This is a genomic window from Paenibacillus sp. alder61 (assembly GCF_020179875.1).
GTDB lineage: Bacteria > Bacillota > Bacilli > Paenibacillales > Paenibacillaceae > Fontibacillus > Fontibacillus faecis.
The window spans coordinates 1-57,671 of record NZ_JAIUDG010000012.1 but is presented as its reverse complement, the minus strand read 5'-3'; the positions used below and the strand labels follow the sequence as shown (position 1 = coordinate 57,671).

Below are 57,671 nucleotides of genomic sequence, written 5' to 3'. Positions count from 1 at the left end.
CGGTAAAGAGATTAATGAGGTGGGAGTATGGAGCCGAAACAATGGTATTTAGAATATAAGATACATAATAACCGCCCTGGGCTGCTCGGGGATATCGCCTCCATGCTGGGGATGCTGGAGGTTAATATTTTGACCATCAACGGAGTTGAGGGAGAGACCCGCGGCCTTCTTCTGGAGAGCGATGACGATGCCAAGATCGCTTTGATCGACCAGATGCTGCGCAAAGCGGACAGCATTACGGTAACCGCCCTGCGGAGCCCGCGCCTCGTCGACCTATTGGCGGTCCGTCACGGCCGGTATATCGTCAGGGACTCCGATGATCATAAAACGTTCCGTTTTACAAGGGATGAGCTTGGGTTGCTTGTCGATTTTTTGGGTGAATTATTTAAGAGGGAAGGACATCAGGTTATCGGCCTTCGCGGCATGCCGCGAGTCGGCAAAACGGAATCCATTATCGCCGGAAGCGTCTGCGCGATGAAGCGATGGACCTTCGTATCTTCGACCCTGCTGCGACAAACCGTGCGGAGCCAGCTTTCCGAGGAGGAAATGAATCCGCACAACGTATTTATTATCGATGGTATTATCAGCACGCTGCGTTCGAACGAAAAGCATTATCAGCTTCTCCAGGAATTGATGGGAAGCCCTTCTACGATCGTGATCGAACACCCCGACGTGTTCGTGAAAGAAACGGAATACAGTTATGACGATTTTGACATAATTATTGAATTACGTAACAATCCTGACGAGCAAATCGTTTATGATACGTTTACTACAATTTATTCCGACGATCTATAAGCGGCCTCAAGGCCGTTCAATATAGTTATATTACATGTACTACTTACAGGAGGTGATGGTTGTGTCGGATTTGGGCCAGCAATTAAAGGAAGCCCGCCTAGCCAGAGGTTTGTCTCTGGACGACGTTCAGGAAATGACTAAAATTCGCAAAAGGTACTTGGAAGCCATCGAATCGGGGGATTACAAGGTGCTTCCGGGGAGTTTTTATGTTCGCGCATTTATCAAAACCTATGCCGAAACGGTCGGGGTCGACGCGGATGAACTGCTGACGGAACACAAGCAGCAGGTGCCGGACGTAGATCCGGAACCGACGATGGAACCGGTGCTGCAGAAGCGGAGAAGCTCCCGGGTCGCGGAGCGCAATTCCAAGTGGTTGTCGACGACATTAATGTGGTCGTTCGCCGTACTGATCCTGGTCGTTATTTACATGTATTTTGCCGTGTGGGGTAAAAACACCGACCAAGCGAAAGGGGATCAGCCGGATCCGACTCCCGTAACCGATGTTCGCCAGGAGGGAAGTACGAATAACGCCGGAAAAGCGGCTGGCCAGAACGGAACGGACGGCACGGCCGCCGGTGACAATCCCGGGGGAACCGCCACGCCGCCGAATGCCGGCAGCGACGGCGTGAACACGGACGGCGGCACGAATGCAGGCAATGAAGGTACCGGAACGGGCGGGGAGACCGGCCAGCAGGGCGTGGTGGTTACACCTGACGGAAAGGAAGGGAGCACGACCAAATTTTTGGTTCAGGCTTCGGGAAGCGAGCCGGTAAAGGTGGTTATTACGGCGTCTGGAAAGAGCTGGGTTGAAGTCCGCAAGGGGGATCGCCGCGGGGAAAAGCTGTACTATGAAAATACGTCCGAGGGCGATGTTCTGACGTATGATCTCGGTCCGGAGGGCCTCTATGTTAAGTCGGGCGCGTCCTCGAACACGGTCATTACGGTGGGCGGTCAGGTCGTGACGGACGGGAAATCCACCACCAAGATTCAGCTTAATCTCGGGACTGCCGACTCGGGCTCGACGAGCGGGGATCAAGGCACCGCGGGAAACGGAGAGGCCGACGGCGCCGGCGATCAAGGCGGGGAAGGTTAGCACAGCGAAGAAACCTTAGAAATAACCTTAGGGGCGTCTCTGCCGAAAACGGCATGGGCGCCTCTTCTTTTTTCAACCGGGAAGCGACTCGACTTTGGGAAAAAGTTTACATATAATTAAGAAATATAAGATGATGGGAAAGGATTGTGGATTATGGCTTCCGAAAGCTCATTCGATATTGTTTCCAAGATGGACATGCAGGAATTAACGAACGCGATTGACCAGACGGAACGGGAAATCGCCAACCGGTTCGATTTTAAGGGGACCAAGAGCGAATTGAAAGTCGAAAAGGACGTATTGGTGATTGTCTCGGACGACGAGTATAAGCTGGGTGCGCTCATTGACATTTTGCAATCGAAAATGATCAAGCGCGGTCTGCCGATCAAAAACCTGGATTACGGAAAAGTGGAGCCCGCTTCCTTGGGAACCGTGCGTCAACGGATTAATTTGAAACAGGGGATCGATCAGGAGAACGCCAAGAAGATCAACGTGCTGATTCGCGATTCGAAGCTTAAAGTCAAAAGCCAGATTCAAGGCGATCAAATCCGGGTGACCGGGAAGAGCCGGGATGATCTGCAGCAAATTATCCAACTGCTCAAGAAAGCCGATCTGACCGTCGATCTGCAGTTTACTAATTTTAAATAGCTGCGCTCAAAGTCTCTCGCCGCAACCTCCGGGTGCAGCGCGGGACTTTTTCATCATTTTGACAGGGCTAATGCTTAAATATTATACTTAATTAGGTTTTAATCAACGGAAATTAACGGCAGTATGGCGCTATAGCAATGGGGGATCGAACTCATGACGGAAAAAGTGAAAATCGTTACACTGGGCTGTGAGAAGAATCTCGTTGACTCGGAGATCATGTCGGGGTTGATCGATGCGCGGGGATATCGTTTGGTGGAACAGCCGGAGGACGCCACGGTGATCATCGTCAATACCTGCGGTTTTATCGATGCCGCCAAAGAAGAATCCGTGAATACGATTCTGGACCTTGCGGAATTAAAGGAGACGGCGAAGCTGAAAGCGCTGATCGTATCCGGCTGTCTGACACAGCGTTACAAGCAGGCGTTGATGGAGGAAATGCCGGAAATCGACGGGATCGTCGGAACGGGAGATTTTTATAATATCAATCAAATCGTGGACGAAGCTCTGAAAGGAAAAAAGCCGATTCAAGTCGGAAATCCTGTGTTTAATTATGAGGAGAGCTTGCCGCGGAAGCTGTCCACGGCACGGCATACGACCTATGTCAAAATAGCCGAGGGTTGCGATAACAACTGCACGTTTTGCAGCATACCCATGATGCGCGGGAAATTCCGCAGCCGGTCCATGGAATCGATATTGGCCGAAGTGCAGCAACTCGCCGAGCAGGGCGTGAAGGAAGTCAGCCTGATTGCCCAGGATTCCACCAATTACGGAACGGATCTTTACGGGGAATACAAATTGGCGGAGTTGATGAACCGGGTGAGTGAAGTGCCGGGAATCGAGTGGGTTCGGTTGCATTATGCTTATCCCGGTTTTTTTACGGACGAGCTGATCGAGACGATCGCCTCCAATCCGAAAATTTGCAAGTATGTGGATATGCCGCTGCAGCATAGTGAAGATACCGTATTGAAGCGGATGCGCCGGCCAGGCCGGAATCGCGATATCCGGGAGTTGATCGCCAAAATCAGAGACAGAATTCCGGGGGTATCGCTTCGTACTTCTCTGATTGTCGGATTCCCCGGGGAGACCGAAGAGGAGTTCGATGCCTTGTGCGATTTCGTCCGCGAGATTAAATTTGACAGATTGGGCGTATTTACATACTCCAAGGAGGAGGACACTCCCGCTTCGCGTTTGCCGGGCCAGATTGACGAGGAAGTCAAAGAATGGCGGGCCAATACGCTGATGGAAATTCAACGCGAGGTCGCGAACGAAAACAGCGGAAAATACGTCGGCAAGGTTCTCGATGTGTTGGTGGAACGTTATGACGGACGTAGCGACGTCTTTGTGGGACGCTCCCAATACGACGCTCCGGAAATCGACGGGGAGGTCTACGTAACCAATTATTCCTCCGGTATCGGGGAAATCACCAAAGTGCGCATTACGCACGCTTATGAATATGATCTGTCAGGGGAGGCTGTCTCGTGAATCTGCCGAATCGGATTACACTGGCCCGGATTTTTATGATCCCGCTGATGCTGTTGTTTTTGCTTCTCGATGTTGAGTGGTTGGCTTATGAGCTAAAGATCGGGTCTTTCTCGCTTCCGCTGAATCAACTGATCGGGGCGATTCTGTTCATCGTGGCCGCCAGCACCGACGGCATCGACGGGTATATCGCCCGCAAACACAACTTAGTGACGAATCTGGGGAAGCTGCTGGATCCGCTGGCGGACAAACTGCTCGTTGCGGCCGTGCTCATCTCTCTGGTGGCGATGGGCAAGTGCGACGCCTGGATTGCCGTGGTCATCATCAGCCGGGAGTTTGCGGTGACGGGCCTTCGCGAGGTTGCGCTGCTTGAAGGTTCGGTAATCGCCGCCAGCAATTGGGGAAAAGCGAAGACGATTACGCAAATCGTCGCCATTTCGGCGCTGTTGCTGAACAATTTTCCCTTCGAATGGATTCATTTCCCGTTTGACGAGGTCGCCATCTGGCTCGCGGCGCTCATTACGATTTACTCGGGTATCGATTATTTTGTGAAGAACAAAAATGTGCTCAATTTTTCCAAGATGTAAACGGACAGCTACCCTCCCGAAGGAGATATGACGAATGAAAGCAGAAATCATCGCAGTCGGGACCGAGCTCCTGCTCGGTCAAATCGTAAATACGAACGCGCAGTATTTGTCCCGGGAGTTGGCCGCTCTCGGGATAGACGTATATTATCAGACCGTGGTCGGCGATAATTTGAACCGGCTTTCCCAAGCGATCCGTACCGCGCTGGAACGGGCGGACCTGCTGATTTTAACCGGCGGGCTCGGCCCGACCCAGGACGACCTGACGAAGGATGCGGTCGCCGCGGTATTGGGCAGATCGCTGCATATCGACCGGATGGCGATGGACCATGTGGACCGGTTTTTTGAGGGACGGGGCATCCCGATGACGGAGAACAACCGGCGTCAGGCGCTTGTCGTCGACGGGGGAACACCGCTGCCGAACGAAACGGGCCTTGCCGTCGGCAATGCCATCGCGCATGAAGGGAAGTTCTACATTTTGCTGCCGGGGCCTCCGTCGGAGCTGAAGCCGATGTTCGAACGGCAGGCCAAGCCATGGCTGCTGCAGCATGTGCTGACGCAGGAGGAGCCGCTGTATTCCAAAATGCTGAAGTTCGCCGGGATTGGAGAATCCGGGCTTGAGACCAGGCTGATGGATTTGGTGGAGAATCAAACGGACCCAACGCTCGCTCCTTATGCCAAGGAGAGCGAAGTGACGGTGCGCATCTCCACCAAAGCGCGCACGGAGAGCGAGGCCATGGCGAAGCTGGATAAGCTCGAAGCTGAGATTGCCGCGCGCCTGCCCGACCACCTCTATGCGAATGAAGATGTACCGATCGAAAAAACCATCGTGGATATGATGACCGAAATGGGATTGACGGTAAGCGCGGCCGAGAGCTGCACGGGCGGGCTGCTGATGCAGTCCATCACCAGTATCCCGGGCAGCGCCACGGTATTTCTCGGCGGCATCGTCTGCTATTCCAATGCGATGAAGGAGAAGCTGCTGAACGTTCCGCACGACCTGCTTGAGGGCGAGAACGCTCCCGGCGCCGTCAGCGCGGAAACCGCCCAGGTGCTGGCGGAACAGGTGCGGATGATCGTTGACACCGATTTCGGTCTGTCGATTACAGGGGTGGCCGGACCGGGATACTCGGAGCGCAAGCCGGTAGGCCTCGTCTATATCGGTATTTCCCGCCGCGGCGGCGAAACCGAGGTTTACGAGCTTAACCTGAAGGGGAATCGCGAGACGATCCGCTTGCGTTCGGCCAAGACGGTGCTGTACCACCTTTGGAAGCGGCTAAAAGCCGAACAGGCTGCGAAGTAAGCCGGGATTTACAGTCGGGCATCCCCTTGCCATTCGCTGATCGGGGATATATAATGGACTTACGGAAGAACCGTAGCAAACTGATTAGTTTTGCTGCGGTTCTTTTTTTGTTTTCAGTCTTTAAGCGGATGATGAAAACTCCGAATGCCTTGCGATGCCGCTCGATTTAGAAAATAAAGGTTAACCATGCGGATGGAAAGGGGGTTCGAAAAAATTACGAATGTATGTTCGAAAAAACGCTTGGCAAACGTTCCAAAACAAGGTACAATTATAAATGTAAGAAGAATTCCTTTATAATTATATTTAAGGATGTGAGCTGATTGTCAGATCGTCGTGCTGCGCTGGAAATGGCGCTTCGTCAAATAGAAAAACAATTCGGTAAAGGTTCGATCATGAAGCTGGGAGAATCCACCCATATGCAGGTGGAAATCGTTCCTAGCGGATCGTTGGCATTAGATATAGCACTCGGTACGGGAGGACTTCCTCGCGGCCGGATCATCGAAGTATACGGACCGGAATCTTCCGGTAAGACGACGGTGGCGCTTCATGCGATCGCCGAAGTTCAGAAAATCGGCGGACAAGCCGCGTTTATCGATGCGGAGCATGCGCTCGATCCTTCCTACGCCAACAAGCTTGGCGTAAACATCGACGAGTTGCTGTTGTCCCAGCCGGATACGGGCGAACAAGCCCTCGAAATCGCCGAAGCTCTCGTGCGAAGCGGTGCGGTGGATATTATCGTTATTGATTCCGTAGCCGCGTTGGTTCCTAAGGCTGAAATCGAAGGCGAAATGGGGGACTCCCATGTCGGTCTTCAAGCCCGCCTCATGTCCCAGGCTCTCCGCAAATTGTCCGGTGCGATCAGCAAATCGAAGACGATTGCGATTTTCATCAACCAGTTGCGTGAGAAAGTTGGCGTTATGTTCGGGAACCCTGAGACCACACCGGGCGGCCGTGCCCTCAAGTTCTATTCGACGGTCCGTCTTGATGTACGCCGGGTGGAAACGATCAAGATGGGCAATGACATGGTAGGTAACCGTACACGGGTTAAAGTCGTCAAGAATAAAGTCGCGCCTCCTTTTAAACAGGCGGAAATCGATATTATGTATGGTGAGGGGATTTCCAAGGAAGGCAGCATTATCGATATCGGCGTAGAGCTGGATATTGTGGACAAGAGCGGCGCATGGTATTCCTATGCGGGCGAACGCTTGGGTCAAGGGCGCGAGAACGCGAAGCAATATCTTAAAGAGCACTCGGAAATCGCCGATGTGATCGAACAGAAGATTCGTGAAGCCAGCAACCTGACGACCACGGTGGCTCCTGCTTCGTCCGGTGATTTGGAAGCTGAAGCACAGGAAGAGCAGGCGCTTTTCGAAGAATAATACACGTTTGCTGATGAAGCGCCCTGGGACCGGAACCTACCGGGACAGGGCGTTTTTCTTTAATATGCAGAATTCACCTTGGATTAGGGGGCCGAACAGAAGATGCAGAGACGCTGGGGCGGAGGGGGAAACCGACATCCCCAAAGCCGGGAGAAGGAAGAAGTGGGGGAAATTGTAGACATCTCGGAGGAAGGATTTTGGGAAGAAGCCAGAGGCCGCCGTTCGGAGGGACCGACCACCGGGGGGCGTGATGGTTCCCCATCGGAAGCGGGCGGCATCGATCGTTTTCCGGAGGACACCGAGCTGACGATCACTTCCGTATTGCTGCTGAAACGTCCCAAATTCCGTTACCGGATATCGTTCGGTCCTTACGCGCTGGAAGTCCATGAGGATGTCATGATTAAATACAGGATGATCAAGGGCGCGGTTTTTACCAAAAGCGAGCTGGAAGAGATCGTCCTCGCCGATGAAAGGCAGCGCGCCTATGCGGATGCGCTTCAATATCTCGGCCGGAAGCCCCGGACGGCTTACGAAATGACCCTCCGATTAGGCGAAAAGGGATGGAACGAAGAGACCGTCGCCGGGGTCGTTGGCCGACTGACGGAAGAAGGGCTGTTGAACGATGCCGCATACGCCCAGGAATGGGCCGGACAGCGTGTCCGCAACCGCGGCAAGGGAAAGATGTGGGTCAAGCAAGAACTGCGCCAGAAAGGGATATCCAAGCCGCTGATCGAGGACGCCCTCGGCGCTGTCAGCGAAGAGGATGAATACGCGAGCGCCAAGGAACTGGCCGTCAAGAAATGGCGGACATCCACGGGCGAGACGGCCGACAGGAAGCGGAAGACCGGGGCGTTTTTGCTGCGGCGGGGGTTTTCCGGCTCTTTGGTTTCGAGGGTAGTCCGCGAGCTTGCCCAGGGTGACGGGATGTCCGAAGAAGAGGAATGGGAAGATATCTGAACGGGACGAGGAATGTGACATTCGCTTGACAATATCTTTCGCCAAATAATAAAATGAACATGAATCTATTTTTGTCGGGACCTTTTTTTCCTTCCAAAAATTCGGGGCCCGGGATGGATTCATTTTTTCAAACATGAAGGCCAATATTCCGTTTGTGGCTGTTGCGGAGTATGCATCATTCACACATGGAGAGCTTTGCCTAACCGGCCTGTAATGAATTCTTTGTATGATGATGATTGAGAAAATTACAACTGCAAACATCCCAAGGAATGCCTTGGAGGAAACAACGAGGAGGTGAACAGATGAATGCAGGAATCTGGATCGTTCTCGTTGCAGCCGCTTTATTCTTTGGGTTCGGGATCGGGTATTTTATTCGCAAATCTCTTGTGGAAGCTAAAATTTCCAGTGCGGAGAAAGACGCGACCTTAATCCTGGAAAATGCCAGGAAAGACGCGGAAGCACTGAAAAAGGAAACGGTTCTGGAAGCGAAGGACGAAGTCCATAAGCTGAGAACCGAAGCTGATAAAGACATTCGTGAACGTCGGAATGAAATTCAACGACAAGAAAGACGATTGTTGCAAAAAGAAGAGTCGCTGGATAAAAAATTGGAATCGCTGGAACGTAAAGAAGAGCAAGTGGCCGGCAAAGAGAAACGAATTGAAGAAACCCAGCAGCAAATTGATCAGATTTACAAAAGTCAGGTTCAGGAACTTGAACGGATTTCGAATTTGACGATGGAGGATGCCCGCACCATTATTTTGAACAATGTGGAGCAGGAAGTCCGCCATGAAACGGCTCAGATGATCAAGGATATCGAACAGCAAGCGAAGGAAGAAGCGGATAAGAAATCGCGCGAAATCATTACGCTGGCCATTCAACGCTGCGCGGCGGATCACGTTGCGGAGACGACGGTCTCGGTCGTTACGTTGCCGAATGAGGAAATGAAGGGACGGATCATCGGCCGGGAGGGCCGGAATATCCGGGCGCTGGAAACCCTCACGGGGATCGACCTGATCATCGACGATACGCCGGAAGCTGTTATTTTGTCGGGCTTTGATCCGATTCGTCGGGAAATTGCGCGCACAGCACTGGAGAAACTGGTGGCGGACGGCAGAATTCATCCGGCCCGGATCGAAGAGATGGTGGAGAAATCCCGCCGTGAAGTCGACGAACGGATTCGTGAATACGGGGAGCAGGCCACCTTTGAGGTCGGCGTGCATGCCTTGCATCCGGATTTGATCAAAATCCTGGGTCGTCTGAAGTTCCGGACAAGCTACGGACAGAATGTGTTGAAGCACTCCATGGAGGTGGCTTATCTGGCCGGTTTAATGGCCGGAGAGCTTGGTGAAGATATTACGCTCGCCAAACGCGCCGGGTTGCTTCACGATATCGGTAAAGCGCTTGATCATGAAGTGGAAGGATCTCATGTCGAAATCGGCGTGGAACTGGCTAAGAAATACAAAGAGCATCCGGTTGTCATCAACAGTATCGCCTCCCATCACGGGGATTGCGAAGCGACCTCGGTCATCGCCATGTTGGTCGGTGCGGCTGACGCCCTGTCGGCGGCAAGACCAGGCGCGCGCCGGGAAACGCTGGAAACGTATATCCGGCGTTTGGAGAAGCTGGAGGAAATATCCGAATCGTTCGAAGGCGTGGAGAAATCCTTTGCCATTCAAGCGGGCCGCGAGGTTCGCGTTATGGTGCAGCCTGAGAAGATCGATGACGCGGAAGCGTTCCGCCTGGCGAGAGACATTACGAAGACCATTGAGAGTGAACTGGATTATCCGGGACATATCAAGGTTACCGTGATTCGCGAGACGCGGGCGGTTGAATACGCCAAGTAAAGGTTATGCTGAAAAGTGGCCCCCTGCGGGCCGCTTTTTCATTCTAACGAGTATACGAAGACAGAGGAGGAAATACCATTAAAGTTCTGTTTATCGGCGATATCGTAGGGAATACGGGGCGAAAAGCCCTCAAAGAGACGCTGCCTCACCTTAAATCAAAATATAACCCGGATATCATTATCGCAAATGGAGAAAACGCCGCTTCCGGACGGGGGATCACGGCCAAAATTGCCAAGGAGTTTTTTGAGCTGGGCATTCACGGCCTGACGATGGGGAACCACACCTGGGACAATAAAGAAATCTTTGATTTTATCGATGATGAAGCGCGTATGGTGCGGCCCGCGAATTATCCGCCCGGAACGCCAGGGCAGGGGTATACGGTCATCAAGGCGAATGGAAAAGAGCTGGCCCTTGTCAATTTGATGGGACGCACCTTCCTGCCTCCGCTCGAAGATCCGTTCCGGATGGCGGACGAAATCGTGGGGAGCTTGTCCAAGAAAACGAAGTGCATCTTGGTTGATTTCCATGCGGAAGCGACCTCCGAGAAAATTGCGATGGGCTGGCATTTGGACGGGCGTGTGTCGCTGGTCGTAGGGACCCATACTCATGTGCAGAGCAATGATGATACCATTTTGCCGCAAGGAACGGCCTATCTCACGGATGCGGGGATGGTCGGTTCCCGGGAAGGGATTTTGGGGATGGAGAGAACGGCCGTATTGCGGAAGTTCACGACCCAATTGCCGGTTCGGTTTCAGGTATGTGAGGGCAAGTGGCAGTTTCATGGATGCTTCGTGGAACTCGACGAATCGACGGGTCGGGCTAAAAGCATCCAAAAGATACGCCTGCTGGAAGATGAGTGGATCATGAGCTGATTCCGTCGTAGTAACCCTGGGAAAAAAGAAGGAATTTTTTGAATTCCCCCGAATATCTTCTAAGTAGTGGGATCAATCAAACCATTATTCCCAGGAGGTACTTACCATGGAAGTATTAAAAGTTTCAGCAAAATCCAATCCTAACTCCGTCGCCGGTGCGCTTGCTGGAGTATTAAGAGAACGTGGCGCTGCTGAACTTCAGGCCATTGGAGCGGGTGCACTGAACCAAGCCATTAAAGCGGTAGCGATTGCCCGGGGATTTGTGGCGCCTAGCGGCGTCGATTTGATTTGCATCCCGGCCTTTACGGATATCGTCATCGACGGTGAAGATCGAACCGCGATTAAACTGATTGTAGAACCTAGATAAAACAAGAATAGATGCGAATGATGCCTGTTTACGTTCAAGTAGACAGGTTTTTTTGCATGGGTTCGGACAAAAGGGGTAATAGAATCATAGGGGCGGAGGGAAGCGGATGAAACCGGAAATTTGGGATTTTCATTGCGATGTCCTTAGCAAGATGCAAATGGACGAGAGTTTGGACTTTCTCGAAGACGACCGTCTGGACGTAAATGTTGCGCGCATGGGACAGGGCGGCGTGAAAGTGCAGTGTTTTGCGATCTTTTTATCCGAAAAAGCGGGAAAGCCGAGATTTGAATCCATTCTGAATCAGATCGATATCTTTCGGCAAAAGGTCGTGCCCGCCGGCCTGGTTCCATTACTCTCGGCGGATGACCTCGATAAGGTGGAAGGATCGGGGCAGCTTGGAGCGCTACTCTCGCTGGAAGGGGCGGATGGTCTGGAAGCCAATATGCATTACCTGCAGCTCTGCTACGAACGAGGTGTACGGCTTCTCGGGCTGACGTGGAATTTCGGCAATTGGGCGGCCGACGGTATTCTGGAGCCCCGTGGAGGAGGCCTCACGCCCCAAGGGGTGGAACTCGTTAAAGCTTGCCACAGGTTGGGGATCATCCTCGATGTGTCGCATCTGTCGGTAAAAGGATTTTGGGAAATGGCCGAATTGGCGGAAGAGGCCGGCATCCCCTTCCTGGCTTCCCATTCCAACGCCTACAGCGTCTGTTCGCATGTGAGGAACCTGCGGGACGATCAAATAGAAGCGATCCTCGCCCTAGAGGGAAGAATCGGGTTAACCTTTGTCCCCTGGTTTGTTAAGAAGGCGCCTCAAGTGAACGCGTCCGATCTTTTGCCGCACATCGATCATATTTGCAGCCTGGGTGGGGAGAACATCCTGATGCTGGGCTCGGATTTCGACGGCATCGATGCCCATATCGAAGGTTTGAACCATGCCGGCCAGCTGGGGGAATTTGCTAATCTCCTTTTAAAACACTATCCAGAAAAACTGGTAAATGGGTGGTTGTCCGGGAACGGGCGGACGTTTTTAAAGAAGTGGCTCCCTCAAAATAAGTAAGCGCTTTAATTAATCCAATAACGAGATTGATTTCATCGAAAACTACTATACGAAAAAGGGTAGAAAACGCTTGCTTTTTACACTCCGGAGACATAAAATTGACATGACTCTGAAACAGAATGTTCACAAATATCAGGGATTTCTATACGATCTCTCATAGGTTTTCATTCTGTTAGCACTACTATTCGCTAAATTAAGGTGCGATACATTAAAGGGGTGGGCGATCTTGATTAGTCAATTGTCTTGGAAGATCGGTGGACAGCAAGGTGAAGGCGTTGAAAGTACTGACCGGATTTTTTCGACGGCCTTAAACCGGTTGGGTTATTATCTGTACGGTTATCGGCATTTCTCTTCCCGTATTAAAGGCGGACATACGAATAATAAAATCCGGATCAGCACCAAGCCGATTCGCGCGATTTCCGACGACTTGGACATTTTAGTCGCTTTCGACCAGGAAAGTATCGATCTGAACGCGCATGAGCTCCGCAGCGGCGGGGTGATTGTGGCGGACGCCAAATTTAATCCGGTCGTTCCGGAAGGAACGGATGCGAAGCTGTTTGCGGTTCCGATTACGAGCATCGCTGAAGAGCTGGGCACTTCATTGATGAAAAATATGGTTGCTTCCGGGGCATCCTGGGCTCTCCTGGGATTGCCGCTCGAAGTATTCAATAAAGCGGTTGAGGAAGAGTTCGGCCGAAAAGGCCCGGCCATCGTCGAGAAGAACATCGAAGCGGTTAAGCGCGGTGCGGATTATGTTCTTGAACTCGCGGGCGGGCCGCTGGAGGAATTTAAGCTGGAGCCGGCCGACGGCAAGCAGAAGCTGTTTATGATCGGCAACGATGCGATCGGCTTAGGGGCCGTGGCGGCGGGATGCCGCATCATGAGCGCCTATCCGATCACTCCGGCTTCGGAAATTATGGAATATCTGATCAAGAAGCTGCCGAAATTCGGCGGCACGGTAGTCCAAACGGAAGATGAAATTGCGGCCATTACGATGGCGATCGGTTCCAGCTATGCGGGCGTACGCACGATGACCGCTTCGGCCGGACCGGGGCTCTCGCTGATGATGGAAGCCATCGGTCTGGCGGGGATGACGGAAATTCCGGTCGTGATTGTGGATACGCAGCGCGGCGGCCCGAGTACAGGGCTTCCGACGAAGCAGGAGCAGAGCGATATCAGCGCGCTCATTTACGGCACGCACGGGGAAATTCCGAAAATCGTGCTGGCTCCAAGCTCCATTGAGGAGTGTTTCTACGATACGGTTCAAGCGTTTAATCTCGCGGACAAATATCAGGTTCCGGTCATTCTGGCTACGGATCTGCAGTTGTCGCTAGGCAAGCAGTCCTGTGAATTGCTCGATTTTGACAAGGTTCAAATCGACCGCGGCTACATCGTCAAGGATATCCCGGATCGCGAAGATTCCAGCATGTTCAACCGCTACGCCTTTACGGAGAACGGAATCTCCCCTCGGGTTCTCCCCGGAGAGAAGAACGGGATTCACCATGTGACCGGTGTAGAGCATGATGAAGCCGGACGTCCGTCGGAAAGTCCGATCAACCGGAAGAAGATGATGGATAAACGCCTTCGCAAGCTGGCGAAGCTGGAAGTGGAGAATCCGATCCACCTGCATGCGCCGCATGCCGAGCCGGATCTGTTGATCGTAGGGATGGGTTCGACGGGCGGAACGATCGACCAAGCTCGTTTGCGCCTGAACGGCGAAGGCATCACATCGAACCATATGACGATCCGTCTGCTACATCCTTTCCCGGTTGACGAGGTCCGGGAGCAGATGGAGAAGGCCAAGAAAATCGTGGTCATTGAAAACAACGCCACGGGTCAACTGGCCAATCTGATTAAATTGAATGTCGGACACCACGACAAAATCATAAATCTCTTGAAATACGACGGGAATCCGTTCCTTCCAGCAGAAGTGTTCGAACGATGCAAAAATGCAGCCGGCAACAAAGCACAGGAGGAGTTGGTGAAGAATGGCAACCTTTAAAGAGTTCCGCAATAACATCAAACCAAACTGGTGTCCGGGATGCGGCGATTTCTCCATCCAGGCGGCAATCCAGCGCGCGGCTGCAGCGGTAGGGCTCGAGCCGGAGAATCTGGCTGTTATTTCGGGGATCGGCTGCTCCGGCCGCATCTCCGGTTACATTAACGCTTACGGCCTTCACGGCATCCATGGCCGCGCTCTTCCGATCGCCCAAGGGGTTAAGCTGGCGAACCGCGATTTGACGGTGATCGCTTCCGGTGGCGACGGAGACGGATTTGCGATCGGGATGGGCCATACCGTCCATGCGATCCGCCGCAATATCAACATCACCTATATCGTTATGGATAACCAAATCTACGGGTTGACCAAAGGCCAAACTTCTCCCCGCAGCGGAGAAGGCTTCAAAACGAAGAGTACGCCGGAAGGTTCGGTGGAATCCACGCTTTCGCCGCTCGAAATCGCGCTGGCCTCCGGAGCGACCTTTGTGGCCCAATCGTTCTCGAGCGATCTGAAGCAGTTGACCTCCCTGATCGAGCAGGGGATTCAGCATGAAGGATTCTCTTTGATCAATGTATTCAGCCCTTGCGTCACTTTCAACAAAGTGAACACCTATGACTGGTTCAAAGAGAATATCATCAACCTGGATACGATTCCGGATTATGATCCGAGCAACCGCGCCATGGCGATGGCGAAGCTGATGGAAACGGGCAGTATGATCACCGGACTCATTTACCAGAACAAAGAAAAGAAGAGCTATGAGAACATGGTGCACGGGTTCAAGCCCGAACCGCTGGCCCATCAGTCCCTCGCTTTGGAGAAGAGCGAGTTTGACAATCTTGTTGCAGAATTCGTATAAGCGCAAAAAAGATGTCCGTCTACTGCGGACATCTTTTTGTTTTTGTTTGAAATAGGTGTATAATGGGTAACGATGTGAATCGTCATCGATATAGAGAATATACGAGGAGTGTTTTAAACATGAGCAAAACTGTACCAGTCGGCGTATCGGCACGTCATATCCATCTGACTCAAGAGCATATCGAGGCTTTGTTCGGAGCCGGTTATCAGCTTACCGAATTCAAACCGCTGTCCCAACCCGGACAATTCGCGGCAAATGAAACGGTTGCGGTCATCGGACCGAAGGGACAATTCGACAAGGTTCGAATTTTGGGGCCGGCTCGTTCCGCATCCCAATTGGAAATTTCCCGCACGGACTCGTTTGCCATCGGCGTGAAAGCGCCTGTTCGGGAGTCGGGGAATATTGAAGGAACTCCGGGAATCAAAGTGAAAGGCCCTGCCGGTGAAATCGAACTCGAACAAGGCGTGATCGTGGCGGCGCGTCATATTCACTTCCATACCTCCGATGCCGAGAAATGGGGCATCGCCGACAAGCAATTGCTCAAAGTGCGTTTGGGCGGAGAGCGGGGTCTCGTCCTTGAGAACGTGATTGCCCGCGTTTCGGATTCGTTTGCATTAGACATGCACATCGACACGGATGAAGCGAACGCTGCCGGTGCCAGCACTGGCGATACGGCGGAAATCGTAGAATAGATATAAGAAGCAACGACCTTACAAGGTTAAAGATCGATCCCACTTTTACGAAGGTGGGGTCTTTTTATTTATCCGGCACATCCGAGGATTGGATGTGATCCTCAAACAAATCGATGTACAATTGCCCGTTTCCTTGGATTTGGCACAGGTTAACCTGCTCCGGGGATATGCCTTGTTGCTTCAACTGCTCAAAAAGCCACGGCCGTTCCTTCCCGCTAGCCGCTAACTGATCATCCATAACCTTTCCGTCCATAATAACGGTTTTCGGTTCGGGTAAGGACGGCGGTTTCATTCCCAGATCCGAGGGGGTGAGTGGCTGATGCTCTTTTTTTAACTGCATGTTGATACTTCCGTCGGGTTCGATCAGCGCAAATTCCACCTGTGCGGCGTCGAACACATTCTTCTTTCTCAGTTGCTCGAGCAGTTCGTCGTTGGTCAGCTTCTCTTTCTTCAGATTGTCCTCCAGCACTTTGCCTTCTTTGATAAGAATCGTGGACTTGCTTTCAATCCAGTCGCGGGCCTTTTTGCTCTTGATTTGAATATACTCGATGCCCAGTGAAACGAGAAACCAGACCACCATCGAAACAATGCCCAAATACCAATGGGTGTCTACGTCCAGCGAGAGATAAGCCGTGATGCTCCCGATTGTGATCCCCGTAATATACTCAAAGAATGACAATTGCGAAATCTGCCTCTTGCCGAGCAATCGGGTCAATATAAAGAGAATTACGGCAGAGGACAGCGTTCTAAAAATGACTTCCAGCCATATGGGCATTTATACTCCTCCGATCCTGATGTTAAGTAAAAACTTGTTTGTTTATTTCAATTATGCGCATCCGTAATGTTTTTATTTAGGAAATACTTCCCACTCCCGCCTTGTTCCGACCCTTTCATTCTGGATATCGACTTTGAATCATGATATAATTTGGTGTAATGCATTTTTTGAAGTGTAAACAACGATGAAGTGTAACAGTGAGATAGATAGGTAAGGGAGTGAGCCGACACCATGGCCAAGGAGACGAAGGATTACTCCAAGTATTTTGATTTCTCGGACGCCAAAGTCATTTCGGAGGACGAACGGGGGAAGAAAATCAGAATTCGCGGAAGAGAGATTCAGATTCTTTCAGAGCCGAATCACCGCATTGAGAAGCAGCGCGGTAAAGAAGAAGTCCAAGTATTATACGAAAATGCCGTACCTGAGGAAATGAAGACGATCGGGATCGGCAAGCATTATATCGTATACACTTTCGGCTGCCAGATGAACGAGCATGATTCGGAAACGATCAAAGGACTTCTGGAACAGATGGGTTACACGCCTACGGAGGACCGTAAGGAAGCCGATATTATTCTTTTGAACACGTGCGCGATTCGTGAGAATGCCGAAGATAAGGTGTTCGGCGAACTCGGGCACTTGAAGGGCCTGAAAACGGAAAAACCCGGCCTCCTGCTGGGGGTATGCGGATGTATGTCACAGGAAGAAGGCGTTGTTAACCGGATTCTGCAAAAGCACGGTTTCGTCGATTTAATATTTGGGACGCACAATATCCATAGGCTGCCTCACTTGATTCAAGAGGCGTTGTTCAGCAAGGAAATGGTCGTCGAAGTCTGGTCCAAGGAAGGCGACATTATCGAGAATTTGCCGAAGAAACGCGAAGGCATGCGCGCTTGGGTCAACATCATGTATGGCTGCGATAAGTTCTGCACCTACTGCATCGTGCCGTTTACCAGGGGCAAAGAGCGCAGCCGCCGTCCGGAGGATGTCATAGCCGAGGTGCGCGAACTGGCCCGTCAGGGCTTCAAGGAAATCACGCTGCTGGGTCAGAACGTGAACGCTTATGGGAAGGATTTTACCGACATCCATTATACGTTCGCCAATCTGATGGACGATATCCGCAAAATCGATATCCCGCGCGTGCGGTTCACGACTTCGCATCCGCGTGATTTTGACGATCATCTGATCGAAGTGCTTGCCAAGGGCGGCAATTTGGTCGAACATATTCATCTGCCGGTACAGTCCGGCAGCAGTGAAGTGCTCAAGAAGATGAGCCGGAAATATACGCGCGAGCAGTATTTGGAACTTGTCCGTAAAATCAAGGCGGCCATTCCGAACGTTGTGCTGACGACGGATATCATCGTGGGATTCCCCGGGGAAACGGAGGAGCAGTTCCAGGAAACGCTGTCCCTGGTTCGGGAAGTACGGTACGATTCCGCCTTTACCTTCATCTATTCCCCTCGGGAAGGCACGCCGGCGGCGGTGATGGAGGACAATGTGCCGATGGAAGTGAAGAAGGAGCGCTTGCAGCGGCTTAATGAAGTGATTAATGAGCACAGCCGCCTGAGTAACGATACGATGCTTGGACAAGTGGTCGAAGTATTGGTGGAAGGCGAAAGCAAAAACAATGCGAAGGTTCTGGCCGGTCGGACGCGCAGCAACAAACTTGTCCACTTTGAGGGCAGCGCGGATCTTATCGGACAGTTTGTCAAGGTCGAAATCACGGACCCTATGACATGGTATATCAAGGGGAATATCGTACCGGAGACGGTTTCTCTGGCTTAACAAGCAAGCCTATTCGGTGAATTCGTTTCTGTATGAGGAGGGAGAACCTTGGGAGAACAACGTCAACATCATGACCATACGGATTGCGGGATACCGAAATTCGATTCCCGTGATTTGGTCATTCGCGAGGATATTATGGCGAAAGCCAAGGAATTGGCCGCTCTGATCGGCACCAGTGAAGAGGTCCGGCAATTTCAGAAAGCCGAGAAAATGATACAAAACCACGAACGGGTACAAACCCTGATCAGTGCGATCAAGAAGAAGCAGAAGGAGATCGTGGCATTCGAGTCGTTCCAGAACAAAGCGATGGTGGAAAAAATCGAACGCGAAATCGAGGAACTCCAGGATGAACTGGACAACATTCCGCTGGTTACCGAGTTTCAGCAGAGCCAAACCGATATCAATTATTTGCTGCAGCTGGTTATCTCTGTCATTCGGGATACGGTCTCCGAAAAAGTGAACGTGGAGCAGGGCGGCGAGCCGGCAGCGACTTCCGGCTATGGCGAGTAACGAGGCGAGTCGGTGCGGGAGTTTACTTCCGCACCTTTTTATGCATTCAGCGGTCGAATCGATGCCGGACATAATCTAAGGACAGAAGGGGCAAGGTTGTAATACAAATGCCCAAATCAGGACGGAGGTATGCGATTCATGGATTGGAATGAGATGTTGCGGAAGGAAGAAAATTCATTTTGGGGGCTGCTCGGCATGCGATTCATCTCGGCCGACCCGACCCGCGTGGAGCTCGGACTTACGGCGGGGGACTCCCATTTAAACTCGATGGGGATCGTTCATGGCGGGGTATTGTCTTCCCTGATGGATCAAGCGATGGGTACCTTGGTCGCGGTAATCAAGGACGGCGTCTTTGGCGTAACCACCCATTTGAACGTCAACTTTTTAAACGCCATGCGTAAAGGGGAACTTGTAGCCTCGGCCTATCCCGTGCATGAAAGCCGCCGGACGATGACGGTAAGAGCCGAAGTGCGCAACGCCGAGGGTGTGCTCGGCTGTATGGCCACGGCCACGTTCCGGCTGCCTCGTCAGACGGAGCGGTAACACAAAATAAGGTGTTAAATTATTCATAGCGTGAAATAGATGGAACGCCTGACGGGATAGACTGCAGGGCGGGCGTTATCAAATACTGATGTGGTGATTCGTATGAGCAATGAGGGACAGCAAGCCCAATCGAATGATGAAGTAAAGACCTACCGGACTCCGGATGGTATCCCGGCGGACATCGTGATGTTTACGCTGACGCGACAGGAACGTAAAGCCTCGACCAAATCGCTTCCTCGCTTCGATCTTAAAGTGATGTTGATCCGCCGCCGCAGTTGGCCTTTTGCCGGGGCTTGGGCGCTGCCGGGCGGCTTTTCCCAAGAGGATGAATCCTTATATGAGACGGCCCGGCGCGAACTCAAAGAGGAGACGGGCGTAGACGGCCGCCACCTGGAGTATCTGGGCGTGTATAGCAAGCCGGGACGTGATCCTCGGGGCTGGATCATTTCACACGCTTTTTTTGCCCTGGTGGAGGAGTGGGTGCTTGAGAAGCGCCAGTCCGCCGACGACGCGCAGGAGGTCGGGCTTTTTACCGTGAGCGAAGCTTTGGAGGAACTTGACCTCGCCTTTGATCACCGAGAAATTTTGGAGGATGCTTACCGGCGGATTCAGCAGCAGATGCTGCAGACGACCATCGCCAAGCAGTTTTTGCCTCCGCATTTTACATTGGGAGAACTGTATCAGGTGATTCAGACGGTCGTGCCCGATTTCGCCGAACTGAACTTCATCCGTAAAATCACCTCCACCCGAAGCCGGCAGGGCATCTTGGAGGAAGTTCGGGACGAGAACGGCAGGCCGATGCTTTCCAACCAATATTCGCAGCGGCCGGCGCAGCTCTATCGTTTTACCGACTACACGCCAAGGCTTTCCATTTACACCTGAAGCACAGGCGTTTCACTGCTTTACATGTCAGGAGAGGAAGAGAGAGAACCATGCGAAGTGAACATTTGGCGCTCCATACCGATAAATACCAGATCAACATGATCTATGCCCACTGGATCAATGGGACCCACGAGCGCAGAACGGTGTTTGAAGCTTATTTCCGCAAGCTGCCCTTCGGCAACGGATACGCGGTGTTTGCGGGCCTGGAGCGGATCGTGGAGTATATCCGGCATCTGCGCTTTTCGGAACGCGATTTGGATTATCTCGCCCGGCAGGAAGAGAATTATAAACCGGAGTTTCTGGAACTGCTGCGGAATTTCCGTTTCAGAGGCACGCTGTTGTCCTATAAAGAAGGGGATCTCTGCTTTCCGAACGAACCGTTGATCCGGGTGGAAGGGTCGATCATGGAGACGCAGTTGGTGGAGACGGCCCTGCTTAACTTTATGAATTTTCAGACGCTGATCGCCACCAAGGCTTCGCGGATCAAGCGGGTCGCGGAGAGAGACGTCCTGCTGGAATTCGGCTCGCGCCGGGCCCAGGAAGCCGACGCGGCGGTTTGGGGAGCCCGGGCGGCCTATATCTCCGGTTTCGATGCAACCTCGAATCTGCTGGCGGGCGAGACGTTTGGAATTCCGACGAAGGGAACGCATGCGCATTCCTGGGTACAGATTTTCGATTCCGAGCAGGAAGCTTTTGAACTTTACGCCAAGGCGCTGCCGGATTATGTTTCCCTGCTCGTCGATACGTTCGACACGCTGGAGAGCGGGGTGCCGCACGCCATCCGGACCGCCAAACAGCTCGAAGCGGCCGGCAAGCGCCTCGGCAGCATCCGGCTTGACAGCGGCGATCTGGCGTATCTGTCGATCCAGGCCCGCAAGATGCTGGATGAAGCGGGCCTGGATTACGTTAAAATCGTGGCGTCCAACGACCTGGACGAAAACACGATTTTCAACTTGAAGGCCCAGGGGGCGAAAATCGATATTTGGGGCGTGGGAACCCAGCTCATCACGGCGGCGGATCAGCCGGCATTAGGCGGGGTTTATAAACTGGTGGAACGCGAACGGAACGGGGTGATGGAACCGACCATCAAAATTTCCGGCAACCCCGAGAAAGTGACCTCGCCGGGCAAGAAGGACGTCCTTCGCATCGTAAGCAAGGAGAGCGGGAAAGCGATCGCGGATTACGTCTGCTTCCCTTATGAGGAGCAGGCCAGAACCGGAGGCAAGCTGCGACTGTTCGATCCGGTCCATCCTTATTTGAAAAAATCGGTCAAGGATTACGAGGCGGTTCCGATGCTGCAGCCGATTTTCGTGGACGGCGAATTGGTTTACGAACTTCCGACGCTGGAGGAAATCCGCCATCATCATGAGGGCCAGCTGCACATGTTTTGGCCTGAATATTTGCGCAAGCTGAACCCGGAAATTTACCGGGTCAACCTGAGCCAGGAAGCTTGGGAGCTCAAACAGAGAATGATCGAAGAACACATGAGTCATCTGGAGGAATGAGCGCCTGCGGCACAATAAAGTCTTCGGCTCATTGATAGAATGTATGTCCATAAAGCGGGTTGGATTGGGGATTTCCCGTCCGGCCCGCTTTTTTCGTGTTTATAAATATTTCTCGGGAAAGCGCAGGAATCGAGTTTTTCGGAGCGCTTTCTTCGGCCTATTTCGACAATGAGGGCTTTTCGTGACAATCGGTAACGCAAGGCCCGTTTGAGATTGTCCATATGACATTTGTTACATTCATCACACTCTTACTGTGATAAATTGAAACATTAAGCAAGGCTTATTTTTCTGTGACTTATTTTACTATTTCAACGTCGTTATGATTTCGTAGAACGCGAAGAAGGGAGTCAAGCGCGTGGTACAATTGCCGAAACTGAACGAATTGGGTTTTTATGAAATCCGCCTGGAGTCTATTGGAGGGCTAGGGGCCAATCTGGCCGGAAAAATGCTGGCCGAATCCGGCGTGGAGGGCGCGGGGCTGAACGGAGTCAGTTTTTCTTCCTACGGCTCGGAGAAGAAGGGGTCACCGGTCAAGGCGCATATCCGCTTTTGCGATTTGGACACGCCGATCCGTGATACCTCACCGGTGGAAAGGCCGCATCTGGTTGGGATTTTTCAAGAAGCGCTGGCCAAGACGGTCAACGTCATCAGCGGAATTTACGAGGACAGCACCGTGCTGGTAAACTCCCGCAAAACGCCGGAGCAGTTGAAGGATTTCATGAAGCTTGCGGGCGGCACGATCGCGGTGGTCGACGCTACGGGGATCGCGCTCGAGGAGAAGAATCGGGTCAACATGGCCATGCTCGGCGCTTTGTTCCGGCTGTGCCCTTTCCTCGATCCCGAGACGATGAAGAGCGTCATCCGCAAATCGCTGGAGAAAAAATACCCGCAAACGGTGGCTCCGGCTTTGGCGACCTTCGACCGGGGATACCGCGAAGTGACTTTCCAGACCTTTGCCCTCCCGGAAGGCTTGACCATGCCGGAGTTCGTCCGCGCCGACACGCCGGTTCTGGGTTTCGAAACCCAACCTCTCGGCGGGCTCGTGTCCAATCCGGGCAACAGCATCCTGAAGGATTTGAGCATCTCCCGCTCGGGGATGATGCCTCACTTCAAGGCGGAATCCTGCATCCACTGCGCCCAGTGCGACAACGTATGCCCCGACAATTGTTTTGTCTGGCAGGAGCTTCCCGACAAGAAAGGGCGTCCGCAGATGTTTTTGCAAGGGATCGATTATCAATACTGCAAGGGCTGCCTGAAATGCATCCATGCCTGTCCGACGGACGCGTTATCCGGCGAGCGGGAAGAGGACGGGTACGCGGAGGAGCACCGGGTTCCTCATCTTTTCGAGTTGGTTCAATAAATTGTTTTGGAAAGGGCGGTATACCTAGATGGCGATAAACATGGAAAAAGAGCGCAGGATGGCCAAAGTGGAGCAGCGCGTCGTTTACGAGTCGGGTAACGAAATGGCGGCTTACGCCGCCCAACAGATTAACTATCATATCATGGGATATTTTCCGATTTCTCCGTCCACGGAGGTCGCCCAATTCCTCGATTTAATGAAGGCGGGCGGACAGCATGAAATCAAGTTGATCCCGTCGGATGGCGAACACAGCTCCGCCGGGATTTGCTACGGGGCGTCGACGGCCGGCGGGCGCGTATTTAACGCCACCAGCGCCAACGGGTATATGTACATGCTGGAGCAAATGCCGGTGCAATCGGGAACCCGGTTCCCGATGGTAATGAACCTGGTCTGCCGTTCCGTATCGGGACCGTTGGACATCCACGGCGATCATTCGGACTTGTATTTTGCCCTCAACACCGGCTGGCCGATTTTGATGTGCCGGGATCCGCAGGCCGTTTATGATATGAATATTCTGGCGCTCAAGCTGGCGGAGGATCCGGAAGTCCGGCTCCCGGTGCTCGTCGCCTCGGACGGCTATTTTACGTCGCATCAGAAACGCCGCGTACACACTTTTGCCCATAGAGAAGATGTGCTGAAGTTTGTGGGAGAGCGTCCGCCGGGGGGATTTCCGCACACGCTGGACCGGAACAATCCGATTACGGTAGGTCCATACATGAACGAGCCCGATTACATCAACAATAAATATCAGCAATCCCAGGCCATGTATAAAGCGGAGACCGTTTTTGAGCGGATCGCCGGCGAATATGCCGAATTGACCGGACGGGAATACCCGATGCTGGACTTGTACCGGATGGAGGATGCGGAAGTCGCGGTATTCCTTATGAACTCCGCCTCCGAGATTATCAAGGATGTCGTGGACGACTTGCGGCGTCAAGGCATTAAAGCGGGATCGATCGCGCCGAACGTGATTCGTCCGTTCCCGCAGCGGCAAATCGCGGAGGCACTTAAATCGGTCAAAGCCGTAACCATCGGCGACCGGGCCGATTCTTACGGGGCCTACGGCGGCAATATGAGCAATGAAATCAAGGCGGCGCTGTTTACTTACGGCAACCGGACGACGCAGGTGATCAGCCGGGTCTACGGGCTGGGCGGCAAAGAGTTCTATGCCGAGGACGGACGCCACTTCTTCGCGCTCGCTATGGAAGCGGCCGAGAAGGGCAAGGTTGACGTGCCATTTGATTATTACGGACATACGCCGGGCGATGCGGGAAAGGCTCCGAAAAGGGTGCTCCAGCCGCTGCGCTTCGAAGATCTGAAAACCGGGCTGATCACCGTGACGCGCAATGAAGAAACCGGCAAACTGGGCGTCCGCATCCCGCCGCTCCGGGCGTTGACCAAGAAACCGAAACGGATTGCACCGGGACACGGCGCCTGCCCGGGATGCGGCATTTTCTCCGGGCTGGAGCTGTTTTTTAAAGGGATCGAGGGAGACATCGTGGCATTATTCCATACCGGCTGCGCCATGGTTACGACCACCGGATATCCATACTCCTCCCACAAGGCGACGTATATCCATAACCTGTTCCAAAACGGGGCGGCCACCTTGTCCGGCGTGGTGGAGATGTTCTGGGAACGCAAGCGCCGTGGAGAACTGGACGATCTCGGGCTGAAGGATGATTTTACCTTCGTTATGGTCACCGGGGACGGCGGCATGGATATCGGCATGGGTCCGGCGATCGGGGCGGCGCTCCGCAATCATCGGATGATCATCGTCGAGTACGATAACGAAGGTTATATGAATACGGGGGCGCAGCTGTCCTATTCCACTCCGCTTGGACACCGGACCTCGACATCCAACATCGGGGGGACCCAGCAGGGCAAGGTGTTCCATCATAAGGACACGGCGCAGATTATGGCGGCCACCAATATCCCGTACGTTTTCACCGGCAGCGAGGCCTATCCCCAAGACTTGGTGAAAAAGGCCGCAAAAGCCCAATGGTATGCGCAGAATGAAGGCCTGGTTTATGGTAAAATATTGATAGCCTGTCCGCTCAACTGGATCAGCAAGGATGACGAGGGCACAAACATTGTGGACGCGGCCGTGAATTCCTGCTTTTTCCCGCTCTATGAAGTGGAACGCGGGCAGACGAGCATCACTTATAACCCGGAGGAAAAGGGTAAGCGGGTTCCGCTGACCGAATGGCTGAAAACGATGGGCAAGACCCGCCATTTGCTTAAGCCGGAAAATGCGGAAGCGCTCCGGGCTTTTGAAGAGGAAGTGGATCGGCGCTGGCAAATCCTGCTGGCGAAGCATGAGCATCCGTTCCTTTGATCAACGAAACATAATTAGAACCATCAGGTCTTAGACTCGAGGAGGAAGCACCTTGGAGAAATTTCAAGCTTTTCGCGTGCATCAGGATGAACAAGGGTTTCGGTCGGGGGTGGAATGGGTTACCCTGGAAGACCTTCCGGAAGGCGACGTTACGGTGGAAGTTCATTATTCCGGCGTAAACTATAAAGACGGGCTGGCTTCGATTCCTGAGGGAAAAATTGTACGCAGTTACCCGTTTATCCCCGGCATTGATCTGGCCGGGGAGGTTAAGGAATCCCGGGACGAGCGGTTTCGTCCGGGCGACCGTGTGCTCTGTACCGGCTATGGGCTCGGAGTAAGCCATGAAGGCGGCTACGCCAAGTTCGCCAGGGTTCCAGGCGAATGGCTGGTTCCGCTGCCGGAGGGGCTGACTCCGCTGGAGGCGATGGGGATCGGCACAGCCGGTATCACGGCGGCGCTGTCGATCGAGCGCCTGCTGGACAACGGGCTCCGCCCGTCCGGCGGTCCGGTGCTGGTCGCCGGGGCCACGGGCGGAGTCGGCAGCATGGCCGTGAGCATGCTGGCGCGGCTGGGCTTTGAGGTGACCGCCGTCACGGGCAAAACGGACTTGGCCGGGAAGCTGCAGGCCCTCGGCGCCGCGGCTGTGCTAAGCCGCGAGGAGGCGGCTTCCGGCGCCAAAGGAGCCCTCGGGAAGGAGCGCTGGGCCGCCGTGGTCGACCCCGTGGGCGGCGCGGTCACCGGCGATCTGCTTAAAAGCGTGAAGTACGGCGGTTCCGCCGCCTTGTCCGGCATGGCGGCGGGCGGCAATTTCGACGCTACCGTGTATCCATTCATTTTGCGGGGAGTCAATCTGCTGGGCATCGACTCCGTCTATTGCCCGATGGAACTCAGACAAGAGCTGTGGCGGAAGCTGGCTGGCGAGTGGAAGCCGGAGTCTGCGTTGAAAGACTGGATTACGGTATCCCCGCTGGACGGACTTCCGGAGGCGTTAACGACCATTTTGGGCGGTAAAGCCATCGGACGCCAGGTGATCAAGCTGGTATAATCCGCCCGGGGCTGAGCCATTCTAACACCATCTATAAGCAACCGATCCATGGAAAAAGGAGAAGGAATAGCGATGAGATGGTGGGCTTTGGGCTTGAGCGCGTTGGCGGCCTTCACCTTCACCGCCGGATGCAGCGATAGTCAGCGGCGGATGGTGCGGGAAGAAGTGGATAAATACAATATGAAGTCCTACAATGAAGGGAACGCCCGGCAGTTAAACCGGGGGGCGACACTGAACGTTCCTCTGTTAAAGGCGCTGCGACACGAATGCTCCGCGCGCGGCATCCGACTGACGCATGAGACTTACGCGGAAGGGCTAAACGGCAACATTACTTACAGCTACTTTATCAACGGGGATGCGCGTCATTTTATACTGGTCCATGTGTATCCCAGCGAAAGCGAACGAGTCGAGGAAATGAAGGAAATGTACGGAGCCAGAAACGGCTCGGTGCAAATCGCGGCCGCGGAGGAAACCTCGGTCATCGCCCAAAAAGGGAAAGCCGCGCTCGTTTATGCTTCCAGCGGAAACAGAATGAACGAGTACCGCGATGACCTTGAAGAGGTATTTGACAACGTGTTGGCTCGCATGAATGTGCAGGATCCTTCGTAAAGAAACAGAAGCAACCCCTTTGCCGGAAGATGCAGCTTGGTCTCAAGCTCGGTCACCGGCGAAGGGGTTTTTTGGGCTGAGTAGATCGTTACTTGTAAATTTCCCGCATCACATGCCGCAATTCGGGAAGAATGATTTTTTCCATCGCGAGCTGCACCGCTCCCTGGGAACCCGGCATGGAGAACACGGCCATATTGCCGATGGTTCCGGCGATGGCGCGGCTGAGGATCGCGGCCGGGCCGATATCTTCGGTATAACTGAGGAACCGGAATATTTCGCCAAAGCCCGGCAGTTCTTTGTTCAGCAGGCTGCGGACCGCTTCATAAGTCGTATCGCGAGGTGCGATACCCGTTCCCCCGCTGAGCAGCACCGCTTCGACTTCCCGGCTGGATACCGCTTCGCGCAGCAACTGGCGGATTCCGTCATAGTCGTCTTTGACAATCGCATATTTCACGACGGTATAGCCCGCTTCCTTGAGGAGCCGGATCATCAATTGACCGCTTAAGTCGGTCTCTTCCGTGCGGGTGTCGGACACGGTGACCACCATGCAGGCCACCTGCTTCGGAGCTTCATTGCGGTGTTCATCTACGGATTTGATCATCGCTCGTAATCCTTTCTGTTTTTCGTTTTTTCTATACTATACTTTACCACAAATCGCTCCATTCCCTTAGGCCTTCCGTCAACGCTTGAGTCCGCTACAAAGTTGCGCGATCGTTCAGGTTGGTGTAAACTCGCTTTCATGGAAAAAGAGCGAAAGATGGAGGATACATAAGATGGAGAAACGGAGTAAGGCCACACCTATATATATGCTGTCCGGATTTTTGGGCAGCGGAAAAACAACGCTGCTGCAGCGCCTTTTGGCTTATTGGAAAGAGCAAGGTTTGCGCCCCGCCGTCGTTATGAACGAGCTGGGAGAAGTGAATCTGGACGGGGTGATGGTCGGCGAAGAAGTTCCGATGACCGAGATGCTGGGCGGCTGTATTTGCTGTTCGATCCGCTCCGATCTCAGCGCGCAGCTGTACGAGCTGATCCGGGAGGAACGACCGGATTTGGTCGTGATCGAAGCGACCGGGGCGGCCAATCCTTTGGAAATGTTCGACGCCGTGACGGAGTCGTCCCTTTACCTGGAGCTGGATATCCGGCCGATGATCACCGTGGTGGACGCGGCTCATTTGGCGGAATTGTACGCAAAGCAGCAGGGGAAAACATATCGCTTGATGCTGGAGCAGATCCGCTGCGGCTCCGATTTGATTTTGAATAAAATCGACCGGATCGGCCAAGAGCAGCAGCAAGAAATGCGGGAACTGCTTGAGAGGTTGAATCCCTATGCCAGAATCATACCGGCCGTCCGCTGTGAAGTGGATCCGGTTTATTTGCTGGGTGACGGGAAACGGGTAGAGACGGGGAACCCGGCTATGAACATGGCCGAAAGGAAACGCGAATCGCTTCACGCGGGGGATGCCGGCAAGGGGCATGATTCTGCCGACGAACCTCACTCGCATCACCACTCGCATGACCATGTGACGGTTTATACGCATTATTTTACCGGACCGGTCGACAGCGTTGAATTCGAAAACTTCATCTCCGAATTGCCCCGCGAAATTTACCGGGGAAAAGGGATACTGTCCTTCTCCGACACCGCCAGCCGGTTTCTGTTTCAATATGCGTACAGGGAAGCCGACTACCTAAAAATCACACCGCAAGGGGAGGTCCCCGATGTCGTGGTGTTTATCGGAGAGCACTTCGATAAAACCAAGCTGGCCGAAACCTTGTCCGCGCTAGAAGGACGCACCGATCGGGCCTGACGCTGCTGTTTCATCAAGCCGGGTTCATGGTAATACATCGAAAGAGCCTGTTTACCAAAGCAAAACTGGATAGGGAGGTAGGATCGATGATCCAGGAAAAATACCGGGAGTGCATTGAAGCTTGTATTTCCTGCATGAACGCTTGTAATTATTGCTATGTTTCCAGCTTGAAGGAATATGAACTGGCCATGCTGCGGGACTGCATCCGGCTCGACCGGGAGTGCGCCGAAATTTGCGCGTTTACGGCGGAAGCGTTGTCCAGAAGCACCTTGTTCGCCAAGGAGATCTGCGAGTTGTGCGCCAAAGCTTGCGAAGCCTGCGCCGAGGAATGCTCGAAGCATGGGCATCAGCATTGTAAGGACTGTGCGGACGCTTGCCTCCGATGCGCGGAAATTTGCCGCAAGATGAGCGCTGCCGCCGCCTAAAGCCTAGCGGAATGCAAAATGCTGCAACCTTTTGCGGAACGGCTGCGTCTAGGGGGCAGAGGTGATGCAAAATGAAAAATAAAAAATTCAAAGCGGCGGCGGCGTTGCTCATGTCCGGATCTTTGCTGCTCGCGTCTTCGGCTTCGGCTTTTAGCGACGTGGAGGGACAGGACGCCAAAATTACGGAGTCGCTTCAGAAGAAAGGAATCATTCAAGGCGTGACGGCGGAGAAATTTGCTCCGCGCAGCAAGTTGACGGGCGCACAGGGCGTTTATATGGCCGTGCACGCGTTGGGGCTTGAGGCCAAAAACGACGGCGGGAAAAAAGGGCAGGGCAAAACGCCTTGGTACTCCACCGCTCAAAAGATCGCCGAAGACAACGGAATCAAGCTGCCTAAGGACTTTAAGTGGACCGGAGAAATGACGAAGGAGCAGTTTGCTTACATTTTGGATCAAGCGATCTCCGCGACCGGCAATTATCCAATGATCAAAATGTATATCGAGGTGGCTGATGCCGACAAGGGGAATCCGCTTTATTCCGGAAGCATCCAAAGACTCCTGCTGATGAAAATTACCGAGCTGGACAAGGATCGCAACTTCCAGCCGAAAGCGTCGATAACGCGGATCGAAGCGGCCCGCATGGTTTATAAAGCGGCCGAATTCGTTGAGGCTCATAAGGACGATGCCCAGCAGGTGAACGACAACGTATCGTTCAAGCTTCACAAAGTGAATGACGAGGTGAACAAAGTCGAACTGACCCGTCATGATCAGCCGAATCCGGGGTACGGCATCCGGGTAGCCAAGGTGGAGTTCCCGAACGAGAAGAAGGCGGTTGTGTACTATGAACTGACTTCTCCCAACCCGGACAGCGCCTATGCCCAAGTCATCACGGATTCGAAAACCGAAACGTTCGTACCAAGCCGTTACACCGTTGAAATCGCCCCGTTGAACTAAAAGGGCTAAAAAAGAGGGCCCCAAAGTAAGCTTTGGAACCCCTTCACCAGCTAAACTTAGAATGTTCGTAAAAAACCAAGGAGTTAAGCGGTCCGTTCCCGCCTAGCTCCTTGGTTTTTGGCGTGGTTCTCGGCAATTTCCCCGACTTCGCTGCTACTTGCCTATCGGCGTAAAGCGATTTTCCAGAGAAATACTGGAGAACTTCGCGTAATTGAGTTGTTCCAACTTATTGGCGACATCATTGCTGTCGACGGCAAATCCGACAAATACCGAACCCTCCATGACCATTTTTCTTTCGCCGATCCGCGACCATTCCTTTCCGTCGGGTGAGCCATACGCAAAGATTGTATCTCCCTGACGGCCCAGTTTAAGCCAATACCCTTGCGGGACGCCGTTCAACTTGAACGGGATGTCCGGAAGCAGTGGAATACCGGCTTTTTCGGCGGCGGATACGCTGTCCAAGGTTTCCGTCAATTCATCAAATGGTCCGCCCTTATCGTTTCTTCCGGCCAGATAAGCTGACCAGCTGGTTTCTTTGGATAACTTCACCAAGGAGAGGCCCAGGGCCGCGGCGGCACTGTCTTCTTTCAAGTCGTCCCGGATCATCAGCCCGGCAAAAGCGTGATTGTCGACGGCTCCCATGTCCTCCAGCTTGGCGGTTAATTCGAAGTCGCCGTTCAACTCCTTATATACGAAATGGAAATCGTCTTTCGACGCTTGGTACGATTCGGAGCCTTTTACGCTGCCTTCGCTCATGCCAAGTTTTCCGTTGCCTTTAACGGTGATCGTACCGCCAGTCATGCTGCCGGAACCTTGAATGTCCGGTTCGCCGATATCAGCGGATGTCCAACCCGCCTCGGCCAAGGTGGCGGGGGAGTTATTGACATGGATGATGGCGGCGGAAGTTTGCGTCCCGTTCCCTTCCGTATCCGTCACTCTTGCCGAGATATAATACGAAGCGTCCTTTAATCCCTTGATCTTATACGTATAATGGCTTCCTTTTTTGACGGCGTCCCCCAGATATTCGGACCCGTTATAAACAGCCACTCTCTTGATTTTATGTCCGAATTTGGAGGACGCTTTAATCTTGACCTCGATTTCTTTCCCTGAAACAAATCGGTCGTTATTTTTAGGGGCCACCAGCAAGGCTTCGGGGTTTTCGGCGGCATGGTTCATATCGACAAGCCCGTTAATATAAAGCTCTAACCAGGTATAACCGCTGTCGGTCACCGTCTTATATGCGTCTTTGATCCCCCAGATTTTATGTTTCTTTTCCCATTTGTCGTCGATCCCGTTCAGATTCGTGTCAAATGGATCGTCACGCCGTTTCTCTATGATCCCGAAGTCCGAGATATAGCCCCCGACCTCATGTTCCGTGTTGATATATCTGCCCAAGCCTTGTTCCACTTCCGCCACAATTCTCGCATCGATCGCGTCGCGACGGGGATAGGTGGCGCCCGCCTGTTGCAGGATGCTTCTTAGCAGGGGTTCATTGGCCTGTTTTATGCCGGTCTTCACGTAAGCGTCGAACGCTTTATTGGTGACGCCGTGATTAACCCCCAAGCTGTCCGCCGATAGGTACGGCTTGGATGCAAAGGTGGTGGCATGTTCGCCGCTGTCGGCGCCGGAAAATTTTACGTATTCCGAAGACCCGTCCAGCAATCCCGTAAGTTTGCCGTTAATTCGGTTCCCGTTGACGTGAAAACCCCCGATCTTGGTGGATTCTCCGGCATCGAGCACCCGGTTCAGCACGTTATCCCTTGTTCCGGGACCGGCAATTTCGATATTGTTCATAAAATTCGTAAACGTGAAGCCCCCGCCGTAAGTGCCGTTAAAGCCCCAGTTGTAAATGACGTTGTTGGAGAACTGAACAACCGCCACATGATCGGCATCCGCGGAACCGGCATAGCCGCCGCCGAGTCTGGGATTTCGGGAAGTATGATTCGCGTATAAATTGTGATGGAACGTCGTTTTATCACCGCCGGAAATACCGCCATACCCATGTCTTCCTTTGGAATGCCCGGATAGCGTCAGGCTTTCCGAAATGATGGACCATTGGATCGTTCCGTTCTCGCCTCTGTATAAAGACAAGGTTTCATCCGTATTCCAACTGAAAGAACAATGGTCGATGATAAAAGTGTCGTTGTCTCTTCCCCAAAGCGCGTCCATTGAATCGCTGCCGTTATAAACATGGGTGGCGCCCGGCCGGAAGGCGAGATACCTGAGGATGATATTTTCCGAATCGCTGATGTTGGTATCCCAGCCGGCAATGGTGATTCCGTTCCCCGGCGCGGTTTGCCCGGCGATGGTCAGGTTTTTAATGTTTTTAAACCGCAGGGTGCTTTTCAGTTCGATCGTTCCGGAAACGTGAAAAACGATCGTACGCCCTTCTTTGGGCGTAGATAGAACCCCATACCGCAGCGATCCTTCAATAGGTTTGTCTTTTTCGCCGTAATCTTCCAGAGTCGTTACGATGTAGACATCGCCGCCCCGCCCTCCGCTGGCATAGGCACCGCCGCCTTCAGCACCCGGAAAAGCAACGACAGGGGCAGATTTCTTATCGGGATTTGCCTGTCCTGAGGCCTCGAGACTCGGGTTCCCCAATATTGAAAGCGCTACCGAAAAACTCAAAAAAACGGAAGCCGCCTTCCTGAATCTTTTATCTTTCCATTTCATGTTTGACGTATAACAAAGATCCCCCCGTAATCGATCGACAGAGGATCCTGCTATACTTCCTCCTTTCAGTGGAATGTTATGGTCCTCGGCTCTACTTTAAAGCTTTTAGGACTTCATTACCTGCCAAAACCGCCGCTTTTTTGTGCCAATTATTGCTCTTGGTCCTTGTACCGCATGGAGCAAATCCATAATATATTCTTAATACGGCAGAACCTCGCTGCTTGAGATAGGCAAGATGCCGATAGGGAGGAAGCTATGAAAATAAAATATCAGCATCGCGACCAGGCGTTTCATTCCTTTATTTCCACCAATAACACCTATCCTCTGCATCTCCATAAAAATATTGAAATCGCGACGGTCTTGACAGGCAGCATTCATATCCACATCAATGGCAGAGAATATGTTTTATCCGCGGGAGACGTGGCGATCATATTCCCCAATCAGCCCCATAGCTACAAAACCACAGAGAAGAACCAAATCCTGTTGATCTTTTTTGACGCCACATTTCCAGGAGATTATACGGGGGACTTGCTTCACCATATCCCGGACCATTCCGTAGCCGCTAATCATCCGTTGCTGCCTGATCTCACGACAACGTTGTATAAACTATATCAAGAACAGCGCGATCAACGTCTGCTCAAGGCTTACATTTCGGTCATACTAGGACATACTCTGCCATTATTGTCCTTGAAAAAAATAGATTACAAGAAAGACATGGAGCTCATTCCCAAAATTCTGACTTATATCGACATGCATTTTTTAGAACCCATCAATCTGAACAAGCTGTCCATCGAGCTGGGTATCAGCAAATTCATGATTTCCCGCATCTTCTCCGAGCAATTCCGCATCTCTTTTCGCGATTACATCAACGGCCAACGGGCAGCCTTCGCACATATGCTGCTGGTATCCACTACAAATCCGGTCACCGATATCGCGTTTGATTCCGGCTTCAACAGCTTGCGCTCATTCTATCGCGTGTTCAAAAAAGAATACGGAGTAACCCCCAATGAATTCCGACGTAAGGAGTTTTAGAGGTCATTTTTCGAATTGAAGATAATGGTGGATTCACAATTTATTTGTAAGATCAAGTCGAAATGAAGAAGGGGTTTGAGCGGAAAGCGGAGAACTATTTACTGTAAGCTGCAGGGAATAAGTACAATTCGTAATTTTGGGGGTACGAAACATATGGAAAACTGCTTCCTTGCGGAGATACGTCGGCGTTGTTTGGCAAACGGAATGCAACCAACAGATATCCCGTCTCCCTTAACGACCGTGTCTGAAGAACATCTACAAAAGCAAAAAAGCCGATATGCCGACATTTTAGAGGTGACGAAAGTTCTTGGAGAGAACACCATTAAGTTGCTCAACGGTCAAATGGTGTTATTTCTGGTCACCGATGATGAAGGGGTGGTGATTGATTCCTTCGGTGATCGGATCATGAAAGAAAATCTGTCGCAGTTAAACATTAAAGAAGGGAGTTTGATGCTTGAACGGGAAGTGGGCATTTGCGCGACGCTGATCGCCCTGGACAAGAAGATTCCTTTTCAAACCGTGGGCAAGGATCATTTCCATCTGGTATTGCACGATTCCGCCTGCCAAAGCGTTCCTTTTTCATTTCCGAGCGATCATGGGGTCTTGGAAGGAACCATCTCCCTGATGACGAGCGTTGTCGATTTCAGCAAGTACCAGCTTGCTATGTTGGTCAATATGGTGGAATCGATGAGGCGGGAGCTCATCCTCAGAAAAACGAACCAGCGCCAATTAAATTTGCACCATCTGATGGTAAATAACCTGGATACCGGTATTCTCTTGGTCGATCAATGCGGTGTGATCGTAGATGTTAACCATATCGCGCAATCCATGATTCCGGACCTGGTTGCGGTAGGACAGTCGGCTCTTCCTATTTCGGAGCTTGGACCGCATATCGCGGAAACGATTGCGAAGGGACAGCGGCAGCGGGGCATCGAGGTCCACTATAATGTCAGAGGGATCCATACCGTTTGTCTTGTTGACATTATACCTATTTTTGAAAATGGCGTCCTTCAAGGCGCTTATGCTCAGCTTCGGGATATTACCGAGCGCTATTTACTGGAGCAGCAGGTGATTGTCAGCGAGAAACTGTCCGCGATCGGCAAATTGGCGGCCGGTTTGGCACACGAAATACGCAACCCGCTTACCGTGATTATGGGCTTTGTGCAAATGATTCGGTCGCAGCGGCTCGATCCCCTAACCGCGAAATATATGGGATATGTCTATGAAGAACTGGAGCGCGTCAAGAACCTCGTTTCCGACTTTGTCACAATGTCCAAACCTTCTGTCCCGATCGTGAAGCCGATTAAAATCAATGAGTTTCTTGACAATGTGCTTCGTGTGATGGAAGGACAGGCTGCGCTGCACGATATCCGGTATGTCCGGGATTATCAAACCACCGACGAGGATATTTTATTTGCGGATGGCGCGCAGATCAAACAGGTCTTGATCAATATTTTGCAAAACGCCGTCGAAGCTTCGCAGCCTAACGAGGCCGTAACCTTAAAAACGCGGAAAAATCGTAACCATTTAATCATAACCATTTCAGACAACGGCAGCGGGATTAGTCCAGAGAACCTGACCAAAATCCAAAATCCTTTCTTTACCACGAAGGAACATGGAACGGGGCTGGGGCTGTCGGTTTCCTACCGGATTATCAATAATCATCACGGAGAAATTACTATCGATTCTATATTGGGTACAGGGACGGATTTCAATATTCATTTACCTTTGACAAATATATTAGAGGAGTGTTCTTTGTGAAAAACGTTGTCCAGCTCTTAGTTGAGACCTTAGTTAATCTTGGCATAAAACACGCTTTTGGAATTCCGGGTAAATCGATAGCTCCTTTGATATTGGAATTCGGGAACCAGGATATCGAATTTATTTTGGGAAGGCATGAGAGCGGGTCGGGATTTAGTGCGGGGGGCTATGCATTTACGAACCATAAGTTAGGCGTGGTCGTCGCAACTTCCGGTCCGGGCGGCACCAATCTCGTCACTGCCGCAGCGCACGCCAAAATGAACGGTTTACCCGTGCTCTTTATAACGGGTCATCAATCGGCGGCCGAATTAGGGATTCCGCAATGCCAAGATTCTTCGCAATACGGCATCGATTTGGCGGAAATCATGAAGCCGGTCACTTTGTTCAGTACAATGGTTACGCGAGGCGATACTTTTCCCGCCATCCTGACCTATGCTTTGCGCGAGGCGATGACCGGCAGAAAAGGACCGGTTCACCTCTGCATTCCGTTCGATGTTATGATCTCCCCCGTCAACGACCCGTTGGTTCAGTTACCATCCGGGAATGTGAATTACATAGCCACCAATTTGGAGGAAGCGATTCTTCGGCTTCGAAAGGCCCGTAAACCGGTAATTCTTGCGGGTAAAGGTGTGGTGCTTTCCGGAGCGCAGAAGGAATTGGCGGCATTTGCCGAGACTTTTCATATCCCCATTGTCACGACTCCCGGAGGAAAGGGAAGTGTTTATTCCGCGCACCCTCTTTATTACGGACCCTTTGGTTTAGGCGGACATCAAAAGGCCAAGGATTTATTGGAATCCGGCGTCGACTTGCTTTTGGTGATGGGGTCGCGCCTTAGCGATACCGCTTTAGCAGGCTTGGACCGTTCCTATTATCCCGGGGAGATCATCCAATTCGATATTGCCCATGAGTTTATGGGAGGAATTATAAAGTCGAAATACCTTCATATATTCGGAGACCTACGAACCAATCTGGAGGAGATTTTACGTTTATATCCTAATGAGCCCGCCAAAGTACATACAGCGAAGACTTATCACGACCCGTTGCCTGTGTTGCAAAATCTCTCCGTTGCCGAAGTCTGCCAAGCGGTCGGTGAGATGATCCCCGAAAACACGACGGTTTTCGCCGATGACGGCGCCCACGGTTACCATGCCGTCCGTTGGCTGGATTTAAAGCCCGGCGTGAAATTTTTCTTCGATTCCTATTTCGCTTCCATGGCGAATGCCATCGGAATGGCGATTGGGGCGAAATTCGCCGATCAAGAACAAAACGTCATCTGTATGACAGGGGACGGCTGTCTATTTATGCTGGGCTCCGAAATCAACACCTGTGTGGCGGAGCAACTGCCGGTCATTTTTATCGTCATCAATAACGGACAACTGGATATGGCGTTGAAAGGGATGAGGCAGTTTACCGGGCGAACGGACGGCACGATTTTCAAACAACCCCTTGATGTGGCCGCATACGCGGCTTCGATGGGGGCGGACAGCGCAGCTTGTTCGAATCTTGACGAATTTAAACAGGTGTTTAAACGGGCATTGGGTTCCAACAAGCCTTTCGTAATCGACGTCCTCGTGGATAAAGAAGAAATTCCGTCATCTTTGGCACGCGAAATGAAGCTGGACTAATGAAAAAGAGGGTCGTCCCCGGTCATCGTTGATGACTTTGGGGACACCCTCTTTTTGATTCGTTAAATGCGGCCGGTGGCCGGTTCCGTTATATGTCCGGGAAGTCCGCCGAGCGCCGGGGTATCGCCGCCCGCTTGCAGCCGGTACATCTGATAATATCGGCCGCCGAGCGCCAGCAGTTCGTCGTGCGTTCCGCGCTCCACGATTTCACCTCGATGCAGCACGAGAATGAGGTCCGCGCTGCGGATCGTGGACAGCCGGTGGGCGATAATGAAGGTGGTCCGCCCCCGCTTGAGCACCTCGAGCGCCGACTGGATCAGCGCCTCGGTCTCCGTATCGATGTTGGCGGTCGCCTCATCGAGGATCAGGATCGCCGGATCGAAGGCGAGCGCCCGGGCGAAGGAGATCAGTTGGCGTTCCCCCGCGGACAAGGTGCTGCCCTTCTCAACTACCGGTTCATCCAGCCCCTTCGGCAAATGGGCGAGGATCCGGTCGGCCCCGACATCCTTCAACGCTTTCTCGATCGTCTCCCGGGAAATCCGTTCATCGCCCAGGCTGACATTGGAAGCGATCGTTCCGGTGAACAGGTACGGATCCTGCAGAACGATTCCCATATGCTGCCTGATCCACTGTTTAGGCAGGTCTTTGACGGGCTGGCCGTCGATGGTGATCGTTCCCTTTTGCGGGTCGTAGAACCGGAACAGCAAGTTGATGATCGAGCTTTTTCCCGATCCGGTGTGGCCCACGAGGGCGACGGTTTGGCCTTGCTTCGCCTCGAAGGAGATATTCTTCAACACGTTATCCTTCTTGTAAGCGAAGGAGACATCTTTAAACTCGACGTTTCCTTTATAACGCGGCATGGAGCCGTCGGTAACGGCTTCGCCCGGTTCATCCATCAGGGCGAACACGCGCCCCGCGGATACCATCGACGAATCGAGGGCAGCCAATTGGTTCACCATTCCGGTAATCGGCTGGAACAGCCGTCCCAGCACATCGACGAAAGCGTACAGCACGCCCAGCGAGATTACGCTTGAACCCGTGATCTGCGCCGATCCGAAATACCAGAGCACGAGGGCGAAGGCAAGGTTGCGGATGACATTGACCAGGTTATGCGAGGTAAAAGCGTTCAAATTCAGCATTTTGTTCTGATAGGTCATGTAATCGTCGTTTAACTTCTCGAACTCCGCCTTGGTTTGGGATTGCCGGCGGAAAATCCGGATGATCGACATCCCTTGAATCGACTCGTTGATAATCGCGTTGATTTCGCTGAGCCGGGAACGAATAATCGTGTTGTACTTTGTGGCGAACTTCCGATAGAGCACAACCCAAGCCCAGATAATCGGCACGACAAACAAACAGATCATGCCGAGCCGGATGTCGAGCAGGAAGAGGGCCACATAAACCCCGAGCATGTTGATCACGCCCGAGAAGAAGTTGGAGAGGACGGCGATAAATAAATCTTTCACGGCTTCGGTGTCGTTTGTGACGCGGGAGACCACCTTTCCCGCCGGCAGATTGTCAAAGAAGTTCACCGGAAGCCGCGAGATGTGGGCATAGACGTCGATCCGCAGCTTCTGGATAACTTTGTTGGCCGAAGATTGCAGCCAGTAGGTCTTGCCGAATTCCATCACGATGGAGATCGCCAGGAACACGAAGTACCAGCCGACCAGCGTCAGAATCCCCGGGATTTCGGGGCGGTAGAACGCGAACACTTCCGCGGCGTTCAGCTTCCGGGCCGGATATTCGGTAACCTGGCCGGACTTCGTTAAGATCAGCGTACCGTCGCGGTAGCTTCGCTCGCCGGACACGTCGCCCATCTCCGCTTCCACGAAGACGAAGGAGGTGCCGACTTGAAGGATCCGGACTTCGGGTCCGCGGGCTTCTCCTTCGGTGAACCTGTCGCCGCGCTTGAAGGTTCGCCCGTCGTAGTTGACGGTGGACTCTCCGGCAGCGGCGGTTTCATAGTACGGCTTCTCGATGGCCAGCATATGGTCGTCGATCATGGACCGGGCGATAAACGGCCCGGCCAGTTCGGCGGCCACGCCGATGGCCAGCATGACGAGAGCCAGAATAAATGTATTTTTCGCCGTCAGGGCGTATTTGAGCAGTGATTTTCCCGTGTTCGAGTGCATCCGAGAGGCACCTCCTTAGTCCGTCAGATTGGATTCAACCTGCTGACGTTCGTATTGTTCCCGGTACCAGCCGCCGCGCTGCAGCAGCGTTTCATGGGTACCTTCTTCGATGACACGCCCCTTCTCCAGCACGACGATCCAGTCGGCATGTTCGATCGCCGACAGACGGTGCGTGGAGATCAGCGTCGTTTTGCCGGAGCGCTTGTTCCGGATATTCTCGATAATCCGCGCTTCCGTCCGGGCGTCGACCGCGGACAGGGCATCATCGAGAATCAGGATGTCGGGGTCGGCGATAAAGGCCCGGGCCAGCGATACGCGCTGTTTCTGCCCGCCCGAGAGGGCGACGCCTTTCTCGCCGACCAGCGTATCCAGACCGTCGGACAGCGTGCCGAGGTCCTGATCGAACGCGGCGGTCCGGATCGCCTCCATGATGATCTCGTCCGGCGCGTCGGGACGGCCGAACTGGATATTTTGCCGGACCGTCTTGGAGAAGAGCACCTGCTCCTGCGGAACGTAGCCGATCCAGCTGTGCAGGCGGTCCAGCGCGATCCGGTCGATCGGCACGTCGGAAATCGTAAGCTCTCCGGTCCCCAATGGGTACTCATGGAGCAGTTGCTTGAGCAGTGTCGACTTGCCGCTTCCGGTCCGGCCGACGACGCCGAGCGTCGCTCCCCGCGGAATGCGGAGATGAATGTGTTCCAGGTTGTTCACGGTCGAAGTCGGATAGCGGAACGTGAAGTCTTTAAACTCGATCGTGTCGGGCTGCCGGACATCGGCGGGTTCCGCCGGGTCCGCGACGTCGGGACGGACGTTCAGGGTTTCGTTGACCCGGTCGAGCGAGGCGCCGCCGCGCTGCATAATGTTGATGAGTTCACCGATGGCGAACATCGGCCAGATCATCATCCCCAGGTACATGTTGAAAGAAACGAGATCACCCAGGGTCAATTCATTGTGAAACACGAGATAAATGCCGTAGGTCAGGCCGATCGCATAGCTGAGCCCGACGCAGAAGCGGATCGTCGGTTCGAAGAAAGCGTCGACCTTGGCGACCGCCAGATTTTTTCGGTACACATCGTTCGTTATGGCTTCGAACCGCTTTTCATCGTTGCGTTCCTGAACGTAGGCGCGGATGACCCGAATGCCGGCGACCGATTCGAGCACCTGGTCGTTCATATCGCCGAAGGCGTCCTGCGCCTCGGTATAGCGCTCATGGATGATCTTTCCGTAAATTTTCATCGCGATGGCGATGAAGGGGAGCGGAATGACCGCGGCCAGCGTCAGCTTCCAGCTGATCAAGGTGCTCATGGCGACGAAGATAACCGTCAAGTAAGCCGTGGAATCAGTGAGCGTCAGCATGCCGAACCCGACGGTGGTGGCCACGGAGCGAAGATCGTTGGTGGCTCGGGCCATCAGGTCGCCGGTACGGTTGCGTTCGAAGAAAGGCGGGGTCATGCCGAGCAGATGGTTCATAAACCGGGTGCGCAGCAGGCGCTCCACCAGGTTGGAACCCCCGAACAGCGAATGCATCCATATGTACGTGACAAAATAGATCAGGGCCAGGAGCGCGATAATCAGCAGAATATAAGTGGTCAGCGATCCCCAGGTGATCGTGCCGGCCACGATGCTGTCGATCGCGTTGCCGATCAGTTTCGGGGGAGCCAGCTCCACGACGCCGACCAGAATGAGGACGACAAGACCGATGGTGTATCGCTTCTTTTCCCGCCTAAAAAACCACCCCAGATTTTGGAGAACAGAAAACATGATAAAGGTTTCCTCCTTTTTCTCTTTATTCGTTTGGATCGAATCGACTGTGCAGGATTGTACGGACCGTTTTTCGGTCCCGTGAAAACAGCAAAAAAGGCATGACGTCCGTAAACGTATGCCTTAAGTTTCTTTAACATATGTCGCGTACGCTACTTGACTGTGCAAGTAACCGCCGCAAAATCATGAAAGGCTGCTTCCAATCGCGTCAACGGGCGCGAAGGGGATCAACAAAAAACTCGCTTGAAACCTGCAGGGTTACTACGGTATTCGGTTGTGTGCGGTCTGCATCGCGAAATGCAGTCAAGTATACAATCGTAAACACCGTCTTCACCCCTTTCAAATGGTAATTAATGCAAAATGCGATCTCGTATGTTGACGATTTTATCATCGGCTTCGGGAAAGTGTCAATTTATTTTTTGCAAAATCCATTCTTTCGTCTACAATAAGGAGTGTACAGGAGGAGATGCAGATGATCGAAGTAACGAAGGAAGCGGCCCTTTGGTTCAAGAAGGAGCTGGGGCTGCAGGAGGGGGATGCGGTTCGATTGTTCGCCCGGTACAGTGCAGGAGGACAAATCCATCCGGGATTCTCGCTCGGCATCCAGTCGGACAAACCCGTGTCGCCGGGCATTTCCGTCATGGAAGCGGGGATTACCTTCTTTATGGAAGAGCAGGACAAGTGGTACCTGGAAGGCCATCGGCTAAAGGTCACTTATAATGCGGCGGAAGACGATATCGAATACCGATACGAACCATTGGCATAATGTTCAAAAAAGCACGGAATTTACAGACCGGGATCTGTAGTTCCGTGCTTTTGCATCAGTTTTGATTAAAAAAGATATTGTCCTCCATCGCGAATTCGAAGTCTCCGATATCGTAGATTTGTACCGGGGCTTCGGCTTCAAGAATCCGGCGGATCAGCTCCAATTGGTCCGTCAGGATCGGCGCATTTTCGCGCTGGGCGGCGAGGACGATTTCCGTTTCGATCGGATCGAGCAGTTCCCCATACTGCTCGTTATCCACGGCGTTGACGACGGTCCAGGAGACATGGTCGCCGAACAAGATGGCCGGGCTTTTGGACCAGGGAACCGAGAGGGCGCGCTCGAGCTTTTTCCGGTTGAGCGGCTCTTCCAGATAAGCGATCAATTCGCCGATTTTGCGTTTGACATGGCTGTCATCCAGCGGATCGTTCATCAGGGGTTCCGGGCTTTTCTGAAATTCATAGAGTTCCATGACGGTGGTGTAAGGGACGATATATTCCACAGGCGCAGACGGCACCAACAATTCACCGTAAATTGCCACCATCACGGCTTCAATCACAAATCGACGCGACATGGTTATCCTCCTAAAGCGGGCTGTTGCTATTCGTGCCTGTTTCCTTGCTATACCCCGCCCATAGACACAGGAACGGCGTATCATTTTCCGCAATGACAGGCAGTGACATGTTAATATGGAGTATATCATTAATGGGGTTACAAATACAGCTTTACGCAAAAAACAAGCGTTTATCCCGGCGTTCGAAAGGACGCCGGACGTTGGCTTGAATTACGAAGAAGAGGGATGTGCAGCTGAGTTGAAGCAATGGAAAGCGTATTTTAAGTTTGTCCGGCCTTATGCGAAATGGATCGTACTCACGTTGTTTATCGGAATTTTAAAGTTCGGCATTCCGTCTTTGCTGCCGTTGGTCCAAAAGTATGTGGTGGACGATATTCTGCTTAATCCCGCAGCCGATTTCGGCCAAAAGGTAGACCGCCTCCTTATCGTCCTCGGCGGTACGCTATTTCTGTTTGTCATTGTCCGCGGTCCGGTGGAATATGCCCGTCAATATTTTGCCCAGTTGATCACCGCCCGGATTTTGTACGATCTTCGCAACAAACTGTACGGGCATCTTCAGCGGTTATCGCTCAGGTACTACCAGAACACGAAAGTCGGCGAGGTCATTTCCCGGTTTATCAACGATGCCGAACAGACGAAAAACATCGTGGAAGTCGGAATGATGAACATCTGGCTAGATCTGTTTACGCTGATATTCGTCCTGGGCTTCATGTTGTATTTAAACCCGCTCCTGACGCTGGTGGCGATCGCGATATTTCCCCTCTACGCCATCGCGGTGAAGGTGCTCTACAAACGGTTGAAGAAGCTGACAAAAGACCGTTCGGCGGCGCTTGCCGGGATTCAGGCTTATCTGCACGAACGGATTCAAGGCATTTCCGTCATCCGCAGCTTCGCTTTGGAGCGGCATGAAGCCCGCCAGTTCACGGGAATCAACGGAACGTACCTGAACAAAGCGATGGCCCACAGCCGCTGGAACGCCTGGACGTTCGCCGTGATCAACACCTTGACGGATATCGCGCCGCTGCTTGTCATCGGGTATGGCGGCTACCAAGTCATCCAGCATCATTTGACGCTAGGTACGTTTGTCGCGTTTTTTGGCTATCTGGACCGGCTTTACGCTCCGTTAAAGCGGCTGATCAATTCTTCCACGGTGCTTACGCAGGCGTCGGCCTCGTGGGAACGGGTGCTTGAGCTGTTTGAGGAGCCTTACGATATGACCGACCGGAAGGACGCGGAGATCATGCCCGGCGGGATGCACGGCATCGGCTTCCGCAACGTGTGGTTTAAATACCATGAGGAAGGGAATTGGGTGCTGAAAAATATTACCCTGCAGGTGCATCCCGGCCAAACGGTCGCGTTCGTCGGCATGAGCGGGGGCGGAAAATCCTCGCTGGTAGGCTTGATTCCCCGTTTCTACGATGTGCAGAAAGGGATGATTACGGTCGGCGGGAAGGACGTCCGCGACTGGACGATGGAGAGCCTGCGCAGCCGGATCGGCATGGTGCTGCAGGACAACTTCCTGTTTAGCGGCAGCGTCCGCGACAACATCAAGCTTGGCGACCCCGAGGCCGATGAAGAAGCGGTCATCGCCGCGGCGAAGGCGGCGAACGCGCATGATTTCATCATGCAGCTGCCGCAAGGGTACGACACTGAGGTCGGGGAGCGCGGAGTGAAGCTTTCCGGCGGACAGAAACAGCGGATCGCCATCGCCCGCGTGTTCCTGAAGGACCCGCCGATTCTTATTCTGGACGAAGCGACGTCGGCGCTGGACCTCGAATCGGAGCACCTGATCCAGCAGTCCCTGCAGGATCTTTCGCAAAGCCGGACGACGCTTATCGTCGCCCACCGGTTGTCTACGATCACCCATGCCGATCTGATCGTCGTGATGAAGAACGGCTCGGTGGCCGAGCGCGGCACCCACGAACAATTAATGGCGAAAGAGGACGGCGTTTACGCGCAGCTGTATAACATTCAAAATCTGAATCCGTCGGAGTAAGCGGCCCAGAGTTTGCCCATGTTCAAGCGGAAACACCTCCTTGTTGGATCCATTCTAAAAAAAGAGGTTTCCCTTTCCGAATTACGGGAGGGAAACCTCTTTTGCATAAAACGTCAGGTTGGCTGTACGGTCACAGTTTCCCGATGATCAACGACAGAATGCCGGCCGCGATCAGGGGGCCGACGGGGACGCCGCGGAACAGGGCGACGCCGAGCACCGTGCCGATGAGCAGACCGGCCACCACGGTCGGCTGGCTACCCATCAACGCCGCCCCGCGGCCGCCGAGCCAGGCGACCAGCATGCCGACCGCGATGGCGAGCAGGGACTTCCAGTGAAAAAAGGAGGCCCACAGGGTCTGCAGCGTAAGCTTGCCGCTGGCCAGCGGCGTCATAACGCCGATGGTCAGAATGATGATTCCGACGGTCAGGCCGTACTTTTCCAACCAGGGAAAAGCAAAGTGCAGATGCAGGACGCGGATGAGCAGCAGCACGATCATGGCGACGGTAATCGGCATGTTGCCGCTGAATATCCCCAGCGCCGCCAGGAAAAGCAGGACCAGTGAGATCGTGTCGATTTGGTTCATTAATTTAACTCCTTATGTCGGCCGGGAATACCGGTTCCAATTAGCCGCGTTCTTTCAACAGTTCGGTAATATGGTCCGCGATCAGCCGGCCGTGACCCCGGCCGCTTTCGATAAATACCTCGTTGGCATTCCGGCCGGAGGCAATGACGCCTGCGACGTAAATGCCGGGCACGTTCGTTTCCATCGTCTCCGGGTTGAACACCGGTTTCTCCATCTCCCCGGACATCTCCACGCCGGCTTCGAGCATCAGTTTGCGATCCGGCCGGAAACCCGTCAGGGCCAGCACGAAATCGTTCGGCAGGGAGGTTGACTTCGCGTCGTTTAAGGACTCGACCACGATTTCTTTCTCCTTGATGCCGATCACTCGTGATTGCAGCAGCAGCTTGATTTTTCCTTTATTCACCATGCTTTCGAACACCGGCTTCACCCAAGGCTTGACCGATTCGGACATGGCCTCGCCCCGGTATACGACGGTGACCTCCGCATCGACGCGAACGAGTTCCATTGCGGCGTCCACGGCGGAATTGCTGCCGCCGATCACGGCGACCTTCATCCCCGCGTAAGGGTGGGCTTCCTGGAAGTAGTGGGAGACTTTATCCATATCTTCCCCGGGGATTCCCAGCATATTCGGATGGTCAAAGTACCCTGTGGAAATCACGACGTACCGAGCCGGGTACTCCCATTTCTCCCCGCTGCGCGTAACGGAATGCACGACGAAGGTGCCGTCCGCTTTACGCTCGATGCGGGTGGCTTCTTCGTAGGAAGCGATCTGAACGCCATAATGGGCGCTGACTCTGCGATAGTAGGCAAGCGCTTCATGACGGTAGGGCTTCTCGTTCGGGGAGACAAACGGGATGTCGCCGATTTCCAGCATCTCCGGCGTGCTGAAGAACTGCATATACGTTGGATAGGAGTATATGGAGTGGACGAGGCAATTTTTTTCGATGATGAGCGTATGTAAACCGCGCCGTTGGCATTCGATGGCTGCGGACAGTCCGCAAGGACCCGCTCCGATGATGATGACGTCTTGCATGAGAGTCCTCCTAAAAATATTTAGTAACTGAACATAATTCATCCTACCGCAAAAAGAAAAGAATATCCAGAGACGGGCAGGTAAGCGGCTGGTTCCGATTATGTCGAATATATGAAATCTGGTCGGAATCGCGTTCAAAAACGGGGAATAAGGATATAATAGTATTGTAAGCGCTTCCTGTTAATGTATCTTGAAGTTGGGAGGTTATGCTCATGCTGTTATGGTTGAAAAATCGCCGCAGACAACGCCAGGCTGCCAAAGTCCCTTCTTCCGTGCAGGTCTCGCTGGAAGAGGTAAAGAAAGCCGTTCTACAGTACGAAGCGGAGATGCCGGACGGCATCAACCGCAAAACGCTCGTCCTGCCGGACGGAAGCTTGGATTTGAAACGACTTGCCCGGTATTTGGGCGGATACAGTGACCAGAAGTTTTATTTGTCCCGGGAAACGTATGAGATTTTTGAGGAAGCAGACCGTGAAATTCCTTATTACTTGGATATGGTCCAGGTCGCGGTCGATCATTATGTGGAACGGACCGGCAAGCTCCCCGTACTGGGACCCGAGCAGCCGGATCAGGTGGATTTCCGGCTGCTCATGAGAGAGCGATATCTGAAGGAACTCCCGCCGTTTCCCCTCTACATTACGGACCAGGAAATGCTCCTCACCCATCGGCAGAAACATGTGATGTAACTTGCCCTCCGATCTCGCCATTGACAATATCCTATACAATAGAGATAGAGAATGACGAGAACGGAGGAGTATCATGGAGCAAATCAAAGCGGTATTATTCGATTTGGACAACACGTTAATGGACCGGGACTGGACTTTCCGGCGGTTCGCAGAGCAGCTTGTCCGTGAATGTTTGCGGGTCTCCGAGCCCGAGGAGCAGCAAGCCATCGTGGAATATATGATAGAGAGTGACGCGGACGGGTATCGCCCGAAGGAAGGTTTTTTTCGGGAGCTGATCGATAAATTGCCCTGGGCTTCCAAGCCGGATTTGACCGAATTAAAGGCTTACTACGACCGGAATTATATGTCCCACGCGCGGGTTATGAATCATACGGAAGAAGCGCTTAAGGCGTGCAAAGCGCTCGGCCTGAAGCTGGGGATCATCACCAATGGCTTCAGCCATCTGCAGCATGGAAAAATCGACCGCCTTGCGCTGCGGGGACATTTTGACGAAATTATCGTTTCCGGGGATCTCGGCATCAAGAAGCCGGATGAACGGATTTACCGCATTGCCCTTGACCGGCTCGGGACCCCTAGTGAGGAGACCGTGATCATCGGTGACCATCCCGTTAACGATATTTGGGGGGCTGCCCAGGTCGGCATTCGCGGGATTTGGCTGCTCCGCAAACATGCCTGGCCCGAAGATCTGGAAGGGGGTAAACCTTGGCGAACCATCAGGGAACTGAACGAGGTTGAGCCAAGCCTTAAAGAGTTCGTTTCGGGCTGTGTAGCCAATTAGCAAATAACGGGTTGACAAATGTTGGCGGGTACCCTATGATGTAAACAAATCTTTTGAAGGAGGCTGGTAATTATGTACGAAGTATACGGAATTGTTTCTTTCGCTGCTCAACATAAGTTTACGGTCTCCACTCGGAATTCGTTCATTTAAGGCGCAATCATTCCATTCAACACAATATGGAGCGATGCTTCGCCTTGGAAGAGGAAATGTTACCGCGGGACCGTAAAGGTCCTGCGGTTTTTTTGCGTCCCGCGATCGGTATTCTCTGTGGGCGTGAAAGTTTATTTAGACGCAGGCTAATGCCTTGCGTCTTTTTTTTCATTTCCAAAGCGTTCTACATTTCGATTAATATGGAGGAATTTGAATTGACATTAAAACCAAACTTGGAGTCTTACCATGAACATGAAAAAAACGGTCTGTATACTTACGGCTGGAGCCCTGATTGGCAAACGGCTTTTGACGAACTGGAGTTGGCGGAGGCGTCCCCGGGAAGAGTGATTGCCGACCATGGTCATAAATACCGCATCGTGACCTCGCGAGGAGAAGGCTGGGCGGAATTGTCGGGACGGATTCAGCACGAATTGGGGGATCGCAGCGCCTTTCCCGCCGTCGGTGACTGGATTGCGGTAAGGTTTATGGCGGAAGGGGGGAACGATGGAATCATCCACGGCATTTTGCCCCGGGCGAGCCGGATATCACGCCGGGCGGCGGGTTCCGTACCTACGGAGCAAATGATAGCGGCGAATGTGGATGTGTTGCTGCTGGTAGCCGCCTTAAATCTAGATTTTAACTTGCGGCGGCTGGAACGCTACCTCGTCATGGCCTGGAACAGCGGGGCAAATCCCGTCATCCTGCTCAGCAAAGCCGACCTTTGCGATGATCCCGAGCGGTATGTCCGTGAAACGGAAAGTATCGCGCCCGGCGTCCCGGTCATCGCGGTCAGCGCCAAGGAGGACCAAGGCCGGGAGCAGCTGGAAGCCTTGCTTCGACCAGGGATGACCGTGGCGCTTACGGGCTCATCGGGGGCGGGCAAATCGACGATTCTCAACTGGCTTGCCGGCGAGGAGATTCAGGATACGCAGGAAATCCGCGAGGGCGACAGCCGCGGCCGCCATACGACCACGCACCGGGAGCTGTTCATCCTGCCGCAAGGCGCGGTGATGATCGATACGCCCGGAATGCGCGAGCTCGGGCTTTGGGAAGATGGCGGCGGGTGGTCCGAAGCGTTTACGGACATCGAAGAGCTTGGCCGGAATTGCCGGTTTGCCGACTGCCGGCATGAGCGGGAAGAGGGATGTGCGGTAAAAGCGGCGGTAGACAGCGGTGAGCTGGACCCGAAGCGATTGGAGAACTACCGCAAGACGGAACGGGAGCTGAAATATCAGGCTTCGAAAGAGCAGGTGCGCCAGAGAAACGACCGCAAGGGCAAGGGTAAAAAAGACGCCCGCCGCGGCAAAGGGGAAGAGCGGAGGCGCCTGACGCTGGAAAGGGATTAGCCTTAGAGGCTAATCCCTTATTTTTTTAGGGGAAGCCACTTCAGAACATCCTGTATTTTGGCGTCCCAGTAGGCCCAATCATGATCGCCCGGACCCTCGTCGTATGTCAAAGCCAAGCCGGCCTGGTGACAAGCGTCCCGGAAAACGAGATTGTCCTGGTACAAGAAATCCTCGGTTCCGCAGCATTGGTACAGGCGGGGCGCCTGGTCCTGAGTCCCGTTTTCTTCGTACTTACGCAGCAGAGCGAGCAAATCATCCTCGGTGCCGAGCGGCCCCTTCTCTCCGAAGATCCGCTGAAATAAAGCGCTGAGCTCCCGGGGACCGCGGACATGCTCGAGAAAATCGCGGTGAATATCCAGGGCGCCCGACAGGCTGGCCGCGGCGGCGAACGTCTCCGGCTTGCGCAGCGCCAGCTTAAAGGCGCCGTAGCCGCCCATGGATAAGCCGGCGACGAAATTGTCCTCACGGCGGTCGGATAAAGGAAAGAACGACCGGCAGATGTTCGGCAGTTCTTCGCTGATGAACGTCCAGTACCGGTTCCCGTGCGCCATGTCGGTGTAAAAGCTCAGGTCCGCCTGAGGCATAACTACGGCGAGGCCGAGATCGGCCACATAGCGTTCGATCGAGGTTCTCCGCAGCCAAATCGTGTCATCGTCGGACATGCCGTGCAGCAAATAGAGGGTCGGATAAGGACCGGGCCGGGCGGAGCCGGGCATGCCGATTTGCGAGGGGGCGGACTGGGGCAGGATGACGGTCATGGAAGTGCTGAGCCCAAGCACTTCCGAAAAGAAACGGCATTGCAGAAGAGCCATGATGAAAACACCCTTTCCTAATAAGTTGAAGTCTGAAAGCGTAACCAGGAAACACTATGTACATTATATCGTGTTTAGGCGTGAACGGGCAGATGTTCCCTCGTAAACTCCCGTAAAGTGGTACAATAGAACAATAGCTGTCCATTCGGGGAAAAAACGATGCAGGGTGGTGGAACATTTGGGATTCCCCTGGAAACGAAATTTGTACGTGTTGTGGTTGGGTGTCTTTTTTTGCAGTACCGCGTATTCGATGTCGATTCCTTTCATGTCGCTTTTTTTGGCTCATGATCTGGGCGTGACGAAGAATGTCGCGCTTTGGTCGGGTTTTGCGTTCGGCATTACCTTTTTGGCCGGCGCCTTGATCTCGCCTTACTGGGGTTCGCTCGCGGATAAGTACGGCCGTAAACCGATGCTCTTGCGCTCCGGCTTTGCGCTTTGCGTCGTTTATATTCTGAATTCGCTGGTCCAGACGCCGTTTCAACTGATCGCCGTCCGGATCTTATCGGGGCTTCTGGCCGGTTATGTCCCCGCGGCCATCGCGCTTGTAGCGACGAATACCCCGGAGAAGCGCGTCGGCTTTTCCCTAGGCATCATGTCGACGGCCGGCGCGGCGGGCGGTATAATCGGGCCTATGATCGGGGGCGTGGTCAGCAAATTTCTCGGGTATCGGGAATCCTTCCTGATGGCCGGAGCTGTGGTATTCATCTCCGCGATGATTGCTCTGGTCTTCGTCAGGGAACAGAATTTCGACCGTACCAAGGAACGTTCTCATGTACTGGACGATCTTAAGCAGGCGAAAGCCAACGGGCCGTTTATGCGATATTTGGGGATCGTTATGATCGTAACGGCGTCCGTTATGGTTCTCGAACCGCTATTGTCCCTCTATGTGCTTGATCTGGGGGCTGCGGCGTCGGACGCCTCGCTTAGCTCCGGCATCATTTTCTCGGCCGTGGGGGTAGCAACGGTGCTGGCGGCACCGTTCTGGGGCAAGATCGGGGAAAAAATCGGATACCAGAACACCCTGTTGATCGGACTGCTCGGAGGGGCCCTGGGCAATATGTTGCAGTTATTTTTTCACAGCCTTGCGGGCTTCGGAATTTTGCGTTTCATCTATGGATTATTCTTTGCGGCTGTCTTTCCGGCACTTAACGCGCTGATCGTGAAGACAACGGACCCCGATTTCCGGGGAAGGGCCTTCAGCTTGAACCAGTCGTCCAGCCAACTCGGGAACATGGCGGGTCCGATAGCCGGGGGAGCGCTGGCGGGCTATGTGCCGATTCCGGCGGTATTTGTGCTGAACGGGGTGCTTTTGGCCGGAGTGGCTGTATATATGTTCACGAGCCGGGGCCGATTTTCGAAGATAAAGAGAACTTCTGTCGAAGCGGCGAAATCCTTGTCGGATCGGGGTTAAAGACCGTTTAATCCTCCAAAAAGTGGTTTATTTAGAAGTAGGAGAGGCAGGAAAATAGTTCCTGCGGGACTTTCAAATGACCTGCGTGGAGGTAAAGGATGATGGCGATCGACCGATTTATTATTAAAAAAATTCAAACCTGCACCTATGAACCCATGCGGCAAAATCTGCTCAGACTGCTATTGATTCGGATTCAGAAGGCCATAAACGAAGAAGAGGCCAGGTCGTCAGTTTGATAACTGCAGCCATGGCCTCTCTATGTGTGTGATTCAAAATTGCCAAAGGATTAACCTGCCGGGAACCCGCAAGATCAATAGAGCGATAACGCCAAGGAGTCAAACTCGCTCTTGCTGTGCAGAATGGCCTCCGAGCCTTCGATTTCGATGCTGATCAAGGAGTTTAAACATTTCTTCAAGGCTTGCTTTCCGTTGCGGAATTTGTTCTCCAACGCGCTGGTCAGCAGCTTCAGAGTCCGTTGAACGGGTTGTTTGGTATCGGTGTTGAAATATACAGGCACTTGATTGTCTTGGAAAGTAATGATAATTCTCATAGTTAATCACCTCTATACAGTGGTCTCATAATGCCATTCTAATGTACTTAGCTTAAAAATAGATTAAGATAACATTATAATTCAATTAAGGATTTGTGACAGGCAGAATGATGGGGTTCTTCGTCATTCTGCTTTTCTATTGTATCTACGATTTTGAGCGGAAATAAGTTTCAAAACGAGAAAAAAATATGATTCAGCTCACGCTATTTTGGGTAGATGGTATTAGATTGCCATTTTTTTCAAACCGTCGATGCGGTAGAAGAGTGGTATGATTACAACAAACCTTTAAATTTTACGGATTAAGTCGAAACTATACACAGAGAGAAATGGAGCTAAATCCATGTATGAAGGAGGTAAGCAGATGATCTTGGCTGACACATTACAACAAAGCGCCTGGACGTTGAACGCGAATGAAATCTTTTATCTTGCCGATATGCTGGGAGCGAAGAGCCTGCTTGACATGGACAATCCACTGATAGGGTATTTGCGAAGCGGAGAGAATAACGGCTGGAACGAGGCGCAATATTCGCTGAAATCAAAAGGGGCACTTAACGGAGAGGCGGCTCGCGAAAGGATCACGGAGCCGCTGCTGTCGAGTTTGTCGGCTGCCTTCGATGCGGATAAGGCTTGCTGGGTGAAATACCATACCGAAATCGGGCCGCATGAGCAGTTTTTGCATATCACCGAGGAAACGGTCGTTTCTTTGGAGAGAACGGGCGAAAATCCGACCCTTTATCGCATCGATGAGATCGGTTGTTTTTACCAGGCTTGCGGTATTCTTGCCGGCAAAATGAAATGGAATACGCACACCCTAGGGGACATTCCCGCATTGCTGCTTTCGAAGCGTACTTTTGAGGAGATTCTTGTCCGTCTGGATGAGATGGATTTGGAGGAAATAATAGCCCGGCTCGGCAAAGTATCCGATGACCAAGAGGGAATTATCGCCCTGGCGAAATGTATGAAGACCCGGGTTGCGCACGGGAGTCTGCGATTATACACCCGTGGTCCGGACGGATGGGAGAACCAATGCGCCCAGTTTATTAACAACCATCATATGAACTGGCTCATACGCAGCAGCACCAGGAAAGAAGAGGATTGGCTGATTGCCACGCCAACGCCGGATGAAGCGTTCAAGGAGACGATGCGTCATTGGTTTCAGCATCCGAGCGAAGCATGGGGCGCCATGAAACAGCAAACGAGTTAATCTGAAAGCTCCGTGACCGGAGCTTATTTTTTTTGCTCAACTATTGAACTTATCGTATACATTGTGTATATTGTATATATACATTAGCGACGGGGATGGACGCAAAGGAAGGTGAATCATGAAAATTTTGCTGTCCCCTTCATCGGGGGAGCCGATTTATATGCAGATCGTAAGGCAAATCCGCGGGAGCATATTACAAGGGGAGCTTCCAGCAGGTACACCGCTGCCTTCCATACGCCAGTTGGCGAAGGAGCTTCAGATCAGCGTTATCACCACAAAGCGGGCATACAACGAATTGGAGCAGGAAGGGCTCATCGACTCCGTTGTCGGTAAGGGCTCTTTCGTATCCGGCGGGAACCAGGAATTCATCCGGGAACAGCGGATGCGCATGGTGGAGGAGAAGATCAGAGAGCTGCTTGCGGAATGCCGGAATATCCCGGTTAGTGTAGATGAGTTAATCGAATGGATCAAAATGTTGGATCACGATGGAGGTCATGAAGAATGAATGCGATCGATGTGCAAGGGTTATCGAAAAGCTACGGTTCCTACTACAACCTGACGGATGTGTCCTTTTCGGTCCCGAAAGGGTACATTACCGGGTTGATCGGTCCGAACGGCGCCGGAAAAAGCACCATTATCAAAGCGATTATGGGAATGGTGGTTCCCGACGGAGGAAAGATCGAAGTGTTTGGCCGGAGCGCGGGCTCCTCGGCGGGCGAATACAAGCAGAATATCGGTTATATTTCGGATGAAAACATCTATTACGACTATTTGTCGCTGGAAGAGATGAAGCGGATTATCGCGCCTTTTTATTCAGACTGGAATGAAGAGAAATTTAGAAAGTACATGGATTTGTTCGAGCTCCCCTCGCGTAAAAAAATCAAAGATTGCTCCAAGGGGATGAAGACGAAATTTTCGATCGCCATCGCCCTGGCCCATCATCCGTCCCTTCTGATCATGGATGAGCCTACGGCCGGTCTGGACCCGGTGTTCCGGCGGGAACTGCTGGATTTGTTGGCGGATTATATTTTGGAGGAAGCCAATACGGTCTTGTTCTCGACGCATTTGACGACGGATTTGGACAGGGTGGCGGATTATGTGACGTTCATAAACAAAGGGCGGATCGTTTTCACCGACAATAAGGAAGACGTTCTGGAAAGATACGTAATCGTCAAAGGGGGAGGAGAACTGCTGGACCAGGACATCCGCCGCGAACTTTTGGGCCTTCGCGAAACGAGCTTCGGGTTTGAAGGGCTCTCGCCGAATCGGGCCAAGGCGTCGGAACTGTTCGGCGACAAGGTGCTGTATCAGCAGCCTACCCTGGAGGATATTATGTATTTTACCGCCAAAGGAGGAAAACTGCGTGCCTAAACTCATTTGTCTTGTAAGAAAGGATCTATTGCTCGTCCGCCGTTACTTGTGGCTGTTAGTGATTTATGCGGTCATTTTCTCGGGATTTATCCAAAGCAGCAATTCTACGCTAATTTACGGGATCTTGCCCGGCATGGTGATGATTCTGGCCATCGGTTCGGACATGCGCCAGTCGAACCAGCAATTTCTGGTGAGCCTGCCGGTAAAGCGGGGTTATTTGGTCTTATCGAAATACGTTTCCTCTCTGGTATTGCTCGTCGTTGCCGTTGTGTTCTGCGTGCTCGTCAGCGGAGCCGCGGATATGGTTCATCATGGAACTTTTCAAGTCGATAAAGTCCTAGTGCTGGGCACTTTGGTTTCCATGGTCTTATTCCTGTCCGTCTATTTGCCGCTGTACTTCTGGCTCGGAATCAAAGGAGCCCAATATCTGAACGTGGCTATGATGGTCATCATTTTGGGCGGAAACGGTTTGATTGCGAGTTTGTTGAACAACAGCGATATGGCGTTCGTCATAAATTGGTTCTCGGGTCATCCCGTGGCCAGCGGGGTATTTGCGGTTGGCGTACTTGCGCTGGCGGGGATCGTTTCCTATTTCATCTCCCGAGCCATCTTCGTCAAACGGGATTTGTAATTAGAAAGTGATTAAAACGCCCCTCTTTTTGGGTAATCTTGAGACAGGTACTTACCATGTCCTTAACCCATGAATAGGAGCGTGTGTCATATGGCTGATAATCACTATAACCGCCAGCGGTTTCAGGGAAAGACGGCGATCGTTACCGGGGCGGGCTCCGGCATCGGCAAAGCTGCGGCGATCAGGCTGGCTAAGGAAGGGGCCAAAGTCGCGCTCTTTGATCTGATGGACGAACGTACGAGAAGTACGGAGCATCAAATTAACAATATTTATCGCGGGGTTTCCCGATCCTTTGATGTCGACGTTTCCGATCCCGTGCGGATGGAGAAGGCGGTGAGTGAAGTCGCCGATGTGTTCGGCGGCATCGATATCGTATTTGCAAACGCGGGTATCAACGGGGTGTTGGCTCCCGTCGACGAAATGACGCTGGACGATTGGGAGAAAACGCTGAAAGTCAACCTGAACGGAACGTTCCTGACCGTAAAATATACGGTTCCTTACTTGAAGAAGCGGGGGGGCGGCAGCATTATTATCACCAGCTCCATCAACGGGAACGACCGGTTTTCCGGGTTCGGTATGTCGGCTTACAGCACGACGAAGGCCGGACAGGTGGCATTTATGAAAATGACCGCGCTGGAGCTGGCCAAATTCAAAATCAGAGTCAACGCGATTTGTCCCGGTGCCATTGCCACCAATATCGATTCGTCGACGGAGGTCAGCGAAGAACTGGAAGAGATCATCATCCCGGTGGAATATCCGGAAGGGGCCCAGCCGCTTGCGGACGGGCCGGGTCAACCGGAGAACGTCGCGGATTTGGTAGCGTTCCTGGCCTCCGACGAATCCGTGCACGTCACGGGGGCGCGGATCGTCATCGATGGAGCGGAATCCCTGCTCTAAAACAAAAGAAGCGCGGGTTGCCGAGGGTTCGCCCACGGTATCCCGCGCTTCTTTTTTTAAGAAAATATCAGGCCGAAGCTAAAAATTCAAGGTCCTGTTCACTTAAATAATAAGGATGCTTCGCAATCCGCTCCATCGAGAAATTCCGGATCAGCTCTTTGGCGGCAACCGGCTCATACCGGTCGATCAACCCGCTGATCTTGGCGAGCCAGCCGATGATCGACTCCGGATGCATTCCCTTTGCCCGCAGGGAGGATATGCTTAAATCTCCGTGCCTTTTGGCCAGCCGCCGGCCATCCTCACCCAGCAGGAGAGGAGCGTGCGAGAAAGCCGGGGCTGCATACCCGAGAGCCCGGTACAATTCAAGCTGACGCGGCGTTGAGTCCAGCAGATCCCCGCCACGAAGAACGTCGGTAACCCCCATTAAGGCGTCATCGACCGTGACGGCCAATTGATAAGAGAACAGGCCGTCCGCACGGCGAACCACGAAATCGCCGCCGCTGCCGGGCGGAAACGATTGAGGACCGGCGATGCCATCTACGAAACGGATCGGTTCCGCTTCAATGGCAAATCGCAGCGAGGGGGATTTGTGCTTTTCGCGCGCTTTCCGCTGCTCGGGGTCAAGATGCCGGCAGGTACCCGCGTAGGGGGCTCCTTCCGAAGCCAAACCGTGAGGAGCGCCGGCCATGGACAATAATTCCGCCCTGCTGCAATAACAGGGATACAGCCTGCCGGTTTCTTTAAGCCGGGTCAAGGCATCCTCGTAATAGGCCAAACGCAAACTCTGCGAATAAGGGCCCAGACCGTCGTCCGCTCCCGGTCCGAAATCCCAGTCCAGCCCCAGCCAACGGAGGTCTTCCGGAATCCTCTCCGCAATGTCGGGTCTGGACCGCTGCGTATCGATATCTTCGATTCGCAGGATAAACTCCCCTCGCTCGGAGCGTATCTGCAACCAGGCCAGCAACGCAATCTTGGCATTGCCCAGATGCATCTCGCCGGAGGGCGTGGGGGCAAATCGTCCGCGTTTCATAAACGTTCACTTCCTTAAACTATCTAAATTAATTGAACTATTGATTTACATGTACGGCCGCGGTGTGAAATGTTCTGCCGATCGCTGTCGGATGTCTGCTGGGGCAATAGGCAGAGGTGTAGAAATTTCTTTTCACACTCTAGTGTTGCATTAAAACTGATATGGGTGCTGCCTATCCGCCATCTTTCTTGCCGCCTGTTATAATAGCGGCCTTTTGGGCCGTTATTTCAACCCAATTTGCGTTTTCGGGAAGAATAGCGGCCAAAAAGGGCCTTATTTCTCTGGTGTGAGCAGCAATCTTGCAAAAAAAATGACATAACAAGTAAGAAGAATAATTTACAAAAAAAGGAGACCCCAGTTATCGTAGAATTGTACAGATACATACGAAAGGAGGTCTCCTTGAATACAAAGATAC

52 protein-coding genes are annotated in these 57,671 nt (G+C 52.9%); 41 read left to right on the top strand and 11 right to left on the bottom strand.

Going from position 1 to position 57,671, the window contains the following annotated elements; genetic code table 11:
• The first annotated feature begins 27 nt into the window (after window positions 1-27).
• From LBW89_RS14090 to pduL, 15 genes are all read left to right on the top strand, one after another.
• Window positions 28-795: a DUF3388 domain-containing protein gene (locus LBW89_RS14090; protein WP_148449775.1), complete on the top strand. Its 768-nt coding sequence runs from the start codon at window positions 28-30 to the stop codon at window positions 793-795.
• A gap of 61 nt (window positions 796-856) precedes the next feature.
• Window positions 857-1,888: a helix-turn-helix domain-containing protein gene (locus LBW89_RS14085; protein ID WP_213504786.1), complete on the top strand. Its 1,032-nt coding sequence runs from the start codon at window positions 857-859 to the stop codon at window positions 1,886-1,888.
• 153 nt (window positions 1,889-2,041) lie between these two features.
• Window positions 2,042-2,533, top strand: coding sequence for a YajQ family cyclic di-GMP-binding protein (locus LBW89_RS14080; protein ID WP_148449773.1), 492 nt, complete (start codon window positions 2,042-2,044; stop codon window positions 2,531-2,533).
• A 153-nt stretch (window positions 2,534-2,686) separates the two neighbouring features.
• Window positions 2,687-4,015, top strand: a complete 1,329-nt coding sequence (gene rimO, locus LBW89_RS14075; RefSeq protein ID WP_225039384.1) for a 30S ribosomal protein S12 methylthiotransferase RimO — start codon at window positions 2,687-2,689, stop codon at window positions 4,013-4,015.
• The gene (pgsA, locus tag LBW89_RS14070; protein ID WP_148449771.1) at window positions 4,012-4,599 is read left to right on the top strand and encodes a CDP-diacylglycerol--glycerol-3-phosphate 3-phosphatidyltransferase; all 588 of its coding nucleotides are present in this window, start codon (window positions 4,012-4,014) and stop codon (window positions 4,597-4,599) included. The genes rimO and pgsA overlap by 4 nt, the downstream gene beginning before the upstream one ends.
• 34 nt (window positions 4,600-4,633) lie before the next feature.
• A complete protein-coding gene (locus tag LBW89_RS14065; RefSeq protein WP_148449770.1) occupies window positions 4,634-5,899 on the top strand; it encodes a competence/damage-inducible protein A in 1,266 nt (421 codons plus the stop codon).
• Between the two features lie 320 nt (window positions 5,900-6,219).
• Window positions 6,220-7,278, top strand: coding sequence for a recombinase RecA (recA, locus tag LBW89_RS14060; protein ID WP_148449769.1), 1,059 nt, complete (start codon window positions 6,220-6,222; stop codon window positions 7,276-7,278).
• A 102-nt stretch (window positions 7,279-7,380) separates the two neighbouring features.
• Window positions 7,381-8,235 carry a regulatory protein RecX gene (locus LBW89_RS14055; protein WP_225039383.1) on the top strand — a complete coding sequence of 285 codons (855 nt, stop codon included), beginning with the start codon at window positions 7,381-7,383 and terminating at the stop codon, window positions 8,233-8,235.
• A 302-nt stretch (window positions 8,236-8,537) separates the two neighbouring features.
• The gene (gene rny / locus LBW89_RS14050; protein WP_148449767.1) at window positions 8,538-10,079 is read left to right on the top strand and encodes a ribonuclease Y; all 1,542 of its coding nucleotides are present in this window, start codon (window positions 8,538-8,540) and stop codon (window positions 10,077-10,079) included.
• Window positions 10,080-10,156: 77 nt separating this feature from the next.
• Window positions 10,157-10,951 carry a TIGR00282 family metallophosphoesterase gene (locus LBW89_RS14045; RefSeq protein ID WP_148449766.1) on the top strand — a complete coding sequence of 265 codons (795 nt, stop codon included), beginning with the start codon at window positions 10,157-10,159 and terminating at the stop codon, window positions 10,949-10,951.
• Window positions 10,952-11,057: 106 nt separating this feature from the next.
• Window positions 11,058-11,318 carry a stage V sporulation protein S gene (locus LBW89_RS14040; protein ID WP_006286829.1) on the top strand — a complete coding sequence of 87 codons (261 nt, stop codon included), beginning with the start codon at window positions 11,058-11,060 and terminating at the stop codon, window positions 11,316-11,318.
• Between the two features lie 106 nt (window positions 11,319-11,424).
• Window positions 11,425-12,378: a dipeptidase gene (locus LBW89_RS14035; RefSeq protein WP_225039382.1), complete on the top strand. Its 954-nt coding sequence runs from the start codon at window positions 11,425-11,427 to the stop codon at window positions 12,376-12,378.
• 226 nt (window positions 12,379-12,604) lie between these two features.
• Window positions 12,605-14,380 (top strand): 2-oxoacid:acceptor oxidoreductase subunit alpha, encoded by a 1,776-nt coding sequence (locus LBW89_RS14030; RefSeq protein ID WP_148449764.1) that lies wholly within the window; start codon window positions 12,605-12,607, stop codon window positions 14,378-14,380.
• Window positions 14,367-15,233 carry a 2-oxoacid:ferredoxin oxidoreductase subunit beta gene (locus LBW89_RS14025; protein ID WP_148449763.1) on the top strand — a complete coding sequence of 289 codons (867 nt, stop codon included), beginning with the start codon at window positions 14,367-14,369 and terminating at the stop codon, window positions 15,231-15,233. Before LBW89_RS14030 ends, LBW89_RS14025 begins: the two co-directional genes overlap by 14 nt.
• A gap of 119 nt (window positions 15,234-15,352) precedes the next feature.
• Window positions 15,353-15,925: a phosphate propanoyltransferase gene (gene pduL, locus LBW89_RS14020; protein ID WP_148449762.1), complete on the top strand. Its 573-nt coding sequence runs from the start codon at window positions 15,353-15,355 to the stop codon at window positions 15,923-15,925.
• 64 nt (window positions 15,926-15,989) lie between these two features.
• Here pduL and LBW89_RS14015 read toward each other — a convergent pair whose 3' ends face one another.
• Window positions 15,990-16,700 (bottom strand): DUF421 domain-containing protein, encoded by a 711-nt coding sequence (locus LBW89_RS14015; protein WP_225039381.1) that lies wholly within the window; start codon window positions 16,698-16,700, stop codon window positions 15,990-15,992.
• A gap of 231 nt (window positions 16,701-16,931) precedes the next feature.
• Between LBW89_RS14015 and miaB the strand changes: the two genes are divergently transcribed.
• The 9 genes from miaB to LBW89_RS13970 all read left to right on the top strand — a co-directional run bounded on the left by miaB (window position 16,932) and on the right by LBW89_RS13970 (window position 27,271).
• Complete coding sequence (miaB, locus tag LBW89_RS14010; RefSeq protein ID WP_225039380.1) at window positions 16,932-18,482, top strand: tRNA (N6-isopentenyl adenosine(37)-C2)-methylthiotransferase MiaB; 1,551 nt, start codon at window positions 16,932-16,934, stop codon at window positions 18,480-18,482.
• A gap of 48 nt (window positions 18,483-18,530) precedes the next feature.
• A complete protein-coding gene (locus tag LBW89_RS14005) occupies window positions 18,531-18,992 on the top strand; it encodes a RicAFT regulatory complex protein RicA family protein (protein WP_225039379.1) in 462 nt (153 codons plus the stop codon).
• Window positions 18,993-19,130: 138 nt separating this feature from the next.
• Window positions 19,131-19,535 (top strand): PaaI family thioesterase, encoded by a 405-nt coding sequence (locus LBW89_RS14000; protein ID WP_148449759.1) that lies wholly within the window; start codon window positions 19,131-19,133, stop codon window positions 19,533-19,535.
• A 102-nt stretch (window positions 19,536-19,637) separates the two neighbouring features.
• On the top strand, window positions 19,638-20,417 hold the full coding sequence (locus LBW89_RS13995) for an NUDIX domain-containing protein (RefSeq protein WP_211373241.1): 780 nt from the start codon (window positions 19,638-19,640) through the stop codon (window positions 20,415-20,417).
• A gap of 50 nt (window positions 20,418-20,467) precedes the next feature.
• On the top strand, window positions 20,468-21,922 hold the full coding sequence (locus tag LBW89_RS13990) for a nicotinate phosphoribosyltransferase (protein ID WP_225039378.1): 1,455 nt from the start codon (window positions 20,468-20,470) through the stop codon (window positions 21,920-21,922).
• Window positions 21,923-22,277: 355 nt separating this feature from the next.
• Entirely contained in the window at window positions 22,278-23,282 is a 1,005-nt protein-coding gene (locus LBW89_RS13985; RefSeq protein ID WP_225039377.1) for a 2-oxoacid:acceptor oxidoreductase family protein, read from the top strand.
• 28 nt (window positions 23,283-23,310) lie between these two features.
• Complete coding sequence (locus tag LBW89_RS13980) at window positions 23,311-25,617, top strand: thiamine pyrophosphate-dependent enzyme (RefSeq protein WP_148449755.1); 2,307 nt, start codon at window positions 23,311-23,313, stop codon at window positions 25,615-25,617.
• A 52-nt stretch (window positions 25,618-25,669) separates the two neighbouring features.
• The gene (locus LBW89_RS13975; RefSeq protein ID WP_225039376.1) at window positions 25,670-26,662 is read left to right on the top strand and encodes an acryloyl-CoA reductase; all 993 of its coding nucleotides are present in this window, start codon (window positions 25,670-25,672) and stop codon (window positions 26,660-26,662) included.
• A gap of 72 nt (window positions 26,663-26,734) precedes the next feature.
• On the top strand, window positions 26,735-27,271 hold the full coding sequence (locus LBW89_RS13970; protein ID WP_213508280.1) for a hypothetical protein: 537 nt from the start codon (window positions 26,735-26,737) through the stop codon (window positions 27,269-27,271).
• Between the two features lie 88 nt (window positions 27,272-27,359).
• On the opposite strand, the gene LBW89_RS13965 is transcribed toward LBW89_RS13970, so the two are convergent.
• The gene (locus LBW89_RS13965; protein WP_225039375.1) at window positions 27,360-27,872 is read right to left on the bottom strand and encodes a molybdenum cofactor biosynthesis protein B; all 513 of its coding nucleotides are present in this window, start codon (window positions 27,870-27,872) and stop codon (window positions 27,360-27,362) included.
• A 172-nt stretch (window positions 27,873-28,044) separates the two neighbouring features.
• Between LBW89_RS13965 and LBW89_RS13960 the strand changes: the two genes are divergently transcribed.
• The 3 genes from LBW89_RS13960 (at window position 28,045) to LBW89_RS13950 (ending at window position 30,454) form a co-directional block, all read left to right on the top strand.
• Entirely contained in the window at window positions 28,045-29,076 is a 1,032-nt protein-coding gene (locus LBW89_RS13960; RefSeq protein ID WP_225039374.1) for a CobW family GTP-binding protein, read from the top strand.
• Window positions 29,077-29,162: 86 nt separating this feature from the next.
• Window positions 29,163-29,501: a four-helix bundle copper-binding protein gene (locus tag LBW89_RS13955; RefSeq protein ID WP_148449750.1), complete on the top strand. Its 339-nt coding sequence runs from the start codon at window positions 29,163-29,165 to the stop codon at window positions 29,499-29,501.
• Window positions 29,502-29,572: 71 nt separating this feature from the next.
• A complete protein-coding gene (locus tag LBW89_RS13950; protein ID WP_225039373.1) occupies window positions 29,573-30,454 on the top strand; it encodes a protease complex subunit PrcB family protein in 882 nt (293 codons plus the stop codon).
• A 153-nt stretch (window positions 30,455-30,607) separates the two neighbouring features.
• Here LBW89_RS13950 and LBW89_RS13945 read toward each other — a convergent pair whose 3' ends face one another.
• On the bottom strand, window positions 30,608-33,085 hold the full coding sequence (locus LBW89_RS13945) for a hypothetical protein (RefSeq protein ID WP_225039372.1): 2,478 nt from the start codon (window positions 33,083-33,085) through the stop codon (window positions 30,608-30,610).
• Window positions 33,086-33,385: 300 nt separating this feature from the next.
• Between LBW89_RS13945 and LBW89_RS13940 the strand changes: the two genes are divergently transcribed.
• The 3 genes from LBW89_RS13940 (at window position 33,386) to LBW89_RS13930 (ending at window position 37,548) form a co-directional block, all read left to right on the top strand.
• The gene (locus LBW89_RS13940) at window positions 33,386-34,162 is read left to right on the top strand and encodes an AraC family transcriptional regulator (protein ID WP_225039371.1); all 777 of its coding nucleotides are present in this window, start codon (window positions 33,386-33,388) and stop codon (window positions 34,160-34,162) included.
• A 327-nt stretch (window positions 34,163-34,489) separates the two neighbouring features.
• Window positions 34,490-35,923: an ATP-binding protein gene (locus tag LBW89_RS13935; RefSeq protein ID WP_225039370.1), complete on the top strand. Its 1,434-nt coding sequence runs from the start codon at window positions 34,490-34,492 to the stop codon at window positions 35,921-35,923.
• A complete protein-coding gene (locus tag LBW89_RS13930; RefSeq protein ID WP_225039369.1) occupies window positions 35,911-37,548 on the top strand; it encodes a thiamine pyrophosphate-binding protein in 1,638 nt (545 codons plus the stop codon). Before LBW89_RS13935 ends, LBW89_RS13930 begins: the two co-directional genes overlap by 13 nt.
• Before the next feature lie 62 nt (window positions 37,549-37,610).
• On the opposite strand, the gene LBW89_RS13925 is transcribed toward LBW89_RS13930, so the two are convergent.
• A complete protein-coding gene (locus tag LBW89_RS13925; protein WP_225039368.1) occupies window positions 37,611-39,680 on the bottom strand; it encodes an ABC transporter ATP-binding protein in 2,070 nt (689 codons plus the stop codon).
• 15 nt (window positions 39,681-39,695) lie between these two features.
• The gene (locus LBW89_RS13920) at window positions 39,696-41,441 is read right to left on the bottom strand and encodes an ABC transporter ATP-binding protein (protein ID WP_148449743.1); all 1,746 of its coding nucleotides are present in this window, start codon (window positions 41,439-41,441) and stop codon (window positions 39,696-39,698) included.
• Between the two features lie 472 nt (window positions 41,442-41,913).
• On the opposite strand from LBW89_RS13920, the gene LBW89_RS13915 reads away from it, so the two are divergent.
• Window positions 41,914-42,207 (top strand): HesB/YadR/YfhF family protein, encoded by a 294-nt coding sequence (locus LBW89_RS13915; RefSeq protein WP_148449742.1) that lies wholly within the window; start codon window positions 41,914-41,916, stop codon window positions 42,205-42,207.
• Between the two features lie 55 nt (window positions 42,208-42,262).
• Here LBW89_RS13915 and LBW89_RS13910 read toward each other — a convergent pair whose 3' ends face one another.
• Complete coding sequence (locus LBW89_RS13910; protein WP_148449741.1) at window positions 42,263-42,778, bottom strand: ADP-heptose synthase; 516 nt, start codon at window positions 42,776-42,778, stop codon at window positions 42,263-42,265.
• A gap of 238 nt (window positions 42,779-43,016) precedes the next feature.
• Here LBW89_RS13910 and LBW89_RS13905 point away from each other — a divergent pair, with 238 nt between their 5' ends.
• The gene (locus LBW89_RS13905) at window positions 43,017-44,774 is read left to right on the top strand and encodes an ABC transporter ATP-binding protein (RefSeq protein ID WP_148449740.1); all 1,758 of its coding nucleotides are present in this window, start codon (window positions 43,017-43,019) and stop codon (window positions 44,772-44,774) included.
• Between the two features lie 130 nt (window positions 44,775-44,904).
• Here LBW89_RS13905 and LBW89_RS13900 read toward each other — a convergent pair whose 3' ends face one another.
• On the bottom strand, window positions 44,905-45,357 hold the full coding sequence (locus LBW89_RS13900) for a DUF441 domain-containing protein (protein ID WP_211373239.1): 453 nt from the start codon (window positions 45,355-45,357) through the stop codon (window positions 44,905-44,907).
• A 40-nt stretch (window positions 45,358-45,397) separates the two neighbouring features.
• A complete protein-coding gene (locus LBW89_RS13895) occupies window positions 45,398-46,390 on the bottom strand; it encodes a YpdA family putative bacillithiol disulfide reductase (protein WP_148449739.1) in 993 nt (330 codons plus the stop codon).
• Window positions 46,391-46,602: 212 nt separating this feature from the next.
• Between LBW89_RS13895 and LBW89_RS13890 the strand changes: the two genes are divergently transcribed.
• From LBW89_RS13890 to rsgA, 3 genes are all read left to right on the top strand, one after another.
• Window positions 46,603-47,076 carry a DUF3939 domain-containing protein gene (locus LBW89_RS13890; protein WP_148449738.1) on the top strand — a complete coding sequence of 158 codons (474 nt, stop codon included), beginning with the start codon at window positions 46,603-46,605 and terminating at the stop codon, window positions 47,074-47,076.
• Window positions 47,077-47,149: 73 nt separating this feature from the next.
• The gene (locus LBW89_RS13885; protein WP_148449737.1) at window positions 47,150-47,854 is read left to right on the top strand and encodes an HAD family hydrolase; all 705 of its coding nucleotides are present in this window, start codon (window positions 47,150-47,152) and stop codon (window positions 47,852-47,854) included.
• Window positions 47,855-48,219: 365 nt separating this feature from the next.
• Window positions 48,220-49,350 (top strand): ribosome small subunit-dependent GTPase A, encoded by a 1,131-nt coding sequence (gene rsgA, locus LBW89_RS13880; protein ID WP_225039367.1) that lies wholly within the window; start codon window positions 48,220-48,222, stop codon window positions 49,348-49,350.
• Between the two features lie 17 nt (window positions 49,351-49,367).
• Here rsgA and LBW89_RS13875 read toward each other — a convergent pair whose 3' ends face one another.
• Entirely contained in the window at window positions 49,368-50,162 is a 795-nt protein-coding gene (locus tag LBW89_RS13875; RefSeq protein WP_148449736.1) for an alpha/beta hydrolase, read from the bottom strand.
• Window positions 50,163-50,340: 178 nt separating this feature from the next.
• Between LBW89_RS13875 and LBW89_RS13870 the strand changes: the two genes are divergently transcribed.
• Complete coding sequence (locus tag LBW89_RS13870; RefSeq protein WP_148449735.1) at window positions 50,341-51,573, top strand: MFS transporter; 1,233 nt, start codon at window positions 50,341-50,343, stop codon at window positions 51,571-51,573.
• Between the two features lie 310 nt (window positions 51,574-51,883).
• On the opposite strand, the gene LBW89_RS13865 is transcribed toward LBW89_RS13870, so the two are convergent.
• Window positions 51,884-52,123 (bottom strand): hypothetical protein, encoded by a 240-nt coding sequence (locus tag LBW89_RS13865; RefSeq protein WP_148449734.1) that lies wholly within the window; start codon window positions 52,121-52,123, stop codon window positions 51,884-51,886.
• 361 nt (window positions 52,124-52,484) lie between these two features.
• Between LBW89_RS13865 and LBW89_RS13860 the strand changes: the two genes are divergently transcribed.
• The 5 genes from LBW89_RS13860 (at window position 52,485) to LBW89_RS13840 (ending at window position 56,226) form a co-directional block, all read left to right on the top strand.
• On the top strand, window positions 52,485-53,327 hold the full coding sequence (locus LBW89_RS13860) for a hypothetical protein (protein ID WP_148449733.1): 843 nt from the start codon (window positions 52,485-52,487) through the stop codon (window positions 53,325-53,327).
• 118 nt (window positions 53,328-53,445) lie between these two features.
• Window positions 53,446-53,832: a GntR family transcriptional regulator gene (locus LBW89_RS13855; protein ID WP_148449732.1), complete on the top strand. Its 387-nt coding sequence runs from the start codon at window positions 53,446-53,448 to the stop codon at window positions 53,830-53,832.
• The gene (locus LBW89_RS13850; protein WP_148449731.1) at window positions 53,829-54,698 is read left to right on the top strand and encodes an ABC transporter ATP-binding protein; all 870 of its coding nucleotides are present in this window, start codon (window positions 53,829-53,831) and stop codon (window positions 54,696-54,698) included. Before LBW89_RS13855 ends, LBW89_RS13850 begins: the two co-directional genes overlap by 4 nt.
• Entirely contained in the window at window positions 54,691-55,329 is a 639-nt protein-coding gene (locus LBW89_RS13845; RefSeq protein ID WP_170286992.1) for an ABC-2 transporter permease, read from the top strand. The genes LBW89_RS13850 and LBW89_RS13845 overlap by 8 nt, the downstream gene beginning before the upstream one ends.
• 90 nt (window positions 55,330-55,419) lie before the next feature.
• Window positions 55,420-56,226 (top strand): SDR family oxidoreductase, encoded by an 807-nt coding sequence (locus tag LBW89_RS13840; RefSeq protein ID WP_148449729.1) that lies wholly within the window; start codon window positions 55,420-55,422, stop codon window positions 56,224-56,226.
• 67 nt (window positions 56,227-56,293) lie between these two features.
• On the opposite strand, the gene gluQRS is transcribed toward LBW89_RS13840, so the two are convergent.
• The gene (gene gluQRS / locus LBW89_RS13835; RefSeq protein ID WP_148449728.1) at window positions 56,294-57,256 is read right to left on the bottom strand and encodes a tRNA glutamyl-Q(34) synthetase GluQRS; all 963 of its coding nucleotides are present in this window, start codon (window positions 57,254-57,256) and stop codon (window positions 56,294-56,296) included.
• Window positions 57,257-57,671 lie beyond the last annotated feature (415 nt).

Bases quoted from the DNA above. Each gene is read 5' to 3' on its own strand.
- LBW89_RS14090 (WP_148449775.1), top strand. From the start codon at position 28: ATGGAGCCGAAACAATGGTATTTAGAATATAAGATACATAATAACCGC.
- LBW89_RS14080 (WP_148449773.1), top strand. From the start codon at position 2,042: ATGGCTTCCGAAAGCTCATTCGATATTGTTTCCAAGATGGACATGCAG.
- rimO (WP_225039384.1), top strand. From the start codon at position 2,687: ATGACGGAAAAAGTGAAAATCGTTACACTGGGCTGTGAGAAGAATCTC.
- LBW89_RS14065 (WP_148449770.1), top strand. From the start codon at position 4,634: ATGAAAGCAGAAATCATCGCAGTCGGGACCGAGCTCCTGCTCGGTCAA.
- LBW89_RS14055 (WP_225039383.1), top strand. From the start codon at position 7,381: ATGCAGAGACGCTGGGGCGGAGGGGGAAACCGACATCCCCAAAGCCGG.
- rny (WP_148449767.1), top strand. From the start codon at position 8,538: ATGAATGCAGGAATCTGGATCGTTCTCGTTGCAGCCGCTTTATTCTTT.
- LBW89_RS14040 (WP_006286829.1), top strand. From the start codon at position 11,058: ATGGAAGTATTAAAAGTTTCAGCAAAATCCAATCCTAACTCCGTCGCC.
- LBW89_RS14035 (WP_225039382.1), top strand. From the start codon at position 11,425: ATGAAACCGGAAATTTGGGATTTTCATTGCGATGTCCTTAGCAAGATG.
- LBW89_RS14025 (WP_148449763.1), top strand. From the start codon at position 14,367: ATGGCAACCTTTAAAGAGTTCCGCAATAACATCAAACCAAACTGGTGT.
- pduL (WP_148449762.1), top strand. From the start codon at position 15,353: ATGAGCAAAACTGTACCAGTCGGCGTATCGGCACGTCATATCCATCTG.
- LBW89_RS14015 (WP_225039381.1), bottom strand. From the start codon at position 16,700: ATGCCCATATGGCTGGAAGTCATTTTTAGAACGCTGTCCTCTGCCGTA.
- miaB (WP_225039380.1), top strand. From the start codon at position 16,932: ATGGCCAAGGAGACGAAGGATTACTCCAAGTATTTTGATTTCTCGGAC.
- LBW89_RS14000 (WP_148449759.1), top strand. From the start codon at position 19,131: ATGGATTGGAATGAGATGTTGCGGAAGGAAGAAAATTCATTTTGGGGG.
- LBW89_RS13995 (WP_211373241.1), top strand. From the start codon at position 19,638: ATGAGCAATGAGGGACAGCAAGCCCAATCGAATGATGAAGTAAAGACC.
- LBW89_RS13990 (WP_225039378.1), top strand. From the start codon at position 20,468: ATGCGAAGTGAACATTTGGCGCTCCATACCGATAAATACCAGATCAAC.
- LBW89_RS13980 (WP_148449755.1), top strand. From the start codon at position 23,311: ATGGCGATAAACATGGAAAAAGAGCGCAGGATGGCCAAAGTGGAGCAG.
- LBW89_RS13970 (WP_213508280.1), top strand. From the start codon at position 26,735: ATGAGATGGTGGGCTTTGGGCTTGAGCGCGTTGGCGGCCTTCACCTTC.
- LBW89_RS13965 (WP_225039375.1), bottom strand. From the start codon at position 27,872: ATGATCAAATCCGTAGATGAACACCGCAATGAAGCTCCGAAGCAGGTG.
- LBW89_RS13960 (WP_225039374.1), top strand. From the start codon at position 28,045: ATGGAGAAACGGAGTAAGGCCACACCTATATATATGCTGTCCGGATTT.
- LBW89_RS13955 (WP_148449750.1), top strand. From the start codon at position 29,163: ATGATCCAGGAAAAATACCGGGAGTGCATTGAAGCTTGTATTTCCTGC.
- LBW89_RS13950 (WP_225039373.1), top strand. From the start codon at position 29,573: ATGAAAAATAAAAAATTCAAAGCGGCGGCGGCGTTGCTCATGTCCGGA.
- LBW89_RS13940 (WP_225039371.1), top strand. From the start codon at position 33,386: ATGAAAATAAAATATCAGCATCGCGACCAGGCGTTTCATTCCTTTATT.
- LBW89_RS13925 (WP_225039368.1), bottom strand. From the start codon at position 39,680: ATGCACTCGAACACGGGAAAATCACTGCTCAAATACGCCCTGACGGCG.
- LBW89_RS13920 (WP_148449743.1), bottom strand. From the start codon at position 41,441: ATGTTTTCTGTTCTCCAAAATCTGGGGTGGTTTTTTAGGCGGGAAAAG.
- LBW89_RS13915 (WP_148449742.1), top strand. From the start codon at position 41,914: ATGATCGAAGTAACGAAGGAAGCGGCCCTTTGGTTCAAGAAGGAGCTG.
- LBW89_RS13910 (WP_148449741.1), bottom strand. From the start codon at position 42,778: ATGTCGCGTCGATTTGTGATTGAAGCCGTGATGGTGGCAATTTACGGT.
- LBW89_RS13900 (WP_211373239.1), bottom strand. From the start codon at position 45,357: ATGAACCAAATCGACACGATCTCACTGGTCCTGCTTTTCCTGGCGGCG.
- LBW89_RS13895 (WP_148449739.1), bottom strand. From the start codon at position 46,390: ATGCAAGACGTCATCATCATCGGAGCGGGTCCTTGCGGACTGTCCGCA.
- LBW89_RS13890 (WP_148449738.1), top strand. From the start codon at position 46,603: ATGCTGTTATGGTTGAAAAATCGCCGCAGACAACGCCAGGCTGCCAAA.
- LBW89_RS13885 (WP_148449737.1), top strand. From the start codon at position 47,150: ATGGAGCAAATCAAAGCGGTATTATTCGATTTGGACAACACGTTAATG.
- LBW89_RS13875 (WP_148449736.1), bottom strand. From the start codon at position 50,162: ATGGCTCTTCTGCAATGCCGTTTCTTTTCGGAAGTGCTTGGGCTCAGC.
- LBW89_RS13865 (WP_148449734.1), bottom strand. From the start codon at position 52,123: ATGAGAATTATCATTACTTTCCAAGACAATCAAGTGCCTGTATATTTC.
- LBW89_RS13860 (WP_148449733.1), top strand. From the start codon at position 52,485: ATGATCTTGGCTGACACATTACAACAAAGCGCCTGGACGTTGAACGCG.
- LBW89_RS13855 (WP_148449732.1), top strand. From the start codon at position 53,446: ATGAAAATTTTGCTGTCCCCTTCATCGGGGGAGCCGATTTATATGCAG.
- LBW89_RS13850 (WP_148449731.1), top strand. From the start codon at position 53,829: ATGAATGCGATCGATGTGCAAGGGTTATCGAAAAGCTACGGTTCCTAC.
- LBW89_RS13840 (WP_148449729.1), top strand. From the start codon at position 55,420: ATGGCTGATAATCACTATAACCGCCAGCGGTTTCAGGGAAAGACGGCG.
- gluQRS (WP_148449728.1), bottom strand. From the start codon at position 57,256: ATGAAACGCGGACGATTTGCCCCCACGCCCTCCGGCGAGATGCATCTG.